Origin of the sequence: Variovorax stachyos (genome assembly GCF_051400855.1) — a bacterium.
Taxonomy (GTDB): Bacteria; Pseudomonadota; Gammaproteobacteria; order Burkholderiales; family Burkholderiaceae_C; genus Variovorax.
In genome coordinates this window covers 330,364-373,414 of the sequence record NZ_JBLFFN010000007.1, presented here as the reverse complement: position 1 = coordinate 373,414, position 43,051 = coordinate 330,364, and the positions used below count along the sequence as shown (strand labels likewise).

54 protein-coding genes (1 of these 54 cut by a window edge) are annotated in these 43,051 nt (G+C 67.2%); 42 read left to right on the top strand and 12 right to left on the bottom strand.

Features of this window, described 5'->3' with window-relative positions:
* From ACMGEZ_RS16185 to ACMGEZ_RS16115, 15 genes are all read left to right on the top strand, one after another.
* Nucleotides 1–150: EF-Tu C-terminal domain-related protein (locus tag ACMGEZ_RS16185; RefSeq protein WP_496084675.1), on the top strand; the 150-nt coding region annotated here is incomplete at its 5' end.
* Nucleotides 151–170: 20 nt separating this feature from the next.
* Complete coding sequence (gene rpsJ, locus ACMGEZ_RS16180; RefSeq protein WP_068674876.1) at nt 171–485, top strand: 30S ribosomal protein S10; 315 nt, start codon at nt 171–173, stop codon at nt 483–485.
* A 129-nt stretch (nt 486–614) separates the two neighbouring features.
* Entirely contained in the window at nt 615–2,228 is a 1,614-nt protein-coding gene (locus tag ACMGEZ_RS16175; protein ID WP_436823276.1) for a hypothetical protein, read from the top strand.
* A 10-nt stretch (nt 2,229–2,238) separates the two neighbouring features.
* Nucleotides 2,239–2,754, top strand: coding sequence for a hypothetical protein (locus ACMGEZ_RS16170; RefSeq protein ID WP_436823275.1), 516 nt, complete (start codon nt 2,239–2,241; stop codon nt 2,752–2,754).
* Nucleotides 2,755–2,938: 184 nt separating this feature from the next.
* Nucleotides 2,939–3,610 carry a 50S ribosomal protein L3 gene (rplC, locus tag ACMGEZ_RS16165; protein WP_436823274.1) on the top strand — a complete coding sequence of 224 codons (672 nt, stop codon included), beginning with the start codon at nt 2,939–2,941 and terminating at the stop codon, nt 3,608–3,610.
* Between the two features lie 12 nt (nt 3,611–3,622).
* Nucleotides 3,623–4,243: a 50S ribosomal protein L4 gene (rplD, locus tag ACMGEZ_RS16160; protein WP_436823273.1), complete on the top strand. Its 621-nt coding sequence runs from the start codon at nt 3,623–3,625 to the stop codon at nt 4,241–4,243.
* Nucleotides 4,244–4,248: 5 nt separating this feature from the next.
* Complete coding sequence (gene rplW / locus ACMGEZ_RS16155; RefSeq protein WP_436823293.1) at nt 4,249–4,575, top strand: 50S ribosomal protein L23; 327 nt, start codon at nt 4,249–4,251, stop codon at nt 4,573–4,575.
* A gap of 2 nt (nt 4,576–4,577) precedes the next feature.
* Complete coding sequence (gene rplB, locus ACMGEZ_RS16150) at nt 4,578–5,402, top strand: 50S ribosomal protein L2 (protein ID WP_162572536.1); 825 nt, start codon at nt 4,578–4,580, stop codon at nt 5,400–5,402.
* 11 nt (nt 5,403–5,413) lie between these two features.
* A complete protein-coding gene (gene rpsS, locus ACMGEZ_RS16145) occupies nt 5,414–5,692 on the top strand; it encodes a 30S ribosomal protein S19 (protein WP_062478874.1) in 279 nt (92 codons plus the stop codon).
* Between the two features lie 9 nt (nt 5,693–5,701).
* A complete protein-coding gene (gene rplV / locus ACMGEZ_RS16140) occupies nt 5,702–6,034 on the top strand; it encodes a 50S ribosomal protein L22 (RefSeq protein ID WP_019657678.1) in 333 nt (110 codons plus the stop codon).
* A gap of 15 nt (nt 6,035–6,049) precedes the next feature.
* Nucleotides 6,050–6,964, top strand: a complete 915-nt coding sequence (gene rpsC / locus ACMGEZ_RS16135; RefSeq protein ID WP_436823272.1) for a 30S ribosomal protein S3 — start codon at nt 6,050–6,052, stop codon at nt 6,962–6,964.
* A 28-nt stretch (nt 6,965–6,992) separates the two neighbouring features.
* Nucleotides 6,993–7,409: a 50S ribosomal protein L16 gene (rplP, locus tag ACMGEZ_RS16130; protein ID WP_068674864.1), complete on the top strand. Its 417-nt coding sequence runs from the start codon at nt 6,993–6,995 to the stop codon at nt 7,407–7,409.
* 57 nt (nt 7,410–7,466) lie between these two features.
* Nucleotides 7,467–7,670: a 50S ribosomal protein L29 gene (gene rpmC, locus ACMGEZ_RS16125; protein ID WP_068674931.1), complete on the top strand. Its 204-nt coding sequence runs from the start codon at nt 7,467–7,469 to the stop codon at nt 7,668–7,670.
* Nucleotides 7,671–7,679: 9 nt separating this feature from the next.
* The gene (rpsQ, locus tag ACMGEZ_RS16120) at nt 7,680–7,949 is read left to right on the top strand and encodes a 30S ribosomal protein S17 (protein WP_068674862.1); all 270 of its coding nucleotides are present in this window, start codon (nt 7,680–7,682) and stop codon (nt 7,947–7,949) included.
* A 73-nt stretch (nt 7,950–8,022) separates the two neighbouring features.
* Nucleotides 8,023–8,529 carry a peroxiredoxin gene (locus ACMGEZ_RS16115; protein ID WP_436823271.1) on the top strand — a complete coding sequence of 169 codons (507 nt, stop codon included), beginning with the start codon at nt 8,023–8,025 and terminating at the stop codon, nt 8,527–8,529.
* A 12-nt stretch (nt 8,530–8,541) separates the two neighbouring features.
* Here the strand turns inward: ACMGEZ_RS16115 and ACMGEZ_RS16110 are convergent, their stop codons facing one another.
* Both ACMGEZ_RS16110 and ACMGEZ_RS16105 read right to left on the bottom strand, forming a co-directional pair.
* Nucleotides 8,542–9,132, bottom strand: a complete 591-nt coding sequence (locus ACMGEZ_RS16110; RefSeq protein ID WP_436823270.1) for a GNAT family N-acetyltransferase — start codon at nt 9,130–9,132, stop codon at nt 8,542–8,544.
* The gene (locus ACMGEZ_RS16105) at nt 9,129–9,842 is read right to left on the bottom strand and encodes a cytochrome b/b6 domain-containing protein (RefSeq protein ID WP_436823269.1); all 714 of its coding nucleotides are present in this window, start codon (nt 9,840–9,842) and stop codon (nt 9,129–9,131) included. Before ACMGEZ_RS16105 ends, ACMGEZ_RS16110 begins: the two co-directional genes overlap by 4 nt.
* A 158-nt stretch (nt 9,843–10,000) precedes the next feature.
* Here ACMGEZ_RS16105 and ACMGEZ_RS16100 point away from each other — a divergent pair, with 158 nt between their 5' ends.
* Nucleotides 10,001–10,447 carry a c-type cytochrome gene (locus tag ACMGEZ_RS16100; RefSeq protein ID WP_436823268.1) on the top strand — a complete coding sequence of 149 codons (447 nt, stop codon included), beginning with the start codon at nt 10,001–10,003 and terminating at the stop codon, nt 10,445–10,447.
* A gap of 40 nt (nt 10,448–10,487) precedes the next feature.
* On the opposite strand, the gene ACMGEZ_RS16095 is transcribed toward ACMGEZ_RS16100, so the two are convergent.
* Nucleotides 10,488–10,985, bottom strand: coding sequence for a TlpA disulfide reductase family protein (locus ACMGEZ_RS16095; protein ID WP_436823267.1), 498 nt, complete (start codon nt 10,983–10,985; stop codon nt 10,488–10,490).
* Between the two features lie 70 nt (nt 10,986–11,055).
* Here ACMGEZ_RS16095 and ACMGEZ_RS16090 point away from each other — a divergent pair, with 70 nt between their 5' ends.
* From ACMGEZ_RS16090 to ACMGEZ_RS16045, 10 genes are all read left to right on the top strand, one after another.
* Entirely contained in the window at nt 11,056–11,646 is a 591-nt protein-coding gene (locus ACMGEZ_RS16090) for a hypothetical protein (protein ID WP_436823266.1), read from the top strand.
* Nucleotides 11,647–11,702: 56 nt separating this feature from the next.
* On the top strand, nt 11,703–12,947 hold the full coding sequence (locus tag ACMGEZ_RS16085; RefSeq protein WP_436823265.1) for an MFS transporter: 1,245 nt from the start codon (nt 11,703–11,705) through the stop codon (nt 12,945–12,947).
* Nucleotides 12,944–13,399, top strand: a complete 456-nt coding sequence (locus ACMGEZ_RS16080; RefSeq protein WP_436823264.1) for a PTS sugar transporter subunit IIA — start codon at nt 12,944–12,946, stop codon at nt 13,397–13,399. The genes ACMGEZ_RS16085 and ACMGEZ_RS16080 overlap by 4 nt, the downstream gene beginning before the upstream one ends.
* Nucleotides 13,368–13,637, top strand: coding sequence for an HPr family phosphocarrier protein (locus ACMGEZ_RS16075; protein WP_436823263.1), 270 nt, complete (start codon nt 13,368–13,370; stop codon nt 13,635–13,637). The genes ACMGEZ_RS16080 and ACMGEZ_RS16075 overlap by 32 nt, the downstream gene beginning before the upstream one ends.
* Nucleotides 13,634–15,445: a phosphoenolpyruvate--protein phosphotransferase gene (ptsP, locus tag ACMGEZ_RS16070; RefSeq protein WP_436823262.1), complete on the top strand. Its 1,812-nt coding sequence runs from the start codon at nt 13,634–13,636 to the stop codon at nt 15,443–15,445. The genes ACMGEZ_RS16075 and ptsP overlap by 4 nt, the downstream gene beginning before the upstream one ends.
* Before the next feature lie 101 nt (nt 15,446–15,546).
* A complete protein-coding gene (locus tag ACMGEZ_RS16065) occupies nt 15,547–16,011 on the top strand; it encodes a Spy/CpxP family protein refolding chaperone (protein WP_436823261.1) in 465 nt (154 codons plus the stop codon).
* Nucleotides 16,004–16,477 carry a DUF4260 domain-containing protein gene (locus ACMGEZ_RS16060; RefSeq protein ID WP_436823260.1) on the top strand — a complete coding sequence of 158 codons (474 nt, stop codon included), beginning with the start codon at nt 16,004–16,006 and terminating at the stop codon, nt 16,475–16,477. Before ACMGEZ_RS16065 ends, ACMGEZ_RS16060 begins: the two co-directional genes overlap by 8 nt.
* A gap of 115 nt (nt 16,478–16,592) precedes the next feature.
* Nucleotides 16,593–17,279, top strand: coding sequence for a response regulator transcription factor (locus ACMGEZ_RS16055; RefSeq protein WP_436823259.1), 687 nt, complete (start codon nt 16,593–16,595; stop codon nt 17,277–17,279).
* Nucleotides 17,276–18,571: a HAMP domain-containing sensor histidine kinase gene (locus ACMGEZ_RS16050; RefSeq protein ID WP_436823258.1), complete on the top strand. Its 1,296-nt coding sequence runs from the start codon at nt 17,276–17,278 to the stop codon at nt 18,569–18,571. Before ACMGEZ_RS16055 ends, ACMGEZ_RS16050 begins: the two co-directional genes overlap by 4 nt.
* A 93-nt stretch (nt 18,572–18,664) precedes the next feature.
* The gene (locus ACMGEZ_RS16045) at nt 18,665–19,708 is read left to right on the top strand and encodes an NADP-dependent oxidoreductase (RefSeq protein WP_436823257.1); all 1,044 of its coding nucleotides are present in this window, start codon (nt 18,665–18,667) and stop codon (nt 19,706–19,708) included.
* 21 nt (nt 19,709–19,729) lie between these two features.
* Here the strand turns inward: ACMGEZ_RS16045 and ACMGEZ_RS16040 are convergent, their stop codons facing one another.
* The 3 genes from ACMGEZ_RS16040 to ACMGEZ_RS16030 form a co-directional block, all read right to left on the bottom strand.
* A complete protein-coding gene (locus ACMGEZ_RS16040) occupies nt 19,730–20,581 on the bottom strand; it encodes a DMT family transporter (RefSeq protein WP_436823256.1) in 852 nt (283 codons plus the stop codon).
* A gap of 64 nt (nt 20,582–20,645) precedes the next feature.
* The gene (locus ACMGEZ_RS16035) at nt 20,646–21,344 is read right to left on the bottom strand and encodes a helix-turn-helix transcriptional regulator (RefSeq protein WP_436823255.1); all 699 of its coding nucleotides are present in this window, start codon (nt 21,342–21,344) and stop codon (nt 20,646–20,648) included.
* 25 nt (nt 21,345–21,369) lie between these two features.
* On the bottom strand, nt 21,370–22,098 hold the full coding sequence (locus ACMGEZ_RS16030) for a GntR family transcriptional regulator (protein ID WP_436823254.1): 729 nt from the start codon (nt 22,096–22,098) through the stop codon (nt 21,370–21,372).
* Between the two features lie 94 nt (nt 22,099–22,192).
* Between ACMGEZ_RS16030 and pcaB the strand changes: the two genes are divergently transcribed.
* From pcaB to ACMGEZ_RS16015, 3 genes are read left to right on the top strand one after another with little or no spacing between them, the layout of a single operon-like run.
* Nucleotides 22,193–23,563, top strand: a complete 1,371-nt coding sequence (gene pcaB, locus ACMGEZ_RS16025) for a 3-carboxy-cis,cis-muconate cycloisomerase (protein ID WP_436823253.1) — start codon at nt 22,193–22,195, stop codon at nt 23,561–23,563.
* Nucleotides 23,564–23,607: 44 nt separating this feature from the next.
* A complete protein-coding gene (locus ACMGEZ_RS16020) occupies nt 23,608–24,585 on the top strand; it encodes a tripartite tricarboxylate transporter substrate binding protein BugD (RefSeq protein ID WP_436823252.1) in 978 nt (325 codons plus the stop codon).
* A 5-nt stretch (nt 24,586–24,590) separates the two neighbouring features.
* Complete coding sequence (locus tag ACMGEZ_RS16015; protein WP_436823251.1) at nt 24,591–25,991, top strand: class II fumarate hydratase; 1,401 nt, start codon at nt 24,591–24,593, stop codon at nt 25,989–25,991.
* On the opposite strand, the gene ACMGEZ_RS16010 is transcribed toward ACMGEZ_RS16015, so the two are convergent.
* The 6 genes from ACMGEZ_RS16010 to ACMGEZ_RS15985 are packed head-to-tail and all read right to left on the bottom strand — an operon-like array spanning nt 25,988 to nt 31,539.
* A complete protein-coding gene (locus tag ACMGEZ_RS16010; protein ID WP_436823250.1) occupies nt 25,988–27,130 on the bottom strand; it encodes an SLC13 family permease in 1,143 nt (380 codons plus the stop codon). The two genes, ACMGEZ_RS16015 and ACMGEZ_RS16010, sit on opposite strands and share 4 nt — an antisense overlap.
* Nucleotides 27,111–28,634 (bottom strand): class I adenylate-forming enzyme family protein, encoded by a 1,524-nt coding sequence (locus ACMGEZ_RS16005; protein ID WP_436823292.1) that lies wholly within the window; start codon nt 28,632–28,634, stop codon nt 27,111–27,113. Before ACMGEZ_RS16005 ends, ACMGEZ_RS16010 begins: the two co-directional genes overlap by 20 nt.
* Nucleotides 28,635–28,668: 34 nt before the next feature.
* Nucleotides 28,669–29,649, bottom strand: coding sequence for a lipoyl synthase (gene lipA, locus ACMGEZ_RS16000; protein ID WP_436823249.1), 981 nt, complete (start codon nt 29,647–29,649; stop codon nt 28,669–28,671).
* A 17-nt stretch (nt 29,650–29,666) separates the two neighbouring features.
* Nucleotides 29,667–30,344 (bottom strand): lipoyl(octanoyl) transferase LipB, encoded by a 678-nt coding sequence (lipB, locus tag ACMGEZ_RS15995; RefSeq protein ID WP_436823248.1) that lies wholly within the window; start codon nt 30,342–30,344, stop codon nt 29,667–29,669.
* Entirely contained in the window at nt 30,341–30,637 is a 297-nt protein-coding gene (locus ACMGEZ_RS15990; RefSeq protein WP_436823247.1) for a YbeD family protein, read from the bottom strand. Before ACMGEZ_RS15990 ends, lipB begins: the two co-directional genes overlap by 4 nt.
* Nucleotides 30,634–31,539, bottom strand: a complete 906-nt coding sequence (locus tag ACMGEZ_RS15985; RefSeq protein WP_436823246.1) for a D-amino acid aminotransferase — start codon at nt 31,537–31,539, stop codon at nt 30,634–30,636. The genes ACMGEZ_RS15990 and ACMGEZ_RS15985 overlap by 4 nt, the downstream gene beginning before the upstream one ends.
* Before the next feature lie 169 nt (nt 31,540–31,708).
* Here ACMGEZ_RS15985 and ACMGEZ_RS15980 point away from each other — a divergent pair, with 169 nt between their 5' ends.
* From ACMGEZ_RS15980 to ACMGEZ_RS15920, 13 genes are all read left to right on the top strand, one after another.
* Nucleotides 31,709–32,191 carry an ATP synthase subunit I gene (locus ACMGEZ_RS15980; RefSeq protein ID WP_436823245.1) on the top strand — a complete coding sequence of 161 codons (483 nt, stop codon included), beginning with the start codon at nt 31,709–31,711 and terminating at the stop codon, nt 32,189–32,191.
* Between the two features lie 13 nt (nt 32,192–32,204).
* Complete coding sequence (atpB, locus tag ACMGEZ_RS15975) at nt 32,205–33,074, top strand: F0F1 ATP synthase subunit A (RefSeq protein ID WP_436823244.1); 870 nt, start codon at nt 32,205–32,207, stop codon at nt 33,072–33,074.
* Between the two features lie 64 nt (nt 33,075–33,138).
* A complete protein-coding gene (gene atpE, locus ACMGEZ_RS15970; RefSeq protein WP_019657641.1) occupies nt 33,139–33,402 on the top strand; it encodes a F0F1 ATP synthase subunit C in 264 nt (87 codons plus the stop codon).
* 81 nt (nt 33,403–33,483) lie between these two features.
* Nucleotides 33,484–33,954: a F0F1 ATP synthase subunit B gene (locus tag ACMGEZ_RS15965; RefSeq protein WP_068674811.1), complete on the top strand. Its 471-nt coding sequence runs from the start codon at nt 33,484–33,486 to the stop codon at nt 33,952–33,954.
* A gap of 10 nt (nt 33,955–33,964) precedes the next feature.
* On the top strand, nt 33,965–34,495 hold the full coding sequence (locus ACMGEZ_RS15960; protein WP_436823243.1) for a F0F1 ATP synthase subunit delta: 531 nt from the start codon (nt 33,965–33,967) through the stop codon (nt 34,493–34,495).
* A gap of 36 nt (nt 34,496–34,531) precedes the next feature.
* The gene (gene atpA / locus ACMGEZ_RS15955; protein ID WP_436823242.1) at nt 34,532–36,085 is read left to right on the top strand and encodes a F0F1 ATP synthase subunit alpha; all 1,554 of its coding nucleotides are present in this window, start codon (nt 34,532–34,534) and stop codon (nt 36,083–36,085) included.
* 99 nt (nt 36,086–36,184) lie between these two features.
* Complete coding sequence (gene atpG / locus ACMGEZ_RS15950) at nt 36,185–37,060, top strand: F0F1 ATP synthase subunit gamma (protein ID WP_436823241.1); 876 nt, start codon at nt 36,185–36,187, stop codon at nt 37,058–37,060.
* 52 nt (nt 37,061–37,112) lie between these two features.
* Nucleotides 37,113–38,528: a F0F1 ATP synthase subunit beta gene (gene atpD / locus ACMGEZ_RS15945; RefSeq protein WP_436823240.1), complete on the top strand. Its 1,416-nt coding sequence runs from the start codon at nt 37,113–37,115 to the stop codon at nt 38,526–38,528.
* Nucleotides 38,529–38,549: 21 nt separating this feature from the next.
* Nucleotides 38,550–38,969 (top strand): F0F1 ATP synthase subunit epsilon, encoded by a 420-nt coding sequence (locus ACMGEZ_RS15940; protein ID WP_436823239.1) that lies wholly within the window; start codon nt 38,550–38,552, stop codon nt 38,967–38,969.
* Nucleotides 38,970–39,201: 232 nt separating this feature from the next.
* A complete protein-coding gene (locus tag ACMGEZ_RS15935; protein ID WP_436823291.1) occupies nt 39,202–40,371 on the top strand; it encodes an ROK family protein in 1,170 nt (389 codons plus the stop codon).
* Nucleotides 40,372–40,427: 56 nt separating this feature from the next.
* A complete protein-coding gene (locus ACMGEZ_RS15930) occupies nt 40,428–41,957 on the top strand; it encodes a sugar ABC transporter ATP-binding protein (protein WP_436823238.1) in 1,530 nt (509 codons plus the stop codon).
* Nucleotides 41,926–42,951, top strand: coding sequence for an ABC transporter permease (locus ACMGEZ_RS15925; protein WP_436823237.1), 1,026 nt, complete (start codon nt 41,926–41,928; stop codon nt 42,949–42,951). Before ACMGEZ_RS15930 ends, ACMGEZ_RS15925 begins: the two co-directional genes overlap by 32 nt.
* 65 nt (nt 42,952–43,016) lie before the next feature.
* Nucleotides 43,017–43,051, top strand: partial view of a substrate-binding domain-containing protein gene (locus ACMGEZ_RS15920; protein WP_436823236.1) — the 5' portion only. 928 nt of this gene lie beyond the right edge of the window; 35 of the gene's 963 nt are visible here — the first part of the coding sequence; it begins with the start codon at nt 43,017–43,019; its stop codon lies off the right edge, out of view.

The following is a 43,051-nucleotide window of genomic DNA, read 5'->3' as shown; positions in this document are numbered from 1 at the left end:
GACAAGGAGATGGTCATGCCCGGCGACAACGTGTCCATCACGGTGAAGCTGATCAACCCCATCGCCATGGAAGAAGGCCTGCGCTTCGCCATTCGCGAAGGTGGCCGCACCGTGGGCTCGGGCGTGGTGGCGAAGATCCTCGACATCTGATCGAACGCAAAGGAATCATCATGGCCGCCAAGCAAAAAATCCGCATCCGCCTGAAGGCGTTCGACTACAAGCTGATCGACCAGTCGGCTGCCGAGATCGTGGACACCGCCAAGCGCACCGGCGCGATCGTCAAGGGCCCGGTGCCCCTGCCGACCCGCATGAAGCGTTTCGACATTCTGCGTTCACCGCACGTCAACAAGGCGAGCCGCGATCAGTTCGAGATCCGCACGCACCAGCGCCTGATGGACATCGTCGATCCGACCGACAAGACCGTGGACGCGCTGATGAAGCTCGATCTGCCGGCTGGCGTGGACGTCGAGATCAAGCTGCAATAAAGTCGTCCGGCTTTGTAGGAATAAGCCCGCCCGCGGAAACGCTGGCGGGTTTATTTTTTGCCTTCTGAATGTGGCATCCTTCGCCAACGGCGATTCGGCCGGGCATGGACGCTCTGGGAGTAAGAGATCATGAAAACTTGGTTCCTGCGGAGCGTGGCGCTGCTTGCCCTGGCCGTGCTCGGAGCTTGCGGCGGCGGCGGGGGAGGCGGCGGTGGCGGCTTCTTCCCGATCACGGGCGCGCCGGGCGCACCGGGCGCGACCACAGTGACGTTGAGCGGCAAGGTGACCTTTGATTCGGTACCCAACACCACGGGGGGGCTGAGCTATGCAGCGATGAGCGCCAAGCCGGTTCGCGGAGCGGTTGTCGAAATCCTCGATACCAACGGCGCCGTGCTGGCCAGCACAGCGGCCGATGGCGACGGCGCCTACTCTGTGTCCTTGCCTGCCAACACGACTGTCAACGTACGAGTCAAGGCTCAACTGCTGCAGACCGGCTCCGGGCCAAGCTGGGACGTCAGCGTGCGCGACAACACCCAGAGCGAGGCCCTCTACTCGATGGAGAGCGGGAGCTTCTCCACTGGCAGTGCCGCGGTGACGCGCAACGTCCATGCGCCTTCGGGCTGGAACGGCTCGAGCTACGACTCGACGCGCGTCGCAGGGCCGTTTGCGGTGCTCGACACCATCTATGCGACCCAGACCAAGGTCCTGTCGGTCGCGCCGAGCACGGTCTTCCCGCCTCTGCGCGTTTTCTGGAGCGTCAACAACGTGCCGGCTTCGGGCAATCCGGCGCTTGGCCAGATCGGAACGACCTTCTTCACCAGTTCGAGCGCGGCGGGAGCAGTCCGTGCCATCTATGTGCTGGGCAAGGAGAACGTCGACACCGATGAATACGACAGCTCGGTGGTTGCGCACGAATGGGGGCACTACTACCAGTCGGCCTTCAGCCGTGACGATTCGCCCGGTGGCAGCCATTCCCTCAGCGAGCGCTTGGATCGGCGCCTGGCCTTTTCGGAGGGCTGGGGCAACGCCTGGTCAGGCATCGCCCTGGCGCGCAGCAACTACACCGATTCGGCCGGTGCCAACCAGGCCGTGGGATCCAATCTCGATCTGACCACGGGAACGACGTCCAATCCGGGCTGGTTCCGCGAGGTCTCGATCCAGTCTCTTCTCTGGAACCTGAACAGCCAGGTCGGCTTCAAGCCGATCCACGATGCGCTCACCGCGCCGTCGTTCAGGAGCGGTGTGGCGGTGACCTCGATCCATCCTTTCTCCGTGGCCTTCAATGCCGTCGCGCCGGGGAGCGCCGCTGCGTTGAATTCGCTGCTGGCCGGCCAGCGCATCGTGGTTCCGAACGATCCGTTTGCGGACAACGAGACCAACGATGGCGGGCTCGGCACGTTCGCCCTCCCGATGTACAAGCCGGCGGCGCTGGGGACCGGTACGCAGGCCTGCGTAACGAGGGAAGCCGATCCGGCGCGTGCGGGCAACAAGCTGGGCAGCTATGCCTACCTGCGCTTCACCGCTCCGGCACAGCGCGCCTACAGCATCGCGGTGACCGGGGGGGCGGCCGCCTCCGATCCGGATTTCGTGGTGTACCAGGGGCGGCGAGCGGGCCAGGGCCTTTCCACTGTCGGCGGCAGCGAAACGGGCTCCGTCAGCCTGGCAGCGGGCGAAGCCGTTCTGGTGGTCAACGACTTCAACAACTCGGCGGACAGCACATGCTTCACCGTCACCATCAACTAGGAGCACAGCCATGCGTGCATCTCGCAGCCTCGGAGCCATCGCCATGGCGGCGCTGGCAATGGGCCTGTCCCTGCAGGCTTGTGCGCACAACGCGAAGCCCGGGCATGCCTCTTCCTCAGGAATGACGGCCGCACCCATGAAACCCGGCGGCTCCGGCATCGCCGTCCAGTACCGCATCGACGGCACGCCGCAGCCCGGCAGTCCCGTCCCGGTGGTGCTGAACTTCGACGGCGTCAGCGATCCTGCCGGCGGCACGGTCAAGCTGACGGCGGATGGCGGGCTGGCCATCGTCGGCTCGGCGGGACCGCACTCGCTGCCGGCCGGCCAAGCTTCGGCCTTGACTGTCCAGGTCGTTCCCGACGCCGATGGCACCGGGTATCTCCACGTGTTCACGACCCAGAATGGCGCGACCAGCGCGACCTCGATCACCGTCCAGGTCGGCAAGGCGCCTTCTGCCATGCCCGCCAGCAGCGGATTGAAGCAGACGCCCGACGGCGACAAGATCCTGTCCATGCCGGTCAAGTGAGGCCCGACCGGCCGTGACGGCCGGCGGCTTGCGCTTCGAAAGCTTCGAGGGCTATAATCTCTGGCTCTGCCCAATTTGCGCCTATCCAGGCGCTTCTTGGTGCGGGGCTTTATCAACCTTCTTCCGCATACCAAACGCTGTCGCCAATTGAAGTGGCAGCGGCGGGAGTCTTGGAGAAAAAACCATGAGTCTGAGCAACTCCCTCGGGTTGCTGGGCCGCAAGGTGGGGATGATGCGTCTCTTCACCGATGACGGGGACGCTGTTCCTGTCACGGTGGTGGATGTGTCCAACAACCGCGTGACCCAGATCAAAACCCAAGAGACCGATGGCTACGTCGCGCTGCAAGTGACGTTCGGCTCGCGCAAGGCGTCGCGCGTCACCAAGCCCGAAGCAGGCCATCTCGCCAAGGCTGGCGTCGAAGCCGGCGAAATCATCCAGGAATTCCGCGTCACCCCCGATGCGGCCGCCCAGCACAAGGCTGGCGGCGCGATCGCGGTGAGCAGCGTGTTCGCGGTGGGCCAGAAGGTCGACGTGCAGGGCACCTCCATCGGCAAGGGCTACGCCGGCACCATCAAGCGTCACAACATGTCGTCCCAGCGCGCCTCGCACGGCAACAGCCGTTCGCACAACGTGCCGGGTTCCATCGGCATGGCGCAGGACCCCGGCCGCGTGTTCCCGGGCAAGCGCATGACGGGCCATCTGGGCGACGTCACGGTGACGACCCAGAACCTCGACGTGATCCGTATCGACGAAGCGCGCCAGCTGCTTCTGATCAAGGGCGCGATTCCGGGTGCCAAGGGTGGCTTCGTCACCGTGCGTCCGGCCGTCAAGGCCAAGGCCACGCCGGCGGCCTAAGGAGCAAAAGCAATGCAACTCGAACTCCTGAACGAACAAGGCCAGGCCGCGTCCAAGTACGACGCACCCGAGACTGTGTTCGGCCGTGACTACAACGAAGACCTGGTGCACCAGGTCGTGGTCGCCTACCAAGCCAATGCCCGTCAGGGCACGCGTGCCCAGAAGGACCGCGAGCAGGTCAAGCACTCCACCAAGAAGCCGTTCAAGCAAAAGGGAACGGGCCGCGCCCGTGCCGGTATGACGTCCTCGCCGCTGTGGCGCGGGGGCGGTCGCATCTTCCCGAACATGCCTGACGAGAACTTCTCGCAGAAGATCAACAAGAAGATGTACCGCGCCGGCATGGCGTCCATCTTCTCGCAGCTCGCACGCGAAGGCCGCGTGGCCGTGGTCGAATCGATCAAGGTCGATTCGCCCAAGACCAAGCCGCTGGCCGCCAAGTTCAAGGCGATGAATCTCGAGTCCGTGCTCGTGATCGCCGAGGAAGTCGACGAGAACCTGTACCTGGCCTCGCGCAACCTGGTGAACGTGCTCGTGGTCGAGCCGCGTTACGCCGATCCGGTGTCGCTGGTTCACTACAAGAAGGTGCTGGTCACCAAGGGCGCCCTCGACAAGCTCAAGGAGATGTTCGCATGAGCCGCATGAATCCCACGCCTCAGCAGCGTCAGTTCGACGAAGGTCGGCTGATGAACGTGCTGGTCGCGCCGATCGTGTCCGAGAAGGCCACGATGGTCGGCGAGAAGTCGAATGCAGTCACTTTCAAGGTGTTGCAGGACGCCACCAAGCCCGAGATCAAGGCGGCCGTCGAACTGATGTTCAAGGTCGAAGTGAAGGGCGTATCCGTGCTCAACACCAAGGGCAAGAGCAAGCGCTTTGGCAAGTCGATCGGCCGCCGCGACAACGTTCGCAAGGCCTACGTCACGCTCAAGGCCGGGCAAGAGCTCAATCTGGTCGGGGAAGGCGCTTAATCATGGCCGTCATCAAGATGAAACCCACTTCGCCGGGCCAGCGTGGCGCGGTGAAGGTCTCGCGGGACCACCTGTACAAGGGTGCGCCGCACGCTGCCCTGCTGGAACCCCAATTCCAGAAGGCCGGCCGCAACAACAACGGCCATATCACCACCCGCCACAAGGGCGGCGGCCACAAGCACCACTACCGCGTGGTGGACTTCGTGCGCAACAAGGACGGCATTCCGGCCAAGGTCGAACGCATCGAGTACGACCCGAACCGCACCGCCCACATCGCGCTCGTGTGCTACGCCGACGGCGAGCGCCGCTACATCATCGCTCCGCGCGGCCTGGAAGCGGGCGCGACGCTGCTGAGCGGTGCGGAAGCGCCGATCCGCGCCGGTAACACCCTGCCGATCCGCAACATCCCCGTCGGTTCGACCATCCATTGCATCGAGCTGCAGCCCGGCAAGGGCGCGCAGATCGCCCGCTCGGCCGGTACCTCGGCCACGCTGCTGGCTCGCGAAGGCGTTTACGCCCAGGTCCGCATGCGCTCGGGCGAAGTGCGCCGCGTTCACGTCGAGTGCCGCGCGACCATCGGTGAAGTCGCCAACGAAGAGCACAGCCTGCGCCAGCTTGGCAAGGCCGGTGTGAAGCGCTGGATGGGTATCCGCCCGACCGTTCGCGGCGTGGTGATGAACCCGGTCGACCACCCGCACGGTGGCGGCGAAGGCAAGACCGGCGAAGGCCGCCATCCTGTCGATCCGTGGGGCAACCTCACCAAGGGGTATCGCACCCGCAACAACAAGCGCACGCAGGTCTTCATCGTGTCGCGTCGCAAGAAGTAAGGGACAGCACAATGACTCGCTCTCTCAAGAAAGGTCCCTTCGTCGACCACCACCTGGTGGCCAAGGCCGACAAGGCCGTGACGAACAAGGACAAGAAGCCGATCAAGACCTGGTCGCGCCGCTCGATGGTTTTGCCCGAGTTCATCGGCCTGACCATCGCCGTGCACAACGGCAAGCAGCACGTGCCTGTCTACATCACCGACCAGATGGTCGGCCACAAGCTCGGCGAATTTGCGCTCACGCGTACGTTCAAGGGGCACCCCGCGGACAAGAAAGTCCAGAAGAAGTAAGGAACGACCATGTCTGAAACACGTGCAGTCCTCCGCGGCGTCCGCCTTTCGGTCGACAAGGGCCGTCTGGTCGCCGATCTGATCCGCGGCAAGAAGGTCGATCAGGCGCTCAACATCCTGCAGTTCACGCAGAAGAAGGCCGCCGTGATCGTGAAGAAGGTGCTCGAGTCGGCGATCGCCAACGCCGAGCACAACGACGGTGCTGACATCGACGAACTGAAGGTCAAGACCATCTACGTCGAGCAGGGCGCCACGCTCAAGCGCTTCACCGCACGCGCCAAGGGCCGCGGCAACCGCATCAGCAAGCCCACGTGCCACGTGTACGTGACGGTGGGCAACTAACAGGCTGGAACATATATGGGACAGAAAATCCACCCGACCGGCTTCCGCCTTGCGGTCAGCCGTAACTGGTCCAGCCGCTGGTACGCGAGCAACCGCGACTTCGCGGGCATGCTGGCCGAAGACATCAAGGTTCGCGAGTACCTGAAGAAGAAGCTCAAGAACGCGTCCGTGTCGCGCGTCATGATCGAGCGCCCCGCCAAGAACGCCCGCATCACGATCTACTCGGCACGTCCGGGCGTCGTGATCGGCAAGAAGGGCGAGGACATCGAGAACCTGAAGCGCGAGCTCGGCAAGCAGCTGGGCGTCCCGGTCGCAGTGAACATCGAGGAAGTGCGCAAGCCCGAGATCGATGCACAGCTGATCGCCGACAGCATCACGCAGCAGCTCGAAAAGCGCATCATGTTCCGCCGCGCCATGAAGCGTGCCATGCAGAACGCCATGCGTCTGGGTGCCCAGGGCATCAAGATCATGTCGGCTGGCCGCCTGAACGGCATCGAAATCGCCCGCACCGAGTGGTACCGCGAAGGCCGCGTGCCGCTGCACACGCTGCGCGCCGACATCGACTACGGCACTTCGGAAGCCAAGACCACCTACGGCGTCATCGGTGTCAAGGTCTGGGTCTACAAGGGTGACACGCTCGGCCGCAACGACCTGCCGGCCGTCGAGACCCCGCGTCCCGAAGAAGAGCGCCGCCCGCGTGGCCCTCGTCGTGATGGTCGACCCGGCGGCGACCGCCCGGGCTCCGACCGTCGCGGTCCCCCCCGTGCCGGTGCCCGCGGTCCGATCGGCGGCAACGTCGCCCCGGCCGACGGCAGCGACAAGCCCGCAGAAGCTACCGGTGCACAGCCGGGTGCAGACTCGAAACCCGCCGTTAAGCGCGTCCGCAAAGCCGCGCCCGCTGCAGCAGCGGACGGTGCCAAGAGCGAGTGATCGTTCTTAGAACTACGGAGTAAGAAACATGCTGCAACCTGCACGCAGAAAGTTCCGCAAGGAACAAAAGGGCCGCAACACCGGCATCGCGACCCGCGGCAACGCGGTGTCCTTCGGTGACTTCGGCCTCAAGTCGATCGATCGTGGCCGCCTGACGGCACGCCAGATCGAAGCCGCCCGGCGCGCGATCTCGCGCCATGTCAAGCGGGGTGGCCGCATCTGGATTCGCGTGTTTCCCGACAAGCCGATCTCCACCAAGCCTGCTGAAGTGCGGATGGGTAACGGCAAGGGCAACCCCGAGTACTACGTGGCCGAAATCCAGCCCGGCAAGGTGATCTACGAGATCGTCGGCGTGCCCGAGGAACTCGCGCGCGAAGCATTCCGCCTGGCTGCCGCCAAGCTGCCGCTGCGCACCACCTTCGTCGCGCGCCAGCTCGGCGCCTGATCGAGGAGAACACTGATGGCAACACGTAAGAAGAAGGACACGGCGGCTCCGGCCAAGGTGTCGAAGGCCGCAGCGCTGCGCGACAAGGACGTCGCCGCGCTGCAGACCGAGATCAAGGATCTGCAGAAGGCTCATTTCGGCCTGCGCATGCAGAAGGCTACTCAACAGCTGTCGAACACGGCCACGCTGCGCGTCACGCGCCGCGACATCGCGCGTGCCAAGACCATTCTTGCGCAGAAGCAGCAAGAATCCGCCAAGTAAGGAGTGACCATGACGGAAGCTAAAAAATCCCTCAAGCGCACCCTGATCGGCAAGGTGGTCAGCGACAAGCGTGAAAAGACCGTGACGGTGCTCGTCGAGCGCCGTGTGAAGCACCCGATCTACGACAAGATCGTGATCCGCTCGAGCAAGTACCACGCCCATGACGAAAAGGGCGAGTACAAGATGGGCGACCTGATCGAGATCACCGAGAGCCGGCCGATCTCCAAGTCGAAGAACTGGGTAGTGACCCGCCTCGTCGAGAAGGCTGTGCTGGTCTGATCGCAGCGGCGACGCAATCAAGGCAAAAGCGGCCCACAATGTGGGCCGTTTTTCTTTTTCAGGAGCACATTCCATGATCCAAGTCGGCGACACCCTCCCATCCGTCACCCTGCAGGAGTATTCCGAGGTCGAAGGCGAAGGCTGCAGCATCGGCCCCAACCCGGTCGACGTGAGCAAGGCCGCGGCGGGCAAGACGATCGCGATCTTCGGTCTGCCCGGCGCCTTCACGCCGACCTGCTCGGCCAAGCACGTGCCCGGGTATGTGCAGAACTACGACGCGCTCAGGGCCGCGGGCGTGGACGAGATCTGGTGCGTGAGCGTCAACGATGCCTTCGTGATGGGGGCCTGGGCACGCGACCAGAAGACCGGCGCCAAGGTGCGCATGCTGGCCGACGGCAGCGGTGTCTTCGCGAACGCGACCGGACTCACGCTGGACCTGACGGCGCGCGGCATGGGGGTGCGCAGCAATCGTTATTCGATGCTGGTGAAGGACGGCAAGGTTGCCGCTCTCAACGTCGAGGCGCCCGGCAAGTTCGAGGTCAGCGGCGCCGAGACGCTGCTCAAGCAGGTGCGCGGCTGAGCGCCCGCGTGCTCAGAGGTCCACCTTGAGGTAGTGCGCCCCGGCGATCGGGTTGTGATAGTAGGGCGGGACCTCTACGAAGCCCAGGTCTTCGTAGAGAGCCCGGGCCGACTCCATGTCGTCCAGCGTGTCGAGCAGCACGCAGGCGTAGCCGGCACCGCGCGCCGCGTCGAGCATGGCCTCGGCCATCTGTCGGCCTAGCCCGAGGCCGCGGAAAGGCGGACGCACATAGAGCCGTTTCATCTCGGCGGCGTTGGGATAGTCGGCCGTGTCCAGCGGGCGCAGCGCGCAGCAGCCGGCCACGTAGGCCATGCCGCCTTGTGCGCGCCGGATCATGGGTGCATCGATCTGCGAAGAGGTGGCGCCGCCGCCTTCAGCGTCCACCAGGGCCAGCAGCAACGCGCCGCGCGGCTCGGCGTAGTCCCCGGGCAGCGTGGCCAGTTCCTCGTCGAAATTCTGAAAGCACAGGTCGATGTCCAGCGAGGCCGCGTAGTCCCTGAAGATCGCTCGCGTGGCCTCCAACTCGTGCGGCTCGTCGGGTGTCACCAGCACGATGTCGGGCGTGCCTTCCAGCGGAAGCGGGCGGGAGATGGAAAAGCTCATGCTCGAAGCGACGCGATCCACGCCGCGAAGGCGGCGCAGGCCGCGAACACCACCAGGGCCAGCAACCGGGACGCGGCGTCGTCGCGGCTCGGCGCCGCGCTGCCGTGGGCGACCCGCTTGTCGCCGGAGATCATCGGCCGTACCAGCCGATGGCGCTTGACCGCCACATAGAAGGCGACCGCCAGCACGTGCAGGCTCACCAACGCAATCGCGATCCACTTGCCGAAGGTGGTGTGCCAGGCTGTGGCCAGGCTCACCGTCGCGCCCGAAACGAAGCGCGTGAGCGGCCCTGAGGCCATGATCTCGTCATCAGCGACCAGGCCGGTCGCCACCTGCAGTGCCAGGATGGCCAGCAGCGCGAAGACCGACAGCGCACCGAGCGGCGTATGCCCGATGAGGTGGTCCGGATGCGCGCGTCCGCGCAGGTAGTTCAGGATCGAGCCCGGCGAATAGGCGAAGGCGGTGAAGCGTGACCAGCGCCCGCCGATGAAGCCCCAGATCACGCGAAACAGCAGCAGTGAAAGCACCGCGTAGCCCACGCGGAAGTGCCACTCCATAACCCCGCCGAAGCCGGTCGCGAGCTGGCCGATCACTGCCGCCGCGAGCGCCCAATGGAACACGCGCGTCGGCAGGTCCCACACACGGGTACGCGGCGCGCTGGCGTCGTCCAGCTCCGCGGGGCGCGTAGAGGACTCAAGGGCGGGCGGCATCGAGGGGAGGGTGGGCGCGAAGCGTCGGAAGGCGCAGGTTAGCAAAGTCGGAGCCGGCGCGCCTACGGGTTGTCGCTATGCACGACCCGTCGTCACACGCCCCTAAACTGGCTCGCGCTGCCAGTCGCGCGGCGCTGTCCCAACAAGAAGGAACCACGATGAATCGCCTTGTCTCGTTGACCCTTGCCGCGGCCGGTGCCGCGCTGTCCCTGCCCGCCCTCGCCCAGTTCGCGAAGACCGAAGACGCCATCAAGTATCGCCAGAGCGCGATGTTCGTCCAGAACTATCACATGAGCCGCCTGGGCGCCATGGCCAACGGCCGCGCGCCCTATGACCCCGCGAGTGCCACATCGAACGCCGAGGTCGTGGCGCAGATGTCGAAGCTGCCGTGGATCGGCTTCGCCGCCGGCACGGAAGGCGGCAAGGCCAAGCCGGAGATCTGGAGGGAGCAGGCGAAGTTCAAGGAGCTCAGCGACAAGCTGGTGAGCGAGACCGACAAGCTCCTCGTTGCCTCGAAAGCGGGCAACCTGGACACACTCAAGGCCGCGGTCTCGGCCGTTGGCGAAACCTGCAAGTCCTGTCACGACAGCTTCCGCAGCAAATAAGGCAAGGGGCACTGTCGAATGACACTGCCCGCCCGTCGAACTACGCTTCGGCGAGCAGCTTCTCGATCAGCCGGTGCAGCTCGGCGAAGTCGGGCTCACCCACATAGCGCTTCACGATCTCGCCGCGCTTGTTGACGATGTAGGTGGTGGGCGTCAGCTTCACGTCGCCCCACGCCTGGGCGACCGCCCCCGTGTTGTCGATGGCCACCTTGAAAGGCAGCTTGCGCGTCTGCGCGAAGTTCACGACATAACTGGGCGGGTCGTAGCTCATGGCCACGGCCAGGGTGTCGTAACCCCGGTCCTTGTACTTGTCGTAGGTGGCGATCACCTTGGGCATCTCGGCCACGCAGGTGACGCAGCTGGTGGCCCAGAAATTGACAAGAGTGACCTTGCCCTTCAGGTCCTCCGTGCTCTTCTTGCTGCCGTCGAGCAGCACGAAGGTCGATGACGGCGCCGCCGAGACGCCTGTATTCAGGTACACGCCGACGCCAGCAACCAGGGCGATCGCGACGGCGGCAGCGGGGACGAGTTTTTTCATGGGCAGGAGGATGGACGGGCGGGTGCAATTTTAGTTCCGCCGGCTGTGCCGCGCCCGCACGAGTGCCACCATGATGGCCGCCCGGCAGGGCGGCTCGATAATCGGCCTCCCGATGCCCTTACCGCTCTGTTCCCGATTGGCGCCCCTCGTTCTTCTCGCCGCTACCCTCGGCGCCTGCAGTCCGGTCTTCAACTGGCGCGAAGTCCCGATCGCGGATGAAGGCCTGGTCGCGCTGCTGCCTTGCAAGCCCGACCGCGCGACCCGGAACCTCCCGCTGGGCACTGGCAGCGCATCGATCGCGGTGGACATGACCGGCTGCGAGGCCGGCGGCGCCACCTTCGCGGTGGCCCATGCCACCGCCGAGGACGCGGCCCAGGCCGAAAGCTGGATGCGCGCCTGGCGCAGCGCCACCCGCAACCAACTGGCCGGCGCGACGATCGCTGAAGCGCCTGCCACACTGCCCCCGCGGGCCGCGGCCTCGCCGGCGCCCGTGCGGCTCGAAGTCCGGCCACAGGGTGCCGGAGATCCCGCGCCCGCTCAGATCCTCTGGTTCGCCCAGCAACGGGGCGGCAAGACGGCGCTTTATCAGGCAACCGTGGTGGGCCGCCCGGCGTCCGCCGACGCGCCAACCGTCTTTTTCGAGGGACTGCGGCTTCCATGAGCCGTACGGCCGCTCCGAAGGCGAACGGCATCGCAGCCGAAGGCGAAGGTTCTCCAGTGAGTCTCCCGTTGCTGGGGCGCCGCCGCGGTGCCGCGGTCTTCCTGGCCTTCGCCTTCGCCTACTTCCTTTCGACGCTGGTCCGCGCCATCACCGCCACCCTGTCGCCCGCGCTGACGGCGGACTTCCAACTGCACGCGCGCGACCTCGGCCTGTTGGCCGGCGGCTATTTCCTGGGCTTCGCCTTCACCCAACTGCCGATGGGGACCTGGCTCGACCGCCACGGCCCGAAGCGCGTCATCGTGTGCTTCCTGTCGGCGGCCGTTGCGGGCTGCCTGCTGTTCTCGGCCGCGACGCAGTTCTGGGTGTTGATGGCGGCGCGCGTGCTCACCGGCGTGGGCGTCAGCGCCTGCCTGATGGCGCCGCTGACCGCGTACAGGCGCTGGTTCGACCCCGCCTTGCAGCTGCGCGCCAACTCCTGGATGCTGATGGTCGGTTCGCTCGGCCTGGTCTTCGCCACGCTGCCCGTGCATTGGCTGATGCCGATCTGGGGATGGCGGCCGTTGTTCTGGCTCGTGGCGGCGGGGCTGTTGCTCGCCATGCTCCTGATCGCCTGGGCCGCGCCGGCCTGGCGCCATGCCGGCGGCGAGCCGCTGGGGGCGACCCAGGACGGCGGCTATTCCGCCGTATGGCGCGACCCCTTCTTCCGCAAGCTCGCCCCGATCGGCTTCTTCAACTACGGCGGCTTCGTCGCCATGCTGACGCTCTGGGTCGTGCCCTGGCTCACGCAGGTAGGCGGCTACACGCCGGGCGAGGCGGCCGATGCACTGTTCCAGATCAGCATCGCGATGCTGGCCGCCTACTGGCTGTGGGGTGTGGCCAACCCCTGGTTCGCGCGCCGCGGCATCGCCGCCGACCGGCTGATCGGCTGGGGCCTGCCGCTCAGCATGCTCGCGCTGGGTGTCATCCTGGTGCTCGGCCCGGCCGCGGGTACCCTGGCGTGGATGGTCTTCCTCTGCAGCTCCACCGTCGTGACCCTGGCCCAGCCGGCCGTCGCGCTGGCGCTGCCCCCGGCACTGGCCGGCCGGGCGCTGTCGGCGTACAACCTGGTGGTGTTTCTGGGTGTTTTCGTGATCCAGTGGTGCGTCGGCCTGCTGATCGACCTGCTCGGGCGGACCGGCTTCGATGCGCCGGGCGCCTTCCGGGGCGCGCTGGGACTGTTCCTGGGATGCTGCTTGTTATCTTATTTCTACTTCCTTTGGGCGCCCCCGCATAATCGACGAACCCGCCTTCGACCCGCATGAACAGCATCTTCATCATTGCCCATTCGCCGCTCGCCCAGGCGTTGCGGCAGTGCGCGCTGCATGTGTTCCCCGACAGCGAAACCTCGATCGCTGCCCTTGACGTGCTGCCCAACGTGTCGCCCGACGAAACCCTGGCGGCGGCGCGCATCACCCTGGCCCAGCTGGAGCGCACGCCCCGCTCGCAGGTGCTGGTACTGGCCGACGTGTTCGGCGCGACCCCGTGCAACGTGGCGCAGAAGCTGGTCGACGGCGTGCGTTCCCGCCTGGTGGCCGGCGTCAACCTGCCGATGCTGCTGCGTGCCGTAAGCTACCGCAACGAGCCGCTCGAGACGCTGGTGCAGCGCGCTCTCACCGGTGGCACCGCGGGCGTGATGCAGGTGGCGGTGGCGGCACCCCAGAATCAGGCAAGAAGAAAGCACAGTGATCAAGACATCCGTGACCATCAGCAATAAGCTGGGTCTGCACGCGCGGGCCTCGGCCAAACTCACCAAGCTCGCAGGCAGCTATCCATGCGAGGTCTGGCTGGCACGCGGCGACCGCCGGGTGAATGCCAAGAGCATCATGGGCGTGATGATGCTGGCCGCGGGCATCGGGGTGACGGTCGAGATCGAGACCGACGGCGAGCAGGAGCAGGAAGCGATGGATGCCATCGTCGCATTGATGAACGACAAGTTCGGAGAAGGCGAATGACTTTTGCCGTCCATGGGCTGCCCGTGGCCCGTGGCATTGCGATCGGACGCGCCGTGCTCGTGGTCTCGAGCCGCCTCGACGTCGCTCACTACTTCATCAAGCCGGAAGAGGTCGAAACGGAGATCGATCGCGTGCGCATCGCGCGCAACGCCGTCGCCGAGGAGCTGCAGAAGCTGCAGGCCAGCGTGGCACTGATGGGCCCCAACGACGCGCCGCATGAACTCGCCGCGCTGCTCGAGGTGCACCTGATGCTGCTGCAGGACGAGGTGCTGACCGGCGGCGTCAAGCACTGGATCGTCGAGCGTCTCTACAACGCCGAGTGGGCGCTGACCACCCAGCTGGAAGTGGTCGCGCGCCAGTTCGACGAGATGGAGGACGAGTACCTGCGTGAGCGCAAGGCCGACCTGGAGCAGGTGGTCGAGCGCCTGCTGCACCGCATGAAGGGGACCGCCGCGGTGCTGGCGCCTTCGCCGCCGCGGCGCAAGCGCACCGCCGACGACGAGGACAGCGACCCAATGGCCCGCGACGCGATCGACGCCCCCCTGGTGCTGATCGCCCACGACCTTTCGCCGGCCGACATGCTGCAGTTCAAGAAGAGCGTGTTCGCCGGCTTCGTCACCGACGTCGGCGGGCGCACCTCGCACACCGCGATCGTCGCGCGCAGCATGGACATCCCGGCGGTGGTCGGCGCGCGCAGCGCCAGCCAGCTGGTGCGGCAGGACGACTGGGTCATCATCGACGGCGATGCCGGCGTGGTCATCGTCGATCCCTCGCCCATCATCCTGGCCGAATACGGCTTCAAGCAGCGCCAGGGCGACCTCGAACGCGGCCGGCTCGCGCGCCTGCGCCACAAGCCGGCCGTCACGCTCGACGGCCAGAAGGTCGACCTGCTGGCCAACATCGAGATGCCCGAGGACACGCTGGGCGCCGTCAAGGCCGGCGCGGTCGGCGTCGGCCTGTTCCGCAGCGAGTTCCTCTTCATGGGCCGCGAGGCCCAGCGCATGACCCGCCTGCCCGACGAGGAAGAGCAGTACCAGGCCTACCGGCGTGCCATCGAGGGCATGCAAGGGATGCCGGTCACCATCCGCACCATCGACGTCGGCGCCGACAAGCCGCTCGATGGCCGGGTGGTGCGCGACGACGAGGCCCACCTCAACCCGGCGCTCGGCCTGCGCGCCATCCGCTGGAGCCTGGCCGATCCCGCCATGTTCCTGACCCAGGTTCGTGCCATCCTGCGCGCGGCGGCGCATGGCGAGATCCACCTGCTCATCCCCATGCTTGCGCACGCCAGCGAGATCCGCCAGACGCTGGCGCTGATCGACTTCGCACGCGCCGAGCTCGACAACCGCGGCATGGTGCATGGCAAGGTCAAGCTGGGCGCCATGATCGAGGTGCCGGCCGCGGCGCTCACGCTCAAGATCTTCCTCAAGCATTTCGACTTCCTGTCGATCGGCACCAACGACCTGATCCAGTACACCCTGGCCATCGACCGCGCCGATGAATCCGTGGCCCATCTCTACGACCCCGCTCATCCGGCGGTGCTGCGCCTGGTGGCCGAGACCATCGCCGAGTGCCGGCGCCAGGGCAAGGGCGTGAGCGTTTGCGGCGAGATGGCGGGCGACGTCGCCTTCACGCGCCTGTTGCTGGGCATGGGCCTGCGCAGCTTCTCGATGCACCCCTCGCAGATCCTGGCGGTCAAGCAGGAGGTGCTGCGCGCGGACACGAGCAAGCTGCAGGCGTGGACGCAGCAGGTGCTCGAGGCCGACGACCCGGCCAGCCTGATGACCCTCGCGGCCGCGCCGCAATAAAACGAAACACGCCGAAACTGCCGCGAAAGGACTTCGCCGCGGCCGGATTGCACCATCGAGTCTCCCTGATCGATCCCGATCGCACTGGAAGGAAGACTCTCATGAAACCCTGGTTCAAACGCTCTCTCTTTGGTTTTGCCGGCGCGGCGCTGGTCGCCGGCAGCCTCGCCGGTTGCTCCGGTCATCGCCACGGCTGGGGCGGCGGGTCCGAGCAGGACCGCGCCGAGTTCCGCGCGCGCATGGTCGAGCGCGTGGGCAGCAAGCTGGAGCTCGATGCAACGCAGAAGCAGAAGCTCGATGTGCTGGCCGAGAAGATCCAGGCGCAGCGCCAGGCACTGCGCGGCGGCGGCGATCCGCGCACGGAATTCCGGGCCCTGTTCGCCGGCGCCAAGCTCGATCAGGAGCGCGCGAAGAAGCTGGTCGCGGACAAGACAGCCGCAATCCAGTCCGGCAGCCCGGAGGTGATTGCGGCGGCAGCCGACTTCTTCGACAGCCTGAATCCCACGCAGCAGCAGAAGGTGCGCGACTTCATGGAGCGTGGCCGCCGCTGGGGGCACCGTGGCTGATCTTTCCGCACCGCGGCTTCCGGCTGCGAGGGCGTCGAGCCCGCCGTGGGCGCCGCCGGCGCCGGGTAACCGGGACGTCCTGCCCGGCGCCGCGCAGGGCGGCGTGCGCATCCTGCTGCGGCTCGAAGGCCTGGTCGTGCTCGCCGCGGCCGTGGCCGTCTACGTGCACCTGGGCGCGAGCTGGGGCGCCTTCGCCATGCTTTTCCTGCTGCCCGACCTGAGCTTCCTCGGCTACCTCGCCGGCCCCCGGATCGGTGCCGTCGCCTACAACGCGGCGCACTCGTACATCGGCCCCGTCGCCTTGCTGGGCCTGGGCCTGGTCGGTGGCATGCCGGCCGCGCTCGCGCTCGGGCTGATCTGGAGCGCGCACATCGGCCTGGACCATGCCTTGGGCTACGGCCTCAAGTACGGGAGCGAGTTCGGCGTCACCCACCTCGGCCGCGTCGGTCCCACCGACCCATGGTGAGCACCGCGCCGCACGATGGAATCCGCCGGCCGCCCGCGGGGCCGGTCCGCGCGTTGCGATGGCGGCCGGCCTGATCACCAGCCTGCTGTTCACCGGTAGGCACAATCGCCATCGCATGCCCCGCATCCTGCTGATCGACGACGACGAGCACCTGGCCGCGCCGCTGGCGAGCTACTTCGCGCGCTTCGACTGCGTGCTGGAGAGCGCGCAGCGGCCCAGCGAGGGCCTGGCCAAGCTGCGGGCCCAGGCCTACGACTGCGCCATCCTCGACGTCATGCTGCCCGAGATGGATGGTTTCGCGCTGTGCCGCGAGATCCGCAAGCAGAGCGACATCCCGATCGTGATGCTGACCGCGCGCGGCGACGTGATGGACCGGGTGGTCGGCCTCGAGCTCGGTGCCGACGACTACCTGCCCAAGCCCTTCGAGCCGCGCGAGCTGGTGGCGCGGGTGCAGACCATCCTGCGCCGCCAGCGCGCCGTGCCGGCCGCGGCGCCCGCGCAGCGCCGGGTCTTCGAGGGGCTGTCGATCGATCTCGACCGGCGCGAAGTGCTGCGCCAGGGCGAGCGCGTGGAGCTGACCGGCACCGAGTTCGAGCTGCTCGCCCTGCTGGCCGATCCACCCGGCAAGGTCTGGAGCCGCGACGACATCCTGAACCGGCTGCGCGGCCACGAGGCCGAGCTCTACACCCGCGCCGTCGACATCGTGGTGAGCCGCCTGCGCAAGAAGCTGGAGCCGCTGGACTGCATCAAGACCCTGCGCAATGCGGGCTACATGCTCGCGGTCGGCAAGAGCGATCCGTGAAACGGCGCCAGCATTCGCCCCGCCACTGGCGCCACCGCTGGCGGCATTCGCTGCGCCTGCGGCTGATCACCGTCTTCGTGCTGCTCGCCATGGCGATGGCGGCGGTGTTCCTGGGCGGCATGCAGCGCGCCTTCTCCAACGGCTGGCGCGAGGCGGCGCAGCCGCTGGTCCGCGACTACATGGACCGGTTGGTGGCCGAGCTCGGCACGCCGCCCGACGTGGCGCGCGCCGAAGCGTTGGTCACGCGGCTGCCGATCTCGGTACGCATCGAGGGCCCCGTGGTCAACTGGGACTCGCATCCGCAGCGCCGCTGGCGCAACTTCGGCCCTGGCCGGGGCGACTGGCTCACGCGCAGCACCGCCGACGGCCATCGCATCAGCTTCGGGCTCGGCACCCTGCCGTGGCAGCGCGAGCCGCATGGCATCGGCTGGATCACGCTGGCGCTGCTGCTCGCGCTGATCGCGATCGCCTACGCCTACGTGCGCCGCCTGCTGCGGCCGTTGGACGACATCCGCGACGGCGCCGAGCGCTTCGGCCGCGGCGCCTTCGACCAGCCGATCCCGCTGCGCCGGCGCGACGAGCTGGGCGACCTGGCACAGCGCATCAACACCATGGCGCACGACATCCAGGGCATGCTGGACGCCAAGCGCGCCCTGCTGCTCGCGCTGAGCCACGAACTGCGCTCGCCGCTCACGCGCGCCCGCCTCAACGCCGAGCTGCTGCCGGCCACGCCCGAGGGCGAGAACGAGCGCGCCGCGCTCCTGCGCGACCTGGCCGAGATGCGCGACCTGATCAGCGACCTGCTCGAGAGCGAGCGCCTCGCGAGCCCGCATGTGGCGCTGCAGCGCGAGCCGGTCGACCTGGCCGCGCTGGTGCGCGATGTGGTGGCCGAGCACCCCGAGGGCGGGCGCGTCGTGCTCGACATCGCCGAAGGCCTGCCGGCGGTGGCGCTGGACCGCCTGCGCATCCGCGTGCTGGTGCGCAACCTGCTCGAGAACGCACTGCGCTACGGCGTCGATGCGCCCGAGCCGCCGCGCATCGCGCTGCGCGCGGCGCAGCAGGGCGGCATCGAGCTCGAGGTGCGCGACTTCGGCCCCGGGGTCGATGCGGCCCAGCTGGAGCACCTGACCGAGCCCTTCTACCGCACCGACAGCGCACGCCAGCGCGCCACCGGCGGGGTCGGGCTGGGCATGTACCTCTGCCGCCTGGTGGCCGAGGCGCATGGCGGCCGGCTCACGGTGCGCAACGCCCAGCCGGGCCTGGCGGTCAGCGCAATGCTGCCCGGCGCCTGAACGAACGCGATCCCTGTCGCCTGTGCTACCGGCGTGCCTTCCGGCCGGGGCTACGATCCGATCCCCCGTACACCCCAGGCAGGAGACAAACCCATGAACAGCACCCTCAGCAATCGCCAGGTCCGCCTCGCCAAGCGCCCCGAAGGCGCGGCCACCCGCGACAACTGGCAGTTCACCACCGAGCCGGTCGGCGAACCGGCCGAGGGCGGCGTCCTGGTCAAGACCCTGTCGCTCTCGCTCGACCCCGCCATGCGCGGCTGGATGAACGAGGGCAAGAGCTACATCCCGCCGGTCGAGATCGGTGCCGTCATGCGTGCCGGCGGCGTCGGCCGGGTGATTGCCTCGCGCAATCCGGCCTTCGCCGTCGGCGACACGGTGTACGGCACGCTGGGCGTGCAGGAATACATCCTGGTCCCGCAGGAAGAGGTCAAGCGCACCGGGCTCACCAAGATCGACCTGCGCGCCGGCTCCATCACGCAATGGCTCAATGTCCTGGGCATGCCGGGCATGACCGGCTATTTCGGCCTGATGGACATCGGCCAGCCGAAGCCCGGCGAGACGGTGGTGGTCTCGGGCGCCGCGGGCGCGGTCGGCCAGACGGTGGGCCAACTGGCGAAGATCAAGGGCTGTCGTGCGGTCGGCATTGCCGGCGGCCCGGAGAAATGCGACTGGGTGGTCAAGGAGCTCGGCTTCGACGCCTGCATCGACTACAAGGCCGGCCCCTCGGCCGTGCGCGACGGCCTGAAGGCGCACTGCCCCAAGGGCGTCGACATCTACTTCGACAACGTCGGCGGAGAGATCCTGGATGCCGCGCTGGCCCGGCTGGCACGCGGCGCGCGCATCATCATCTGCGGCGCCATCAGCCAGTACAACAACGCCAACAGCGCTCCTGCGCAAGGCCCGAAGAACTACCTGAGCCTGCTGGTGAACCGGGCGCGCATGCAGGGCATGGTGGTGTTCGACTATGCCGACCGCTACCACGTTGCCGTGGCCGAGATGGCGACCTATCTGAAGGACGGCCGCATGAAGAGCCGCGAGGACGTGGTCGAAGGCATCGACACCTTCCCCGAGGCGCTCACGCGGCTGTTCACCGGGCAGAACTTCGGCAAGCTGGTGTTGCAGGTGGCGAAGGACTGATCGAAGACGGATCTCCGGTCATCAAGCCCGCACCCGCGACCCCATCACCGCCGCCGACAGGATCAGGAACGCGGCCAGCGCAATGGTCCAGCTCAGCGGCCGCTGCGTGACCAGCATCAGCAGCGCCGTCGAGGCGAGCGGCGTGATGTAGCTCAGGATCCCGATCTGCCGCGCGTCGCCGCGCTTGAGCGCCATGTCCCAGAGGAAGAAGGCCGCGCCCAGCGGGCCCAGGCCGCACAGCGCGACCAGCAGCCAGTCGCGCGCCGACAGCGACGCCTGCTGCTCCAGCAGTGCATGGCAGACGAGTGCGAGCACACCCGACACCAGGCCGAACAAGCCGATGGCCGTGGTCGGGAAGGCCGCCACGCGCTTCGTCCACAGCGAGTAACTGGCCCAGATGAATGCCGAGCCCAGTGCGGGCAGAAAGCCCCAGTAGCCGGCATCCGTCGCCGCCGGCCCGGCGTTGCGCGCGCCCAGGATCGCGATCGCGGCGCCCGCGAAGCCCAGCAGTGCTGCCACCAGATGCAGCGGGCGCAGCGACAGCCCCGGCAGCAGCGCCGGCGCCAGCACGACCATGAAGAGCGGCCACAGGTAGTTCACCAGGTTGGCCTCGACGGGCGGTGCGTGGCGCAGCGCGATGAAGAGCAGGAAGTGAAAGCCGAACAGGCCGTAGATGCCCAGCGCGAGCGTGCGCGGCGGCACGGCCCAGGCCTGGCGGTTGCGCAGCACTGCCGGCCAGCTCATCACGCTGCCGATCATCAGCGCGAGCCCGGTCAGGAGAAAGGGCGGCAGGTGCGACAGCGACGTGCCCAGCGAGGCGAGCGTGCCCCAGAGAGCGATGGCGGCGAGTGCGTACAGCGTGGCGGCGGACATGCGCCCGAGCTTAAGCGGCGCGCTCGTCGCGAAACGACGGCGCATCGTCGCGGAACGACGGTCTTCAGTTTTTTCGAAGTGCCGCGGTGAGTGCGGACGGCGATCGGTAGCCGGTGCGGCGGGCCGTCTCCGCGACGCTCATGCCGCCGGTGCGCAACTGCCTGGCCTGCAACAGCCGCTGGCTTCGCAGCCATTGCATGGGCCCCATGCCCTGCTCGTCGCGGCAGCGCTGGGCGAACTGGCTCGGGCTCAGGCACGCGACCGCCGCGAGGTCGGCGACGCTCAAGGGTTGGTGCCAGCGCGCTTGTGCCCACGCGGCAAGGGCCCGCCAGTCGATGGCGCGCCGGCGGCCGTTCGGAACCTGAGGCCCCCATGCCTCCAACAGCAGCGCCGGTGCATGATGCAGCGCGGCGGGGGGTGGCGAAGCCTGCGTCACGCAAAGCGCGAGAAAGCGCGCCAGCGACAGGAGCTGCGGCGCCATCGGCGTGCGGCCCGCGCACTGCGCCCACAGGTCCTGGGTGGTGTCGAGAACGAGGCACCGGCTGCCGGTGCGCGACTCGAAGTCGTGGCGCTCCCCGGGCGTCACCACCCAGCCCTCGCCGGCGCCGACGCGGCGGCCGCGCCCCTCGACCTCCAGTTCCAGCACGCCGTCGAGCCCGACCAGCACCTGGAAGTGCTCGTGCGCATGGCTGCCGCGCGAGGTGCCGTAGCGCCGCAGCGAAAGTGCGTGCGAGGGCAATGGCTTGGTGTCGTGCGATTGCATGGCAGGGCTCCGATTTTCCTCCCGCTCAGCCGGCCGTGCGCTGCAGCCGCATGGTGAGCGAAAAGCGCTCCGCCGGATGAAGAGTGACCGTGACGTCGATCGTCTCGCCTTCGGCGTCGAGGTAGCGGCGCACGACCTGCATGGCCGCCGAGCCTGTCTCCACGCCCAGCTGCCGCGCCATTGCCGCGGGCACTTCCACCGCCTGCAGCTGCTGCACGATCTCGACCACCCGCCGGCCGTAGCGCTGCTCGATCAAGGTGCTGACCAGCGTCTCCGGCGAATCGCGAACGAGTTCCACCAGCTCGGTGTAGGCCGGGTCCATGTACAGGTCGGTCCAGCAGATCGGCAGCGCGAGCTCCTCGTCCATCCGCAGGCTGGAAATGCGCAGCCAGGCTGTCCCCTCCGCGCAGCCGAGCAGGCGCGCCAGGGCGCCCTTGGCTTGGAGCGTCTCGACTTCCCGCACCACCCGGACGTGCGTGGCACCGAACTGCACCACGTCCTCGACCGACGCCAGCGATTGCTGGAAGCCGACCTGCGGCGTCGCCGATTCGACGCGCGTGCCAACGTTCTTGCGCCGCGACACCAGGCCCAGCTGCTGCAGCTCCTGCAGGGCGGCGCGCACCGTATGCCGGCTGGTCTTGTAGTGATCGCGCAGCTCCAGCTCGGTCGGCAGCAGCGTGCCCACGGGGAAGTGGCCCGAGGTGATGGCCTCCTTGAGGTGCAGGGCGATATCGGAGAAGCGGGGCTTGTTCATCGTGAGCGCGATTCTGAGGCTCAGGGTTACTACTGACATGTAAATATGTTCGGACATAATACAGTCTAATATGTCCGAACATATAGAAGACACCATGTCCTCCACCTCCATGCCGATGGCCAGCACGGTCGTCGATTCGATCCTGTTCCGCGACGCCTTCGGCACTGCGAAGATGCGCGCGCTCTTTTCCGACCGCGCGCTGATCCAGCGCTACATCGACGTCGAGGTCGCGCTGGCGAAGGCCGAGGCGCGCGTCGGCGTGGTCCCGCGCGAGGCGGCCGAAGCCATTGCGCGTGAATCCACGATCGAGCGCATCGACTTCGACCAACTGCGCGAGGAGACCGATGTCGTGGGCTATCCGATCCTCCCGCTCGTGCACCAGCTGGTGGCGATGTGCGGCGAGGCCGGGCGCTACGTGCACTGGGGCGCGACCACGCAGGACATCATGGACAGTGCCGTGGCGCTGCAGGTGCGCGACGCGCTCGACAGCATCGACACCGACATTCGCGAGCTGCGCGCCATCCTGGCCGGCCTCGCGAAGAAGCACCGCGACACGCCGATGGCCGGCCGCACCCACCTGCAGCAGGCGCTGCCCGTGACCTTCGGCTACAAGGCCGCGATCTGGCTCGCGATGTTCGATCGCCACCAGCAACGCCTGGCCGAATTGCGCCCGCGCGTTGCCGTGGTCGAGTTCGGCGGCGCCGCGGGCACCCTGGCTTCGCTCGGCGACAAGGGCTTCGAGGTGCAGCAGGCGATGGCGCAGGAGCTCGGCCTGGGCGTGCCGGCCACCACCTGGCACGTGGCGCGCGACGGCTTCGCCGAGGCAGTGAACCTGCTGGCGCTGGTGACCGGCTCGCTCGGGAAGATTGCGCTCGACATCATGATCATGGCGTCCACCGAGTTCGCCGAGGTCTACGAGCCCTTCGTGAAAGGGCGCGGCGCGAGCAGCACGATGCCGCAGAAGCGCAACCCGATCTCGAGCGAGCTGATGCTGGCCGCGTCGAAGGCGGTGCGGCAGCACGCCGGCCTGATGGTCGACGCGATGGTGCAGGACTTCGAGCGCGCAACCGGCCCGTGGCACGCCGAATGGATCGCGATCCCCGAGAGCTTCATCCTCACGGCGGGCGCGCTGCACCAGGCCAAGTTCGCGCTGGGCGGCCTGATCGTCGATGCCGAGCGCATGAAGCACAACCTCGGCATCAGCCGCGGCTTGATCGTGGCCGAGGCCGTGATGATGGGCCTCGCGCCGCACACCGGCCGCCAGCAGGCCCACGACCTGGTCTACGACGCCTGCCGCAGTGTCAACGAGAAGGGCGGCACGCTGGCCGAGGCGCTGGCGGCGCTGCCCGAAGTCACCCGGCACCTCGACCGCGCCGCCATCGACCGCCTGACCGACCCCGCCAACTATCTCGGCCTCGCGCCGCAGATGGTCGATCGTGCGCTCGCGCTTTCGGCGCAGCACTGAACTTTGCCCATTCCATTCTTCATTCCATCTCAGGAGACATGAGCATGCGTTTCATCAAGACCGCTCTGTGCGCATTGGCGGCCGTCGCCGCCGTCGGTACCGCGCAGGCCCAGACCTACCCGACCAAGCCGGTCACGTGGATCGTGCCCTTCGCCGCGGGCGGCCCTACCGATGCGCTCGCGCGCAGCATCGCCGAGCGCGTGGCACGCGAGCTTGGCCAGCCGATCGTGATCGACAACTCGGCCGGAGCGGGCGGCACCATCGGTGCAGCCAAGGCCGCGCGCGCGACGCCCGACGGCTACACCATGCTGGTCGGCCACATGGGCTACATGGGCGCGGCGCCGGCCCTCTACAAGAAGCTCAGCTACGACCCGGTGAAGGACTTCGAGCCCGTCTTCCGCTTCCCCGATACGCCGCTGGTGCTGATGGTGCGCAAGGAGCACCCGGCGAAGGACATCCAGGGGCTGATCGACTTCGGCAAGAAGAACCCCGACAAGCTCTTCATCAGCAACGCCGGCGTGGGGTCCAGCTCGCACCTGATCGCCGCGCTGGTCGCGAGCGCCGCGAACATCAAGGTGACGCTGGTGCCGTACAAGGGCGCGGGCCCGGCCTTGGTGGACGTGATCGGCGGCCGGGTCGACGGCATCTTCGACCAGACCAACACTGCGCTGCCGCAGATCACCGAGTCCAAGGTGCGGGCGCTGGCCGTCACCTCCAAGGTGCGCCTGCCGCAACTGAAGGACGTGCCGACGCTGGCCGAGACCGTGCTGCCCGGCTTCGAGGCCTCGACCTGGTACGGCATCTACGCGCCCAAGGGAACGCCCAAGGCGGCACTCGACAAGGTCCAGCAGGCCTACCTGAAGGCCATGATGGACAAGGCCTTTACCGACAAGATGGCGAGCCAGGCAATCCAGATGCTGCCGACCGAGCAGTACACCGGCGCCGCACTGGGCAAGCACACAGAGGCGGAAGTCGCGCGCTGGAAAGCGGTCGCCGCCAAGACCCACATCTCGCTGGAGTGAGGGCCATGACCGCGATGCGCGTGGAGCGCGATGCCTTCGGGCCGGTCGAGATCCCGGCCGATCGGTACTGGGGCGCACAGACCCAGCGCGCGCTGGGCGTCTTCGAGATCGGCGAGGAGCGCTTCCCCGCCTGCCTGATCCGCGCCTTCGGCTTGCAGAAGCTGGCGGCCGCCCGCGCCAACCTGCGCTGCGGCAGGCTCGATGCCGCGCTGGCGCAGAAGATCGTCGCAGCCGCCGAAGAGCTGCGCGCCGGCCGCTTCGACGATCACTTCCCGCTCAGCGTGTGGCAGACGGGCTCGGGCACGCAGACCAACATGAATGCGAACGAGGTGATCGCGAACCGCGCGAACGAGCTGCTGGGCCAGCCGCTGGGCACGCGCGCGCCGGTGCACCCCAACGATCACGTCAACGCCTCGCAATCGTCCAACGACAGCTTCCCGACCGTGATGCACCTCGCGGCGCAACAGGAAATTGCTCGGCGCCTGCGACCTGCGCTGATGCTGCTGCGCCAGCGGCTGGAGGAGCGAGCCGCCGCCTTCGCCGGGGTGCTGAAGATCGCGCGCACGCACCTGATGGATGCAGTGCCGATGACCATGGGCCAGGCCTTCGATGCCTTCGCGCGTCAGATCGGCCGCGGCATCGACCGTGTCGACGGCACGCTGCCGCGCCTGTGCCTGCTGCCGCAGGGCGGCACCGCGGCCGGCACCGGGCTGAATGCACCGCCGGGCTTCGATGCCGCCTTCTGCGAAGAGCTGAGCGCGCTGACCGGCACGGCCTTCGCGCCCAATCCGAGCAAGTTCGAAGGCATGGGGGCGCACGACACGCTGGTCGAGGTCTCGGGCGCGCTCAACGTGGTGGCCACCTCGCTGGTCAAGATCGCCAACGACATCCGCCTGCTCGGCTCCGGGCCGCGGTGCGGGCTGGGCGAGCTGGTGATCCCCGACGAAGGCCTGACCAGCTCGATCATGCCGGGCAAGCGCAATCCGACCATTGCCGAAGTGGTGGTGCAGGCGAGCCTGCAGGTGATGGGCAATCACGTCACCATCACCATGGCAGGCGCGTCAGGCAACTTCGAGCTCAACGTCGCGAAGCCGGTGCTGATCCACAACCTGCTGCAGTCGATCCGCGTGCTGGCAGACAGCGCGCGCGTGTTCGCAGAGCGGATGGTGAAGGACATCGAGGTCGACCGGCAGCGACTTGCGGCGCAGGTCGACAACGCGCTGCTGCTGGCGACCGCGCTCAATCCCGTGCTGGGCTACGACCGGGTCGCGCAGATCACGAAGGCTGCCCTGGAGCGCAACACGAGCCCACGGGACGCGGCCGTCGCGCTGGGCTTCCTGAGTGCCGCGGACTACGACCGGCTGGTCGATCCGAAGGCGATGGCCGGCGTGTCGGGTAGAAGCTAAAGCCTGAGGAGCAGGGCCGAGGCCGCGCACACCAGCAGGAAGGGGATGCTGATGCGGTGGAATTCGCGCAGCCCGTGCGGCACCTTCGCCAGCCGCAGCGCGATCAGGTTGGCCAGCGAACCCAGCACGCACCCGAAGCCGCCCACGCTGACCCCGGCGGCGAGCGCGGGCAGGTCGTGCACGTAGCGGTCGAGCAGGATGGTGGCCGGCACATTGCTGATGAACTGCGAGATGCCGATGGCAGCCAGGTAGGCGCGCCAGCCATCGCCGATCGGCCATGGCTGCAGCAGCGCGGCCACCGTCGGCAGCTCGGCCAGCTGGCGCAGGTCCACGAACATCAGCGCGATGATTGCGAGCAGCGCCCAGTCGATGCCCAGCAGCACGCGCGGGCGCAGCAGCAGGAAGGCGCCGAACACGAGGCCGAGCCCGGCCGCCAGCCAGCGCTGCTCGAGCGCGATCACGAAGGCAATGAAGAGAAGGCCCGACAGCGCCAGCAAGCGCGGCTGCACCGGCTCGGTATCGCTCGCGGGCTTGAGCTGGATCTCCACGCGCGGCACCAGGAAGCGCACCGCGGCGAAGAGCCAGAACAGCATCACGGCCACGGTCGGCGCCATCATGCCCATGAAGCCGAGGAAGCTCTCGCCCGAGCGGTGCCAGAGGTACAGGTTCTGGGGATTGCCGATCGGCGTGAGGGCAGAGCCTGCGTTGACGGCCAGCGCCTCCAGTACCACCAGCCGCGCCAGCGGCAGGTGGGCCTGCGCCGCCAGCACGCGGGTGAGCGGCACCAGCAGGAACAGGCTCACGTCGTTGGTGACCAGCGCAGAGAGCCCTGCGGCGGTCGCGACGAGGAAGAAGACCAGGTGGCGCAGTTCGGTGGTGCGCGCGAGCAGGCGCGACGCGACGGACTGCAGCATGCCGCTGCGCTCGACGCCCTGGGTGATGGCGAGCAGGCCGGCCAGGGCGCCCAGCGTCTGCCAGTCGACGAGCTTCAGGTAGTCCAGCGGTGCGCGCGGGCGAAGCAGGGCGAAGGCCACCGCCACCGCCAGCAGCAACCACAAAAGGCCGTGGCCGCCGCCATGCTCGGCCGTGCCGGTGCCGGTGCCGGTGCCGGCCTCAGCCTCAGCCTGCGTCGCGCTCACGCAGCTCGCGCTTGAGCACCTTGCCGATCGCGCTGCGCGGGAGCTCGTCGATGAGGTGCAGGCGCGCGAGCCGCTGGGTCTTGCCGAGCTGGGCGTTGGCCCATTGCAGCAAGGTCTCGGCCGGCGTGTCGTCGCCGGCACGGCGCACCACGAAGGCCACCGGCGTCTCGCCCCATTGCTCGGAGGGCACGCCCACCACCGCGGCCTCGGCCACTGCCGCGTGGCCGCGAAGCACGGCTTCGAGGTCGCTCGGGTAGATGTTGAAGCCGCCGCTGATGATCATGTCCTTCTTGCGATCGAAGAGGACGAGGAAGCCGTCCTCGTCGAAGCGGCCGATGTCGCCGGTGCGGATGAAGCGCTTGCCCGCCGGGTCGAACCACTCGGCCTCGCGCGTCTTCTCGGGCTGGCGGTGATAGCCGACCATCATGCCGGCCGAATGGCCCACCACCTCGCCCGCCTCGCCACGCGCGACCTCGCGACCGGATTCGTCGATCAGGCGGATGTCGCTGCCTTCGGCCGGCTGGCCGACGGTGTGCAGCTTGCCGGGATGCAGGTGCGCTTCCAGGATGCAGGTGCCGCCGCCCTCGGTCATGCCGTAGAACTCGACCAGGCCGCCGGGCCAGCGCTTGAGCACGTCCGCCTTGAGCGCCGCGCCGAACGGAGCGCTGGTGCTGAACTTGAAGCGGAAGCTGGAGAGGTCGCAGGCGTCGAAATCCGGATGCGCCATGAGGCGCTGGTACTGCACCGGCACCAGCATCGTGTGCGTCACGCGGTGCTGCTCGGCGAGCTTCAGGTAGCCGGCGGCATCGAACTTCGGCATCAGCACCACGCAGCCGCCGTGGGCCAGGGTCGGGAAGAAGACCACCAGCGTGGTGTTGGAGTAGAGCGGCGTGGAAAGCAGCGTCACGGTGTCCGGCCCGTAGCCGTACTTCGCGCCGCGCTGCACATGCGCCCAGCGCATGCCGTGGCCCTGCACGATGCCCTTGGGCTCGCCGGTGGTGCCGGAGGAATAGATGATGTTGAAGGGCCACGAGGGCTGCGGCTTGACGGCGATGGGCTGCGATCCGGCCGGCGCAAGCCATGCCTCGAAAGCCGGGCCGGCCTCGGAAGCGTCGAGCGCGATGCGCGGGATGCCGTCCCGCGCCGATGCGCCGATCACCTGGGCCGCCGCGGCATCGATGAAGAGGATTCGTGCCTGCGCGTCCTCGATCATCCTTGCGAGGCTGGCGGGAGTGGAGCCGGGCGCGAGCGGCGCGACCGCGATGCCGGCGCGCAACGCGCCGAGGAACAAGGCCGCGTAGTCAGTGCTCGATGCGGCGCAGATCGCGATCGCATCGCCCGGACGCAGGCCGTCACGCTGCAGGGACGCCGCGATGCGGTCCATCAATGCATCGAGCATGCCGTAGTCCAGCGTGCGTCGGGCATCGACGAGCGCGGATCGGGACGGTGCTTCCTGCGCATGCAGGCGGATCAGCTCGGCGATGACGCCGAACTCGCGTGCCATCGCGGCGTCGATCGCGCTCATCAGCGAACTCCCGTCAGACCCCGGCCGCGTGCGCCTGCTGGTCGGCGTGATAGCTGCTGCGCACCATTGCGCCGACCGCCGCGTGGCTGAAGCCCATCTTGTAGGCCTCTTCCTCGAACATCTTGAAGGTGTCCGGATGCACGTAGCGGCGCACCGGCAGGTGGCTGCTGCTGGGCGCGAGGTACTGGCCGATGGTCAGCATGTCGATGTCGTGCGCGCGCATGTCGCGCATGACCTGCAGGATCTCCTCGTCGCTCTCGCCCAGTCCCACCATGATGCCGCTCTTGGTCGGTACGGACGGATGCAGCGCCTTGAACTTCTTCAGCAGGTTCAGGCTGAACTGGTAGTCGCTGCCGGGACGCGCTTCCTTGTAGAGGCGCGGGGCGGTCTCGAGGTTGTGGTTCATCACGTCCGGCGGCGCGGCCTTGAGGATTTCCAGCGCGCGGTCGTCCCGGCCGCGGAAGTCGGGCACCAGGATCTCGATCTGCGTCTGCGGCGAGAGCTCGCGGATGTTGCGGATGCAGTCCACGAAGTGCTGGCTGCCGCCGTCGCGCAGGTCGTCGCGGTCCACGCTGGTGATCACCACGTACTTGAGGCGCAGCTTCGCGATGGTCCTGGCGAGGTTCAGCGGCTCGTCCTTGTCCAGCGGGTCGGGACGGCCGTGGCCCACATCGCAGAAGGGGCAGCGCCGCGTGCACTTGTCGCCCATGATCATGAAGGTGGCCGTGCCCTTGCCGAAGCACTCGCCGATATTGGGGCACGAGGCCTCTTCGCAGACCGTGTGCAGGTTGCTCTCGCGCAGGATCTGCTTGATCTCGTAGAAGCGCGTGGTGGGGCTGCCGGCCTTGACGCGGATCCACTCGGGCTTCTTGAGCACCTCGCCCTGCACCACCTTCACCGGAATGCGCGAGAGCTTGGCGGCGGCCTTCTGCTTGGCCAGCGGGTTGTAGGTGGCGGGACCTTGGGCGTCGCGGACGACTTCGGGGGTGCTCATGGGTGCGTGGGCGGGGTTCAGGGCGCGAGGTAGATGGCGAGCTTGCTGGCCAGCACCTGCGCGGCTTCGTCCCAGGTTGTTTGAACGCCGATTGTAGAAAGGTCGACGGTTTTCAGGCCCGGATAGCCGCAAGGGTTGATGCGGGAGAAGGGTTCGAGGTCCATCGCGACGTTGAGGGCGACGCCGTGGTAGCTGCGGTGGCGGGTGATCTTGATGCCGAGGGCGGCGATCTTGCCGAGGCCGTGGAAGGGCGCGGGGTCATCCTCGGGTGAGGGCTGCAGCCGTGCATGCGAGAACGGATCGTCCAAGCGCACATAGATCCCAGGCGCGCCCGGCACCCGATGCCCGGTCACCCCGAAATGCATCAGCGTGCGGATCACCGACTCCTCGATCCGATAGACGTATTCCTTGACGTAGTAGCCCGCGCGCTTGAGGTCGATCAGCGGATAGGCCACGACCTGCCCCGGTCCGTGGTAGGTCACCTGTCCGCCGCGGTCGGTCTGCACCACGGGGATCTCCCCCGGATTCAGCACGTGGTCGGCCTTGCCGGCCAGGCCTTGCGTGTAGACCGGCGCGTGCTCGCAGACCCACAGCAGGTCGCCCGATTCGGGCGTGCGTTCCTGCGTGAGGCGCTGCATCGCCGCGTAGGTGGAGGCGTAGTCGACCTGGCCCAGCCAGTCGACCTCCAGCGTCACAGCACCACCTTGACCATCGGATGCGCGGTCAGCGCGCGGTAGATGTCGTCCAGCTGTTCCCGGCTGGTGGCGGTCACGGTGATGGTCACGCCCAGGTAGTTGCCTGCCTTGCTGTTGCGCAGCTCGACCGTGGCGGCATCGAAGCTCGGGTCGAACTGCTCGGCGATCTGCGTGATGGCATGCACGAAGCCATCGACCTTGGCACCCATCACCTTGATCGGGAACTTCGACGGGTACTCGATCAGCGATTCGTTGCGCGGCTCGTTCGGTGTGTCAGGAGGGGTGATGGTCATGCTGTCGCTCCATGGTCTTGCGCGCTGCGTTGCTTGGCGCGCCGGTAGCCGGCATCGAGTGCCTGGAAGACGGGCCCGGGGTGCCCTGTGCCGATGGGCTGGCCGTCGAGCGTGACGACCGGCAGCACCTCCTTGCTGGCCGAGGAGAGCAGCAGCTCGTCGGCGCCGAAGACCTCGTCGCGCGCGATGCGGCGCAGCGAGAAGGGGATGCCGGCGTCGGCGCAGATGCGCTCGATCAGGCCGTAGCGGATGCCCGCGAGCACCAGTTCGTCCTTGGGCGGTCCGCTGACCGCGCCGTCTTTCACGATCCAGACGTTGCTCGACGAGGCTTCGCTCAGCCAGTCGCCGCGGAACATGATGGTCTCGGCCGCGCCTGCCTCCACGCTGATCTGGCGCGCCAGCACGGCGCCCAGCAGGCTGGTGCTCTTGATGTGCGCCTTTTGCCAGCGGAAGTCCTGCGCGCTGACGCAGGCCACGCCCTTGGCGCGCACCGCATCGGGGACCGGCTTCATCGGGTTCAGCATCACGAACACGGTAGGCGCCAGTCCCTCGGGCATGGCATGCTCGCGCGGCGCGACGCCGCGCGTGACCTGGATGTAGAGGGCCTGCACGGCCGCGCGCTGGTCGGTGGGGCTGCCGTCGATCAGGCGTGTCGCGATCGCATGCCATCCTTCGTGCGTGAGCGGGTTGGCGATGCGCAATTCGGCCAGCGAGCGGTCCAGTCGTGCCATGTGCTCCTCGAAGCAGAAGGGCACGCCACCGTAGACGGGTACCACCTCGTAGACGCCATCGCCGAATATGAAGCCGCGGTCGAGCACGCTGATCTTCGCGTCGCGCAGCGGCGTGTAGACACCATCGAGATAGCAAAGAGAATCGGGGAGGGCTTCGGCGATCGGGTGCATGAGGAATTATGGTGGGGGCGGCGCCGTGCTTTCCAATGCGGACCCGGGCGCCCGCGCGGCGGCAGGGGTGTTGCCGAACCTGACGGGAAGCTGGCAGAGGGCCGTGGGTTTCTACTTATAATCAGCGGCTTTGTAGAAATTCTGGGTCGTCATCCGGGCTTCATTCGACATGAAAACAATCGCCCGCGATGTGGATGTCCGTAAGGACGGGCAAGACCCGGATGCCGACTTCAAGCCGCTGACTGCCGAGGAGGCCCAGCGGCTGCGCGAACGAAAGCCGCTGATCTCGCCATGGCGCGTGATCGCGGTCCAGGTCGCGGCGGGGCTGCTGGTGGCATTGGCCGCCTGGGGCTTGTCGGGGAGGCAGAATTTGGGGTGGTCCGCCGGATACGGCGCGCTCGCGGTGGTCATTCCTTCCGCGGTGTTCGCAAGAGGACTGACCGGGAGGTTTTCTTCGCTGAATGCGGGCACCGCGGTGCTCGGATTCTTCTTGTGGGAAATGGTCAAGCTGGTCTTGTCGGTGGCGATGTTGCTCGCCGCGCCGAGACTGGTAGTGGCGCTGAGCTGGCCGGCGATGCTGGTGGGCTTGGTGGTGACAATGAAGGCGGCGTGGGTGGCGGTGATGCTGGCTCCCAAACGCCCGAAAATTTAAAGACGAGTAACGGATGGCTGCTGAAAACGCTGCGGAACATGGTCAGACCGCTGGTGAATACATCGTTCACCACTTGACCCATCTTCAAAGCCGCACACCGTCAGGTGTGGCCGATTTCTCCGTATTCAATTTCGACTCGCTCTTCTTCTCGATCCTGCTCGGCGTCGTCGGCTGCTGGCTGCTCTGGCTGGCTGCGCGCAAGGCGACCTCGGGCGTCCCGGGCCGCTTCCAGGCTGCCGTCGAGATGCTGGTCGAAATGGTCGATCAGCAGGCCAAGGGCATCGTGCACAACGCAACGAGCCGCAAGTTCGTGGCGCCGCTCGCGCTCACCGTCTTCGTCTGGATCGTGTTGCTCAACGCCATGGACCTGCTCCCGGTCGATCTGCTGCCCGCCATCTGGGCCAAGCTCTTCGGCGCTGTCGGCGGCGACCCGCATCACGCCTACCTGCGCGTCGTTCCCACGGCCGACCTTTCGGTCTCGATGGGTCTGTCCGTCTCGGTGCTGCTGATCTGCCTGTACTACAACATCAAGATCAAGGGCGCCGGCGGCTGGGTGCACGAGCTCTTCACAGCGCCTTTCGGCAACCACTGGGCGCTCTATCCTTTCAATTTCGCGATGCAGATCATCGAGTTCGTCGCCAAGACGGTCTCCCACGGCATGCGTCTGTTCGGCAACATGTACGCGGGCGAGCTGATCTTCCTGCTCATCGCCTTGATGGGGGGCGCCTGGTCGCTCTCGGCCACCGGCATCTTTCTCGCGCTGGGCCACATCGTCGCGGGCACCGCGTGGGCCATCTTCCACATCCTGATCATCATCCTGCAGGCCTTCGTGTTCATGATGCTCACGCTCGTGTACGTCGGGCAGGCGCACGATCACCACTGACCTCGCGTCCTCACCGTTTTCCGTTTTTTCTTTTTCTCTTCAACCAAAGTCCTTAGGAGTCATCATGGAAGTTATTAGCTTTGTCGCTCTGGCCGCCGGCCTGATCATCGGTCTCGGCGCTGTGGGCGCTTGTATCGGCATCGGCATCATGGGCAGCAAGTACCTCGAGTCGGCCGCCCGCCAGCCCGAGCTCATGGGTGAACTCCAGACCAAGATGTTCCTGCTGGCCGGTCTGATCGACGCCGCGTTCATCATCGGTACCGGTATCGCGCTGTGGTTCGCCACCGCCAACCCCTTCCTCTCGCAGATCGCCAACCTGCCCAAGTAATCGAGCGCAGGCTTCTCGTCGAAACCGCGCGTGCTTCATGAAGAACGACGCTGGATTTCAATCTCAAAGAGAGGGTGAAAAGTGAGCATTACCGGTACCCTGATCGTCCAGATGATCGTGTTCCTGATCCTGGTCGGGTTCACGATGAAGTTCGTGTGGCCGCCGATCGCGAAGGCGCTGGATGACCGTGCCCAGAAGATCGCGGAAGGCCTGGCTGCGGCCGACAAGGCCAAGGTCGCGCTGTCCGAGGCGGACAAGCGGGTGGAAGTCGAGCTGGGCAAGGCGCGCAACGAGTCCGCGCAACGCCTGGCCGATGCCGAACGTCGTGCGCAGGCCATCGTTGAAGAGGCCAAGGCCCGCGCCACGGAAGAAGGCAACAAGATCGTCGCGGCCGCCCGCGCCGAAGCCGAGCAACAGGCCGTGAAGGCGCGCGAGGCGCTGCGCGAGCAGGTGGCCGTGCTGGCCGTCAAGGGCGCCGAGCAGATCCTGCGCAAGGAAGTGAATCCGGCCGTGCACGCCGATCTGCTTTCGCGTCTGCAGACCGAACTCTGAAACGGACGCCATGGCTGAACTCGCCACCATTGCACGCCCCTACGCCGAAGCGCTGTTCAAGGCGTCTTCGTCGGACCTTGCCGGCACCGGCGCATGGCTCGAGAGGGTGGCGGCCATCGCCGCCAATCCCGAGCTGCAGCAGTTCGCCGACAACCCCAAGGCCACGCCCGAGCAGGTGCTGGGCGTGATTGCCGGCGCCTACGGTGCCGCACTGCCCCCGGCTGCCAACAACTTCCTGACGGCTCTGCTCGAGAACGGCCGCTTCATCGCGCTGCCGGAGATCGCCAGGCAGTTCCGGGCGTTGGCGAATGCACAGAGCGGCTCGTCCGATGCGGTGGTGTACAGCGCCTTCCCGATCGATGCCGGCGCGCTCAACGGCGTGGCCGCCGCGCTCGAAAAGCGCTTCGGCCGCAAGCTGCAGATCGCCGTCGAGCAAGACCCGTCCCTGATCGGCGGCATCCGCGTGGTGGTGGGTGACGAGGTGCTCGACACCTCCGTCAAGGCGCGCCTCGAACAAATGAAAGTTGCGCTGGCAGCCTGAGGCCGCCAGCCCCCTTAACGAAAGAAGGAAAGAGTCATGCAACTCAATCCCGCAGAAATTTCCGAGCTGATCAAGAGCCGCATCGAAGGTCTTGGCGTCAGCGCGAACATCCGCAACGAGGGCACCGTGGTGTCGGTGACCGACGGCATCGTGCGTGTGCACGGCCTCTCGGACGCGATGCAGGGCGAAATGCTCGAGTTCCCGCCTTCCGCGGACGGCACGCCGTCCTTCGGCCTGGCGCTGAACCTCGAGCGCGACTCGGTCGGCGCCGTGATTCTGGGCGAGTACGAGCACATCTCCGAAGGCGACACCGTCAAGTGCACGGGCCGCATCCTGGAAGTGCCGGTCGGCCCCGAGCTCATCGGCCGCGTGGTCAACGCGCTGGGCCAGCCTATCGACGGCAAGGGCCCGGTCAACGCCAAGATGACCGACGTGATCGAGAAGGTCGCCCCGGGCGTGATCGCCCGAAAGTCGGTCGACCAGCCGATGCAGACCGGCCTCAAGTCCATCGACTCCATGGTGCCGATCGGCCGCGGTCAGCGCGAGCTGATCATCGGCGACCGCCAGACCGGCAAGACCGCGGTGGCGATCGACGCGATCATCAACCAGAAGGGTCAGAACATGACCTGCGTCTACGTCGCGATCGGCCAGAAGGCATCGTCGATCAAGAACGTGGTGCGTGCGCTGGAGCAGGCCGGTGCGATGGACTACACCATCGTCGTGGCCGCCTCGGCTTCCGAATCCGCCGCCATGCAGTACGTCAGCGCGTATTCGGGCTGCACGATGGGCGAGTACTTCCGCGATCGCGGGCAGGATGCGCTCATCGTCTATGACGACCTGTCCAAGCAGGCTGTGGCCTACCGCCAGGTGTCGCTGCTGCTGCGCCGCCCGCCAGGACGTGAAGCCTACCCGGGCGACGTGTTCTACCTGCACAGCCGCCTGCTCGAACGCGCAGCCCGCGTGAACGCCGACTACGTCGAAGCCTTCACCAAGGGCGAAGTGAAGGGCAAGACCGGTTCGCTGACCGCGCTGCCGATCATCGAGACGCAGGCCGGCGACGTGTCCGCCTTCGTGCCGACCAATGTGATCTCGATCACCGACGGCCAGATCTTCCTGGAAACCAACCTGTTCAATGCTGGCATCCGCCCCGCCATCAACGCCGGTATCTCGGTGTCGCGCGTGGGTTCGTCGGCGCAGACCAAGGTCATCAAGAGCCTGTCGGGCGGCATCCGTACCGACCTTGCGCAGTACCGCGAACTCGCGGCCTTCGCGCAGTTCGCCTCCGATCTGGACGAAGCCACCCGCAAGCAGCTGGACCGCGGTGCCCGCGTGACCGAACTGCTGAAGCAGCCCCAGTACAGCCCGCTGCCCATCTCGCTGATGGGCGCCTCGCTGTTCGCGGTCAACAAGGGCTTCATGGACGACCTGGATGTCAAGCAGGTGCTCCCCTTCGAGCACGGCCTGCACCAGTTCCTCAAGTCCAGCCACGGCGCGCTGCTCGACAAGATCGAGCAGGCCAAGGCGATCGACAAGGATGCCGAGGCCGAGCTGACGGCCGCCGTCACGGCGTTCAAGAAGTCGTTCGCCTGATCGACCCAAGGAGTCAATCCATGAGCCCCCATGCTCGCATTCACTCGCTGCCCCCCGAGGAGGCGCGTACCTCCTTGAGGCGGCTCGGCGGAGGTACAAATGGCAGCTGGTAAGGAAATCCGCGGCAAGATCAAATCGGTGGAGAACACCAAGAAGATCACCAAGGCCATGGAAATGGTGGCCGCGTCGAAGATGCGCAAGGCGCAGGACCGCATGCGCGCCGCCCGCCCCTACAGCGAGAAGATCCGCAACATCGCGGCCAACCTCGGCCAGGCGAACCCGGAGTACACGCACGCCTTCATGAAGGTCAACGATGTGAAGGCCGCAGGCTTCATCGTCGTCACCACCGACAAGGGCCTGTGCGGCGGCATGAACACCAACGTGCTGCGCGCCGTGACGACCAAGCTGCGCGAACAGCAGGGCGCCGGCGTCGCCGTCGAGACGGTGGCCATCGGCAACAAGGGCCTGGGTTTCCTCAACCGCATCGGTGCCCGCGTGGTCTCGCATGTCACCCAACTGGGCGACACGCCGCACCTCGACAAGCTGATCGGCCCGGTCAAGGTGCTGCTCGACGCCTACGCCGAAGGCAAGCTCAGCGCGGTCTACCTCTCCTACACCAAGTTCATCAACACGATGCGCCAGGAGTCGGTGGTCGAACAGCTGCTGCCGCTGGCCGCCGAGTCGTTGAAGATGGAAAAGGGCCAGCACTCGTGGGACTACATCTACGAGCCCGATGCGCAGAGCGTGATCGACGAACTGCTGGTGCGCTACGTGGAGTCGCTGGTGTACCAGGCCGTGGCCGAGAACATGGCGTCGGAACAGTCGGCACGCATGGTCGCGATGAAGTCAGCCACCGACAACGCCGGCAACGTGATCGACGAGCTCAAGCTGGTCTACAACAAGACCCGCCAGGCCGGCATCACCAAAGAGCTGTCGGAGATCGTTTCGGGCGCTGCGGCGGCCGCAGGCGTTTGAAGGCCTTGGGTCGCTCGACCTCAATCAGATTTAGTTTTTATCGGAGCAGATGATGGCTCAAGCAAATACAACGCAAGGCAAGATCGTTCAATGTATCGGCGCCGTGGTCGACGTGGAATTCCCGCGGGACCAGATGCCCAAGGTGTACGACGCCCTGCAATACGAAGGCGGCACGCTGACCCTCGAAGTGCAACAGCAGCTCGGCGATGGCGTGGTGCGCACCATTGCGCTCGGCTCGTCCGACGGCCTGCGCCGCGGCCTCGTCGTGACCAACACCGGCAACCCGATCACCGTGCCCGTGGGCAAGGCGACCCTCGGCCGCATCATGGACGTGCTCGGTCGTCCGATCGACGAGCGCGGCCCCGTCGGCCAGGAGGTCACCGCTTCGATTCACCGCAAGGCACCGGCCTACGACGAACTCTCGCCCTCCACCGACCTGCTGGAAACCGGCATCAAGGTGATCGACCTGGTCTGCCCCTTCGCCAAGGGCGGCAAGGTGGGCCTGTTCGGCGGCGCCGGCGTCGGCAAGACCGTGAACATGATGGAGCTCATCAACAACATCGCCAAGGCCCACTCGGGCCTGTCGGTGTTCGCCGGCGTGGGTGAGCGCACCCGCGAAGGCAACGACTTCTATCACGAGATGTCCGACTCGGGCGTGGTCAACCTCGAGAACCTCGGCGACTCGAAGGTGGCCATGGTCTACGGCCAGATGAACGAGCCTCCGGGCAACCGCCTGCGCGTGGCGCTGACCGGCCTGACCATCGCCGAGTCCTTCCGCGACGAAGGCCGCGACGTGCTCTTCTTCGTCGACAACATCTACCGCTACACGCTGGCCGGTACCGAAGTGTCGGCGCTGCTGGGCCGCATGCCTTCCGCCGTGGGCTACCAGCCGACGCTGGCCGAGGAAATGGGCCGCCTGCAGGAGCGCATCACCTCCACCAAGGTGGGATCGATCACCTCGATCCAGGCCGTGTACGTGCCGGCTGACGACTTGACCGACCCGTCGCCCGCAACCACCTTCGCCCACCTGGACTCCACCGTGGTGCTGTCGCGCGATATCGCCTCGCTGGGCATCTATCCCGCCGTGGATCCGCTGGATTCGACCTCGCGCCAGCTCGACCCGCACGTGGTCGGCGAAGAGCACTACAACGTGGCCCGCGCGGTGCAGGGCACGCTGCAGCGCTACAAGGAACTGCGCGACATCATCGCCATCCTCGGCATGGACGAACTGGCGCCCGACGACAAGCTGGCCGTGGCCCGCGCCCGGAAGATCCAGCGCTTCCTGTCGCAGCCCTTCCACGTGGCCGAGGTGTTCACCGGCTCGCCCGGCAAGTACGTGCCCCTGGCCGAGACCATCCGCGGCTTCAAGATGATCGTGAACGGCGAGGCCGACCACCTGCCGGAGCAGGCCTTCTACATGGTGGGCGGCATCGACGAGGCCTTCGAGAAGGCCAAGAAGGTCGCCTAAGGCGGCTGCATAGGAATCCAGATGGCAAACACCATTCACGTCGACGTGGTCAGCGCCGAGGAGTCCATCTTCTCCGGCGAGGCCAAGTTCGTCGCGCTGCCGGGTGAAGCCGGCGAGCTCGGCATCTATCCGCGCCACACGCCGCTGATCACGCGCATCCGCCCCGGCGCCGTGCGCATCGAGACGGCCGACGGCGGCGAGGAATTCGTCTTCGTGGCCGGCGGCATCCTGGAAGTGCAGCCCAATACCGTCACCGTGCTGTCCGACACCGCGATCCGCGGCAAGGACCTCGATGAAGAGAAGGCGAACAAGTCCAAGGCCGTGGCCGAGGAAGCGCTGAAAAATGCAAAGAGCGACATCGACATCGCGCTGGCTCAATCTGAGCTGGCGGTGATGGCCGCTCAGATCGCCGCTCTGCGCAAGTACCGCCAGAAAAAATAAGTAAAGGCGCGACCGCGCCCCTGCCAAAAAAGGCCGCCCCGTGAGGCGGCTTTTTTATTGGGCCGCCTCGCTAGCCCGCCATCTTGGGACCAAATTAGGCCGAAGTTCAATCTTGTTCGGCTGAAGCCCAGCGCCTAGTATTCGCCTTCGATCCGTTCAGCCCGCTGACGGATCCAAGACGAACAACGGAGACAAGCGCGTGGCACCCTGGAACGGCCTCACTGCCGACGAGATGGCGCTGTTGGAAACGACCTTCTGGTCGGCCGGCGGCTCGCGCCATGCCATGGCGGAGCGGCTGGGTTTCTCCAAGAGCAAGGCCAACGCGCTGATCGCCGGGCTGGTCGAGCAGGGCCTGCTGGCGGAGGCTGGCCTGCAGCGCTCCTCGGGCGGACGCCGCGCCGAGAACCTCCAACTGCACGAGGGCCTGGGCGTGCTGATCGGCGTGGACATCGGCGCCACCAGCCTCGACGTTGCGGTGCTGCGGCCCGACCTGAGCGTGCTGGCCCAGCATGCCGAGCCGGCCGACGTGCGGGAGGGCCCCGGCGTCGTTCTGGCCCGCGTCCGCGCGCTGATGCGCGAGCTCCTGGGCCGCAGCGGCCTCGAGCCTAAACAGGTGATCGGCATCGGTATCGGCGTGCCGGGCCCGGTGAATTTCGAGATCGGCCAGCTCGTGAACCCGCCGCTCATGCCCGCCTGGGACAGCTTCTCGATCCGCGATTACCTGCGCGAGGACTATGCCGCGCCGGTCTTCGTCGACAACGACGTGAACCTGATGGCGCTCGGCGAGCTCTGGCGCCTGAAGCGCTCGCTGTCCAACTTCCTCGTCATCAAGGTCGGCACCGGCATCGGCTGCGGCATCGTCTGCCACGGCGAGGTGTACCGCGGCGCGGCCGGCTCGGCCGGCGACGTGGGCCATATCTGCGTCGACCAGGAAGGGCCGCTGTGCCATTGCGGCAACCTGGGCTGCGTCGAGGCGATGGCGGCCGGCCCGGCCATCACGCGCATGGCGGTGCAGGCAGCGGAAGCCGGGGAAAGCAGTGCGCTGGCCGAGCGGCTGCGCGCGCAGGGCCGCATCGACGCGGTCGACGTCGGCCAGGCCAGCCGCGCCGGCGATGCGGCCGCCAATGCCATCGTGCAGCGGGCCGGGCAGCTGATCGGGCAGATGCTGGCGTCGATCGTCAACTTCTTCAATCCCTCGCACGTGTTCATCGGCGGCGGCATCACCCGCATCGGGCCGCTGTTCCTGGCGGCGCTGCGCCAGAGCGTCTACCACCGCTCGCTGGCGTTGTCCACGCGGCACCTGGAGATCCAGTACACACCGCTGGGTGCGCAGGCCGGGCTGGTCGGCGCCGGCGTGCTGGCGATGCACGAGACGCTCAAGGTCCGGGGGGTGGCGCCGTGAGCCGCACGGCCGCTCCGAAGGCGAATAGCACCGCAGCCGAGGGCGAAGGTACTCCAATGACCACGCAGCCACCGCACCCGCCGAAGCGCAGCGTCGCCGTCGAGTTCGACCAGGTGGTGAAGGCCTTCGGGCCGGTGCAGGTGCTGCACGGCGTGAGCTTCTCGCTGGAGCCCGGCCGGGTCTATGGCCTGCTCGGCGAGAACGGCGCCGGCAAGTCCACGCTCATGAAGATCCTGGCCGGCTACGAGTCGATCACCGGCGGGACGGTGCGCGTCAACGGCGAGCCGCAGCAGTTCGCCAGCTCGCGCGAGGCCGAGGCGCTGGGCATCGTGCTGATCCACCAGGAGTTCAACCTCGCCGAAGACTTGAGCGTCGCGCAGAACATCTTTCTCGGCCATGAGAAAAAGAAGGGGTTTCTGCTGGACGATGCCGCGATGGAGCGCGACGCCGCATCCGCACTCGCGCAGGTCGGCCTGAAGGTCGATCCGCGCACCAAGGTGCGCCGCCTGATCGTCGCCGAGAAGCAGCTGGTCGAGATCGCCAAGGCGGTCTCGCGCCATGCCCGCCTGCTGGTGATGGACGAGCCCACCGCCACGCTCACGCCCGGAGAGACCGAGCGCCTGTTCCGCCTCATCTCGCAGCTTCGCGACGACGGCGTGACCATCGTCTACATCTCGCACAAGCTCGACGAGGTCGAGCGCGTGACCGACGAGGTGATCGTGATGCGCGATGGCCGCTTCGTCACGCGCGCGCCCACCGCCGAACTCACGCGCCACCAGATGGCCAACCTGATGGTGGGCCGCGAACTGGCCGACCTGTACCCGCCGCGCGACCCCGTCACTGCGGCCCATGCGCCCGCGATGCAGGTGCGCGATTTCAGCGTGCCCGGCTGGGCCGACAAGGCCAGCTTCGAGGTGCGCCCCGGCGAGATCCTGGGCTTCGCCGGCCTGGTGGGCGCCGGCCGCACCGAACTCTTCGAGGGCCTGCTGGGCCTGCGCCCCGTCAGCGGCGGCACCGTCGAGATCGGTGGCAAGTCCGTTCAGCTGCGCAATCCCAGAGACGCCGCGCACCACGGCCTCACCTACCTCAGCGAGGATCGCAAGGGCAAGGGACTGCACGTCCACCTCGGCCTGCGCCAGAACCTCACGCTGATGGCGCTGGAGCGCTATGCCCGGCCCTGGCTCAAGCCCGAGGCCGAGCGCAGCGCGCTGGCCGCCGCGGTGAAGGACTTCGGCATCCGCACCGGCGACCTGGATGCGCGCGCCTCCTCGCTCTCGGGCGGCAACCAGCAGAAGCTCGCGCTGGCCAAGGTGCTGCAGCCCAAGCCGAAGGTGGTGGTGCTCGACGAGCCCACGCGCGGCGTCGACGTCGGCGCCAAGCGCGACATCTATTTCCTGATCCAGCGGCTGGCTCGCGAGGGGCTGGCCGTGATCGTCGTCTCCTCCGAGCTGATGGAGCTGATCGGCCTGTGCCACCGCGTTGCGGTGATGCGCGCGGGCCGGCTCGTCGCCACGCTGGACGCGAGCCAATTGACTGAAGAGGAGCTCATCGCCCATGCCACCGGAACCGCAGCAAGCCACGCCTGACGCCGCGGGCGCCATGCACCGCAGCGAATCCAAGCCGCGCTGGACCGAGCGCCTGCACGGCCTGGGCCCTGTCATCGGCCTGGTGCTGCTGTGCATCGCCGGCACGCTGCTCAACGGCGACTTCGCCACTGTCGACAACGCGATGAACGTGCTCACCCGCACCGCCTTCATCGGCATCATCGCGGTGGGCATGTGCTTCGTGATCATCTCGGGCGGCATTGATCTCTCGGTGGGCTCGATGGCCGCGCTGATCGCGGGCTGCGTGATCATGTTCATCAATGCGATGGGGCCGGCGTTCGGCTCGCCGCTGCTGGCGGTGGTGCTGGGTGCCGTGCTCGCAGTGGTGCTGGGCGCGGCCTTCGGGCTGGCCCACGGCCTGCTGATCACCAAGGGGCGCATCGAGCCCTTCATCGTCACGCTCGGCACGCTGGGCATCTTCCGTGCCTATCTCACCTACTTCGCCGACGGCGGCGCGCTCACGCTCGACAACGATCTGTCCGACCTCTACGCGCCCGTCTATTACGCGAGCCTGCTGGGCATTCCGGTGCCGGTGTGGGTGTTCCTGGTCGTGGCGGTGATCGGCGGCCTGATCCTCAACCGCACCGCCTATGGCCGCTACGTGCAGGCCATCGGCTCGAACGAGCAGGTCGCGCGCTACGCCGCCGTCGGTGTCGATGGCGTGAAGATCCTCACCTATGTGCTGCTGGGCGTGTGCGTGGGCATCGCCACGCTGCTCTACGTGCCGCGCCTGGGCTCTGCCTCGCCCACCACCGGCCTCCTGTGGGAACTGGAGGCGATCGCCGCGGTGATCGTCGGCGGCACCGCGCTCAAGGGCGGCGCGGGCAGCATCACCGGCACCGTGATCGGCGCCATCCTGCTCTCGGTCATCAGCAACATCCTCAACCTCACGAGCATCATCAGCGTGTACCTGAATGCCGCGGTGCAGGGCTTCGTGATCATCGTGGTCGCTTTTCTTCAGCGCGGGCGCCGCTAGCGCCCCCGTTTCAACAAAGTCCAAGAAGTTTTCAGACGACAGCTTTTTCAACAAGGAGACAGCAAATGAATCCCATCACCCGACGCCTCGCACTCACCGC

Coding starts and splice junctions, on each gene's coding strand:
- rpsJ (WP_068674876.1), top strand. CDS start 171: ATGGCCGCCAAGCAAAAAATCCGCATCCGCCTGAAGGCGTTCGACTAC.
- ACMGEZ_RS16175 (WP_436823276.1), top strand. CDS start 615: ATGAAAACTTGGTTCCTGCGGAGCGTGGCGCTGCTTGCCCTGGCCGTG.
- ACMGEZ_RS16170 (WP_436823275.1), top strand. CDS start 2,239: ATGCGTGCATCTCGCAGCCTCGGAGCCATCGCCATGGCGGCGCTGGCA.
- rplC (WP_436823274.1), top strand. CDS start 2,939: ATGAGTCTGAGCAACTCCCTCGGGTTGCTGGGCCGCAAGGTGGGGATG.
- rplD (WP_436823273.1), top strand. CDS start 3,623: ATGCAACTCGAACTCCTGAACGAACAAGGCCAGGCCGCGTCCAAGTAC.
- rplW (WP_436823293.1), top strand. CDS start 4,249: ATGAATCCCACGCCTCAGCAGCGTCAGTTCGACGAAGGTCGGCTGATG.
- rplB (WP_162572536.1), top strand. CDS start 4,578: ATGGCCGTCATCAAGATGAAACCCACTTCGCCGGGCCAGCGTGGCGCG.
- rpsS (WP_062478874.1), top strand. CDS start 5,414: ATGACTCGCTCTCTCAAGAAAGGTCCCTTCGTCGACCACCACCTGGTG.
- rplV (WP_019657678.1), top strand. CDS start 5,702: ATGTCTGAAACACGTGCAGTCCTCCGCGGCGTCCGCCTTTCGGTCGAC.
- rpsC (WP_436823272.1), top strand. CDS start 6,050: ATGGGACAGAAAATCCACCCGACCGGCTTCCGCCTTGCGGTCAGCCGT.
- rplP (WP_068674864.1), top strand. CDS start 6,993: ATGCTGCAACCTGCACGCAGAAAGTTCCGCAAGGAACAAAAGGGCCGC.
- rpsQ (WP_068674862.1), top strand. CDS start 7,680: ATGACGGAAGCTAAAAAATCCCTCAAGCGCACCCTGATCGGCAAGGTG.
- ACMGEZ_RS16115 (WP_436823271.1), top strand. CDS start 8,023: ATGATCCAAGTCGGCGACACCCTCCCATCCGTCACCCTGCAGGAGTAT.
- ACMGEZ_RS16110 (WP_436823270.1), bottom strand. CDS start 9,132: ATGAGCTTTTCCATCTCCCGCCCGCTTCCGCTGGAAGGCACGCCCGAC.
- ACMGEZ_RS16105 (WP_436823269.1), bottom strand. CDS start 9,842: ATGCCGCCCGCCCTTGAGTCCTCTACGCGCCCCGCGGAGCTGGACGAC.
- ACMGEZ_RS16100 (WP_436823268.1), top strand. CDS start 10,001: ATGAATCGCCTTGTCTCGTTGACCCTTGCCGCGGCCGGTGCCGCGCTG.
- ACMGEZ_RS16095 (WP_436823267.1), bottom strand. CDS start 10,985: ATGAAAAAACTCGTCCCCGCTGCCGCCGTCGCGATCGCCCTGGTTGCT.
- ACMGEZ_RS16090 (WP_436823266.1), top strand. CDS start 11,056: ATGATGGCCGCCCGGCAGGGCGGCTCGATAATCGGCCTCCCGATGCCC.
- ACMGEZ_RS16080 (WP_436823264.1), top strand. CDS start 12,944: ATGAACAGCATCTTCATCATTGCCCATTCGCCGCTCGCCCAGGCGTTG.
- ptsP (WP_436823262.1), top strand. CDS start 13,634: ATGACTTTTGCCGTCCATGGGCTGCCCGTGGCCCGTGGCATTGCGATC.
- ACMGEZ_RS16065 (WP_436823261.1), top strand. CDS start 15,547: ATGAAACCCTGGTTCAAACGCTCTCTCTTTGGTTTTGCCGGCGCGGCG.
- ACMGEZ_RS16055 (WP_436823259.1), top strand. CDS start 16,593: ATGCCCCGCATCCTGCTGATCGACGACGACGAGCACCTGGCCGCGCCG.
- ACMGEZ_RS16045 (WP_436823257.1), top strand. CDS start 18,665: ATGAACAGCACCCTCAGCAATCGCCAGGTCCGCCTCGCCAAGCGCCCC.
- ACMGEZ_RS16040 (WP_436823256.1), bottom strand. CDS start 20,581: ATGTCCGCCGCCACGCTGTACGCACTCGCCGCCATCGCTCTCTGGGGC.
- ACMGEZ_RS16035 (WP_436823255.1), bottom strand. CDS start 21,344: ATGCAATCGCACGACACCAAGCCATTGCCCTCGCACGCACTTTCGCTG.
- ACMGEZ_RS16030 (WP_436823254.1), bottom strand. CDS start 22,098: ATGAACAAGCCCCGCTTCTCCGATATCGCCCTGCACCTCAAGGAGGCC.
- pcaB (WP_436823253.1), top strand. CDS start 22,193: ATGTCCTCCACCTCCATGCCGATGGCCAGCACGGTCGTCGATTCGATC.
- ACMGEZ_RS16020 (WP_436823252.1), top strand. CDS start 23,608: ATGCGTTTCATCAAGACCGCTCTGTGCGCATTGGCGGCCGTCGCCGCC.
- ACMGEZ_RS16015 (WP_436823251.1), top strand. CDS start 24,591: ATGACCGCGATGCGCGTGGAGCGCGATGCCTTCGGGCCGGTCGAGATC.
- ACMGEZ_RS16005 (WP_436823292.1), bottom strand. CDS start 28,634: ATGGCACGCGAGTTCGGCGTCATCGCCGAGCTGATCCGCCTGCATGCG.
- lipA (WP_436823249.1), bottom strand. CDS start 29,649: ATGAGCACCCCCGAAGTCGTCCGCGACGCCCAAGGTCCCGCCACCTAC.
- ACMGEZ_RS15990 (WP_436823247.1), bottom strand. CDS start 30,637: ATGACCATCACCCCTCCTGACACACCGAACGAGCCGCGCAACGAATCG.
- ACMGEZ_RS15985 (WP_436823246.1), bottom strand. CDS start 31,539: ATGCACCCGATCGCCGAAGCCCTCCCCGATTCTCTTTGCTATCTCGAT.
- ACMGEZ_RS15980 (WP_436823245.1), top strand. CDS start 31,709: ATGAAAACAATCGCCCGCGATGTGGATGTCCGTAAGGACGGGCAAGAC.
- atpB (WP_436823244.1), top strand. CDS start 32,205: ATGGCTGCTGAAAACGCTGCGGAACATGGTCAGACCGCTGGTGAATAC.
- atpE (WP_019657641.1), top strand. CDS start 33,139: ATGGAAGTTATTAGCTTTGTCGCTCTGGCCGCCGGCCTGATCATCGGT.
- ACMGEZ_RS15960 (WP_436823243.1), top strand. CDS start 33,965: ATGGCTGAACTCGCCACCATTGCACGCCCCTACGCCGAAGCGCTGTTC.
- atpA (WP_436823242.1), top strand. CDS start 34,532: ATGCAACTCAATCCCGCAGAAATTTCCGAGCTGATCAAGAGCCGCATC.
- atpG (WP_436823241.1), top strand. CDS start 36,185: ATGGCAGCTGGTAAGGAAATCCGCGGCAAGATCAAATCGGTGGAGAAC.
- atpD (WP_436823240.1), top strand. CDS start 37,113: ATGGCTCAAGCAAATACAACGCAAGGCAAGATCGTTCAATGTATCGGC.
- ACMGEZ_RS15940 (WP_436823239.1), top strand. CDS start 38,550: ATGGCAAACACCATTCACGTCGACGTGGTCAGCGCCGAGGAGTCCATC.
- ACMGEZ_RS15935 (WP_436823291.1), top strand. CDS start 39,202: ATGGCGCTGTTGGAAACGACCTTCTGGTCGGCCGGCGGCTCGCGCCAT.
- ACMGEZ_RS15930 (WP_436823238.1), top strand. CDS start 40,428: ATGACCACGCAGCCACCGCACCCGCCGAAGCGCAGCGTCGCCGTCGAG.
- ACMGEZ_RS15925 (WP_436823237.1), top strand. CDS start 41,926: ATGCCACCGGAACCGCAGCAAGCCACGCCTGACGCCGCGGGCGCCATG.